Origin of the sequence: Parasphingorhabdus sp., assembly GCF_036964675.1 — a bacterium.
Lineage (GTDB): Bacteria > Pseudomonadota > Alphaproteobacteria > Sphingomonadales > Sphingomonadaceae > Parasphingorhabdus.
Window position 1 is genome coordinate 1 of the sequence record NZ_JBALTF010000012.1, and the last position, 45,475, is coordinate 45,475.

The 45,475-nt window shown below is 57.9% G+C and carries 45 protein-coding genes; 29 read left to right on the plus strand and 16 right to left on the minus strand.

The genetic code is table 11. The features are described 5' to 3' along the window. The 4 genes from V7665_RS03725 to V7665_RS03740 all read left to right on the plus strand — a co-directional run. Nucleotides 1-840 (plus strand): TonB-dependent receptor domain-containing protein (locus tag V7665_RS03725; protein WP_335663192.1); only part of this gene is annotated, 840 nt, incomplete at its 5' end. Nucleotides 841-961: 121 nt separating this feature from the next. Continuing rightward, nucleotides 962-1,327 carry a hypothetical protein gene (locus V7665_RS03730; RefSeq protein ID WP_335663193.1) on the plus strand — a complete coding sequence of 122 codons (366 nt, stop codon included), beginning with the start codon at nt 962-964 and terminating at the stop codon, nt 1,325-1,327. Beyond that, a complete protein-coding gene (locus tag V7665_RS03735) occupies nt 1,299-1,715 on the plus strand; it encodes a hypothetical protein (RefSeq protein ID WP_335663194.1) in 417 nt (138 codons plus the stop codon). Before V7665_RS03730 ends, V7665_RS03735 begins: the two co-directional genes overlap by 29 nt. A 54-nt stretch (nt 1,716-1,769) precedes the next feature. Continuing rightward, complete coding sequence (locus tag V7665_RS03740) at nt 1,770-2,090, plus strand: hypothetical protein (RefSeq protein ID WP_335663195.1); 321 nt, start codon at nt 1,770-1,772, stop codon at nt 2,088-2,090. 16 nt (nt 2,091-2,106) lie between these two features. Here V7665_RS03740 and V7665_RS03745 read toward each other — a convergent pair whose 3' ends face one another. Next, on the minus strand, nt 2,107-3,153 hold the full coding sequence (locus V7665_RS03745) for a hypothetical protein (RefSeq protein ID WP_335663196.1): 1,047 nt from the start codon (nt 3,151-3,153) through the stop codon (nt 2,107-2,109). 37 nt (nt 3,154-3,190) lie between these two features. Continuing rightward, nucleotides 3,191-5,785, minus strand: coding sequence for an ATP-dependent chaperone ClpB (gene clpB / locus V7665_RS03750; protein ID WP_335663197.1), 2,595 nt, complete (start codon nt 5,783-5,785; stop codon nt 3,191-3,193). 135 nt (nt 5,786-5,920) lie between these two features. Between clpB and V7665_RS03755 the strand changes: the two genes are divergently transcribed. Beyond that, nucleotides 5,921-8,164 (plus strand): penicillin acylase family protein, encoded by a 2,244-nt coding sequence (locus tag V7665_RS03755; protein ID WP_442955165.1) that lies wholly within the window; start codon nt 5,921-5,923, stop codon nt 8,162-8,164. A 128-nt stretch (nt 8,165-8,292) separates the two neighbouring features. Then, nucleotides 8,293-9,303, plus strand: coding sequence for an NAD(P)-dependent alcohol dehydrogenase (locus V7665_RS03760; protein ID WP_335663199.1), 1,011 nt, complete (start codon nt 8,293-8,295; stop codon nt 9,301-9,303). Nucleotides 9,304-9,336: 33 nt separating this feature from the next. Here the strand turns inward: V7665_RS03760 and nadB are convergent, their stop codons facing one another. Together nadB and V7665_RS03770 are read right to left on the minus strand one after the other, a co-directional pair. Beyond that, complete coding sequence (gene nadB / locus V7665_RS03765; RefSeq protein WP_335663200.1) at nt 9,337-10,935, minus strand: L-aspartate oxidase; 1,599 nt, start codon at nt 10,933-10,935, stop codon at nt 9,337-9,339. Further along, the gene (locus tag V7665_RS03770; RefSeq protein ID WP_335663201.1) at nt 10,932-11,870 is read right to left on the minus strand and encodes an ABC transporter ATP-binding protein; all 939 of its coding nucleotides are present in this window, start codon (nt 11,868-11,870) and stop codon (nt 10,932-10,934) included. The genes nadB and V7665_RS03770 overlap by 4 nt, the downstream gene beginning before the upstream one ends. A 127-nt stretch (nt 11,871-11,997) precedes the next feature. On the opposite strand from V7665_RS03770, the gene V7665_RS03775 reads away from it, so the two are divergent. From V7665_RS03775 to amaB, 13 genes are all read left to right on the plus strand, one after another. After that, nucleotides 11,998-12,531, plus strand: a complete 534-nt coding sequence (locus V7665_RS03775) for a DUF4402 domain-containing protein (RefSeq protein WP_335663202.1) — start codon at nt 11,998-12,000, stop codon at nt 12,529-12,531. A 199-nt stretch (nt 12,532-12,730) separates the two neighbouring features. Continuing rightward, a complete protein-coding gene (locus V7665_RS03780) occupies nt 12,731-13,189 on the plus strand; it encodes a DUF4402 domain-containing protein (protein WP_335663203.1) in 459 nt (152 codons plus the stop codon). Nucleotides 13,190-13,277: 88 nt separating this feature from the next. Continuing rightward, nucleotides 13,278-13,823 (plus strand): DUF4402 domain-containing protein, encoded by a 546-nt coding sequence (locus V7665_RS03785; RefSeq protein ID WP_335663204.1) that lies wholly within the window; start codon nt 13,278-13,280, stop codon nt 13,821-13,823. A 47-nt stretch (nt 13,824-13,870) separates the two neighbouring features. Continuing rightward, on the plus strand, nt 13,871-14,080 hold the full coding sequence (locus tag V7665_RS03790; RefSeq protein ID WP_335663205.1) for a zinc-finger domain-containing protein: 210 nt from the start codon (nt 13,871-13,873) through the stop codon (nt 14,078-14,080). A 48-nt stretch (nt 14,081-14,128) separates the two neighbouring features. Continuing rightward, a complete protein-coding gene (gene tldD / locus V7665_RS03795) occupies nt 14,129-15,556 on the plus strand; it encodes a metalloprotease TldD (protein WP_335663206.1) in 1,428 nt (475 codons plus the stop codon). A 36-nt stretch (nt 15,557-15,592) separates the two neighbouring features. Then, on the plus strand, nt 15,593-16,126 hold the full coding sequence (locus V7665_RS03800; protein ID WP_335663207.1) for a DUF924 family protein: 534 nt from the start codon (nt 15,593-15,595) through the stop codon (nt 16,124-16,126). A 5-nt stretch (nt 16,127-16,131) separates the two neighbouring features. Beyond that, a complete protein-coding gene (locus tag V7665_RS03805; RefSeq protein WP_335663208.1) occupies nt 16,132-16,638 on the plus strand; it encodes a CPBP family glutamic-type intramembrane protease in 507 nt (168 codons plus the stop codon). Between the two features lie 12 nt (nt 16,639-16,650). Continuing rightward, entirely contained in the window at nt 16,651-17,208 is a 558-nt protein-coding gene (locus V7665_RS03810) for a pyridoxamine 5'-phosphate oxidase family protein (RefSeq protein ID WP_335663209.1), read from the plus strand. Between the two features lie 3 nt (nt 17,209-17,211). Continuing rightward, a complete protein-coding gene (locus tag V7665_RS03815) occupies nt 17,212-17,424 on the plus strand; it encodes a putative signal transducing protein (protein ID WP_335663210.1) in 213 nt (70 codons plus the stop codon). After that, nucleotides 17,421-18,251: a patatin-like phospholipase family protein gene (locus tag V7665_RS03820; protein WP_335663211.1), complete on the plus strand. Its 831-nt coding sequence runs from the start codon at nt 17,421-17,423 to the stop codon at nt 18,249-18,251. Before V7665_RS03815 ends, V7665_RS03820 begins: the two co-directional genes overlap by 4 nt. Before the next feature lie 142 nt (nt 18,252-18,393). Continuing rightward, nucleotides 18,394-18,732: a P-II family nitrogen regulator gene (locus V7665_RS03825; RefSeq protein ID WP_335656819.1), complete on the plus strand. Its 339-nt coding sequence runs from the start codon at nt 18,394-18,396 to the stop codon at nt 18,730-18,732. A gap of 18 nt (nt 18,733-18,750) precedes the next feature. Then, nucleotides 18,751-20,073, plus strand: coding sequence for an ammonium transporter (locus tag V7665_RS03830; protein WP_335663212.1), 1,323 nt, complete (start codon nt 18,751-18,753; stop codon nt 20,071-20,073). A gap of 231 nt (nt 20,074-20,304) precedes the next feature. After that, nucleotides 20,305-21,813: an L-piperidine-6-carboxylate dehydrogenase gene (gene amaB / locus V7665_RS03835; RefSeq protein ID WP_335663213.1), complete on the plus strand. Its 1,509-nt coding sequence runs from the start codon at nt 20,305-20,307 to the stop codon at nt 21,811-21,813. A gap of 25 nt (nt 21,814-21,838) precedes the next feature. Here the strand turns inward: amaB and V7665_RS03840 are convergent, their stop codons facing one another. The 8 genes from V7665_RS03840 to V7665_RS03875 form a co-directional block, all read right to left on the minus strand. After that, the gene (locus V7665_RS03840; RefSeq protein WP_335663214.1) at nt 21,839-23,425 is read right to left on the minus strand and encodes a GMC family oxidoreductase; all 1,587 of its coding nucleotides are present in this window, start codon (nt 23,423-23,425) and stop codon (nt 21,839-21,841) included. Further along, complete coding sequence (locus V7665_RS03845; RefSeq protein ID WP_335663215.1) at nt 23,359-24,399, minus strand: phosphatase PAP2 family protein; 1,041 nt, start codon at nt 24,397-24,399, stop codon at nt 23,359-23,361. The genes V7665_RS03840 and V7665_RS03845 overlap by 67 nt, the downstream gene beginning before the upstream one ends. Nucleotides 24,400-24,627: 228 nt before the next feature. Continuing rightward, complete coding sequence (locus tag V7665_RS03850) at nt 24,628-25,521, minus strand: sterol desaturase family protein (protein ID WP_335663216.1); 894 nt, start codon at nt 25,519-25,521, stop codon at nt 24,628-24,630. Between the two features lie 47 nt (nt 25,522-25,568). Beyond that, nucleotides 25,569-25,994: a TIGR01244 family sulfur transferase gene (locus tag V7665_RS03855; RefSeq protein ID WP_335663217.1), complete on the minus strand. Its 426-nt coding sequence runs from the start codon at nt 25,992-25,994 to the stop codon at nt 25,569-25,571. Between the two features lie 92 nt (nt 25,995-26,086). Next, the gene (recQ, locus tag V7665_RS03860; protein ID WP_335663218.1) at nt 26,087-27,877 is read right to left on the minus strand and encodes a DNA helicase RecQ; all 1,791 of its coding nucleotides are present in this window, start codon (nt 27,875-27,877) and stop codon (nt 26,087-26,089) included. Between the two features lie 73 nt (nt 27,878-27,950). Next, on the minus strand, nt 27,951-29,759 hold the full coding sequence (locus V7665_RS03865) for an ABCB family ABC transporter ATP-binding protein/permease (RefSeq protein ID WP_335663219.1): 1,809 nt from the start codon (nt 29,757-29,759) through the stop codon (nt 27,951-27,953). A gap of 66 nt (nt 29,760-29,825) precedes the next feature. Next, nucleotides 29,826-31,967: a TonB-dependent receptor plug domain-containing protein gene (locus tag V7665_RS03870; protein WP_335663220.1), complete on the minus strand. Its 2,142-nt coding sequence runs from the start codon at nt 31,965-31,967 to the stop codon at nt 29,826-29,828. 137 nt (nt 31,968-32,104) lie between these two features. Beyond that, nucleotides 32,105-32,374 carry a hypothetical protein gene (locus V7665_RS03875; protein ID WP_335663221.1) on the minus strand — a complete coding sequence of 90 codons (270 nt, stop codon included), beginning with the start codon at nt 32,372-32,374 and terminating at the stop codon, nt 32,105-32,107. An 82-nt stretch (nt 32,375-32,456) separates the two neighbouring features. Here V7665_RS03875 and V7665_RS03880 point away from each other — a divergent pair, with 82 nt between their 5' ends. Next, nucleotides 32,457-33,275 (plus strand): SDR family NAD(P)-dependent oxidoreductase, encoded by an 819-nt coding sequence (locus V7665_RS03880; RefSeq protein WP_335663222.1) that lies wholly within the window; start codon nt 32,457-32,459, stop codon nt 33,273-33,275. Between the two features lie 55 nt (nt 33,276-33,330). On the opposite strand, the gene V7665_RS03885 is transcribed toward V7665_RS03880, so the two are convergent. From V7665_RS03885 to V7665_RS03895, 3 genes are all read right to left on the minus strand, one after another. After that, nucleotides 33,331-34,854: a fumarate hydratase gene (locus tag V7665_RS03885; protein ID WP_335663223.1), complete on the minus strand. Its 1,524-nt coding sequence runs from the start codon at nt 34,852-34,854 to the stop codon at nt 33,331-33,333. Between the two features lie 190 nt (nt 34,855-35,044). Continuing rightward, nucleotides 35,045-35,716 (minus strand): TetR/AcrR family transcriptional regulator, encoded by a 672-nt coding sequence (locus V7665_RS03890; protein ID WP_335663224.1) that lies wholly within the window; start codon nt 35,714-35,716, stop codon nt 35,045-35,047. 1 nt (nt 35,717) lies between these two features. Next, nucleotides 35,718-36,965: a cytochrome P450 gene (locus V7665_RS03895; protein ID WP_335663225.1), complete on the minus strand. Its 1,248-nt coding sequence runs from the start codon at nt 36,963-36,965 to the stop codon at nt 35,718-35,720. A 202-nt stretch (nt 36,966-37,167) separates the two neighbouring features. Between V7665_RS03895 and V7665_RS03900 the strand changes: the two genes are divergently transcribed. Continuing rightward, nucleotides 37,168-37,536: a hypothetical protein gene (locus tag V7665_RS03900; RefSeq protein WP_335663226.1), complete on the plus strand. Its 369-nt coding sequence runs from the start codon at nt 37,168-37,170 to the stop codon at nt 37,534-37,536. Nucleotides 37,537-37,538: 2 nt separating this feature from the next. Beyond that, entirely contained in the window at nt 37,539-37,826 is a 288-nt protein-coding gene (locus tag V7665_RS03905) for a hypothetical protein (RefSeq protein ID WP_335663227.1), read from the plus strand. Nucleotides 37,827-38,002: 176 nt separating this feature from the next. Here V7665_RS03905 and V7665_RS03910 read toward each other — a convergent pair whose 3' ends face one another. Further along, entirely contained in the window at nt 38,003-38,176 is a 174-nt protein-coding gene (locus tag V7665_RS03910) for a hypothetical protein (RefSeq protein WP_335663228.1), read from the minus strand. 1,221 nt (nt 38,177-39,397) lie between these two features. Here V7665_RS03910 and V7665_RS03915 point away from each other — a divergent pair. From V7665_RS03915 to V7665_RS03945, 7 genes are all read left to right on the plus strand, one after another. Then, nucleotides 39,398-41,458 carry a ribonucleoside-diphosphate reductase subunit alpha gene (locus V7665_RS03915; protein ID WP_335663229.1) on the plus strand — a complete coding sequence of 687 codons (2,061 nt, stop codon included), beginning with the start codon at nt 39,398-39,400 and terminating at the stop codon, nt 41,456-41,458. A gap of 208 nt (nt 41,459-41,666) precedes the next feature. Further along, nucleotides 41,667-42,716 carry a ribonucleotide-diphosphate reductase subunit beta gene (locus tag V7665_RS03920; protein ID WP_335663230.1) on the plus strand — a complete coding sequence of 350 codons (1,050 nt, stop codon included), beginning with the start codon at nt 41,667-41,669 and terminating at the stop codon, nt 42,714-42,716. A gap of 9 nt (nt 42,717-42,725) precedes the next feature. Next, nucleotides 42,726-43,469: a hypothetical protein gene (locus tag V7665_RS03925; protein ID WP_335663231.1), complete on the plus strand. Its 744-nt coding sequence runs from the start codon at nt 42,726-42,728 to the stop codon at nt 43,467-43,469. Then, entirely contained in the window at nt 43,466-43,756 is a 291-nt protein-coding gene (locus V7665_RS03930) for a hypothetical protein (RefSeq protein ID WP_335663232.1), read from the plus strand. Before V7665_RS03925 ends, V7665_RS03930 begins: the two co-directional genes overlap by 4 nt. 70 nt (nt 43,757-43,826) lie before the next feature. After that, nucleotides 43,827-44,222 carry a glycine zipper 2TM domain-containing protein gene (locus V7665_RS03935; protein ID WP_335663233.1) on the plus strand — a complete coding sequence of 132 codons (396 nt, stop codon included), beginning with the start codon at nt 43,827-43,829 and terminating at the stop codon, nt 44,220-44,222. Nucleotides 44,223-44,385: 163 nt separating this feature from the next. After that, on the plus strand, nt 44,386-44,931 hold the full coding sequence (locus tag V7665_RS03940; protein ID WP_335663234.1) for a nuclear transport factor 2 family protein: 546 nt from the start codon (nt 44,386-44,388) through the stop codon (nt 44,929-44,931). 208 nt (nt 44,932-45,139) lie between these two features. Continuing rightward, nucleotides 45,140-45,475 (plus strand): carboxymuconolactone decarboxylase family protein (locus tag V7665_RS03945; protein WP_335663235.1); only part of this gene is annotated, 336 nt, incomplete at its 3' end.

Sequence of the window (45,475 nt, forward strand, 5' to 3'; positions counted from 1 at the left end):
CAGACGGAAACGGCCAAAACCTGGACCGTTGGCGTAGCGTTCCAGCCTGAAGCTTTGCCTGGCCTGTCCGTGACAATGGATTACTTCAACATCAAGATCACCGAAGCAATCTCCTCGCCTACTCCTGGCGATGCGATTGCGGCGTGTTTTGATAACCCATCGGCTGCCAACCCATTCTGTGGAACGGACTTCATCTCTCGTAACCCGTTCACAGGCGGACTTGACGGATCGGCTGACACCACCAAGGGTCTGATCTTGCAGCAGAGCAACCTGGGTAAGATCACAACTGACGGTATCGATCTTAGTGTTCGGTATAACACTGACATCAACGATATGATTGCTTTGGGATTGTCGTTCGATGGTACTTGGACGAACAAGAACAAGTTCCAGGCAAGTCCAACCTCGATCGATCGTGAGTGCGTAGGCTTCTATTCGGTCAACTGCGCATCGCCACAGTCCGAATTCGCCTTCTCGCAGCGGACCTCGGTTACCATTGACCAGGACTATACCTTGTCTCTGCGTTGGCGCTACCTGAGCGGTATCGAGCAAGAGCCACAGGATATCATCGACAATGGAGCGGCCTTTATCGGCACATCGCCATTGTTCGGTGAAGTCGACTTCACGAAAATCCCTGCGGAAAGCTATTTCGACCTTTCCTTCCAGTGGGATGTAAGTGAAAACGTGTTGTTCACGCTGACGGCTCAGAACCTGTTCGACAACAAGCCAACAGTTGTTGGTTCGGACATCGGTTCGACATCGTTCAACTCCGGTAACGTATACCCATCGTCTTACGATGCTCTGGGTCGTCGTTATGGCGCGAGCGTTAAATTCTCTTTCTAATCTTTTCGATTAGTTTGGAAAAAAAGAGGGCGGGCCATTTGGTCCGCCCTTTTTTGTTGCGCGGTTGAATTTTTATGCAATTTATGTTAGCAATATCTTGTCTGTTAGCAGGGGCATCCCGATGAAATTCAAATATGCATTGAGCATTTTAGCGATTTTCTCGGGTATATTTGGGGCTGTCCCCATCGCCGCTATGGTTTTGCAGAATCAGGCTGCGGACGGACAAGAGGTTCCTGAAGCTTATATCGTCGTATCTGTCCATCCTCCTCTGGAGGCGATACCTCAGAAGCAATCTGAGGCTCCAATCCGCATCACCGAAAGACGGGACCCTGGATATGTTCGATGCCGCATGGAACCGGTGGCCGGAACTATCCTGAAAAAACGCAAGATGTGTATGACAAATCGGGAATGGAGATTGGGGATCCGCAAGGGCAACCAATATGCAAGAGAGTTTGTCGATGACAACCGGCCTGGTATATTCCGATAACCAACCCGGCATTTATGGCGGCTGTCCGCAGATCACTCGGGGGTTGCCAACAATTTGTACACTTATAAAGACAGGGACTATGATGAAAATTCTCGTTCAAACCTTGATCACCGGTGCGCTCGCTGCAACTGCCTTGACAGTGCCTTCGGCATTTGCCGCCAAAACAGATGATAGCGAAGCGCAGTCGAAGAAACCCAAGAAAATCACCGACCGTCGTGATCCCAATTATGTCCGTTGCCGGTCCGAACCGATCATCGGTTCATTGACGCGCAAACGCCGGATTTGCATGACAAATGCCGAATGGACTGAATATGTGAAAGTGGGTTCCCGCGATTCGAAGCAGTTTGTGGAAGACATGCAGGTTGGGATGGATCACAACGCTCCATGAATCAATTTTCGTACCAGAGCCCGGACAAGCTCTGGCAAATATGAAGGAAAATCAATGAAATTGGCTATTATTGCGCTATCTGCAACTTTTCTGCTGGCAGCACCGGCCGCTGCGGAGGATCTGGGAGCTTCAAATTCGGAGTCTTCCGATGCAAGCTCGACAGACAAGAAGCAGGCGAAGAAACCCAAGAAAATCACTGACCGTCGTGATCCCGATTACGTCCGCTGCCGGGCCGAACCGATCATTGGCTCATTGACGCGCAAACGCCGGATTTGCATGACCAATGCAGAATGGGTGGAATATGTGAAGGCAGGGTCCCGCGATTCCAGGCAGTTTGTTGAAGATATGCAGGTTGGAGAAGGTGGCAATAACTGAGCTGGAAATGGGGTGGCTAGGTCAAAAGCCGGCTGCCCATCTCCAAATCTATATGCTGGCTTTCCGCTACCGCCTTTGCCCATTGGGCAACCATGTCGATTTCCGCGCCGTGTAGCTCGGCCATGCGATTCTGCTCTTCCTGTCGAGCGGTGGCGTCGAAAATCTCGCCCCGTTTTGCCTGATCGAGTTTGGAGTGACTTTTGAACGCGGGTCCGTTCACATTCTCCGTGATCGTCGCATGGTCCATGCCTAGGTCGAACAGCCCGTTGAGCGCCATCATGGTTTCGCGCTGACGGACGAGAAAGCTGTCGCTGTCCAGCGTTTTCACCCGGTCGCTGCCAATCGTTGCGACAATTTTGGCAAAGGCGGCATGTTGCGAGAGCCAGCCGATCGCCGCGACTTGCAAATCGGTGAGCCGTAATAGCTCTTCCGGAGAAAAGCCGCCGACCGCATAGCCATCTTTCAAGGTGCCCAGCAGCACGTCGCGGACCCAGATGCGGCCCCACATTTCCTTCTTGACGATCGACTGCAGATAGGATTCCAGCGGCGCGTATAATAATAACGCCCTGGATTCCGGGCGCAATTTAAGCGCTGGAATGGCCAAAGGCGTGCAGATATTGGACGGCTTGATGATCACGGCCCGGTCATCGCCCATCGGCCGCGCGAGCAGGTCGAGCGATTTGTCGAGCACGGCCGCCAGCTTCTGATTGTCGGCACCGCGCCGGCGCCAGCCAATCATGTCATTGAGGATGACCGGCTCTTTCAGCCCCATGGAAACGCCTGGAATATCAAAGGCCCGGGCCAGCATCGTCGAACAGCAATAAGCGGAGTGAAAAATGAAATGAACCGGTGCGGCTGGCAGCGGCATTTGCGCCAGATCCGCACGGCTGATCAGATCATAGCGTTCCACATCCGGCAGATGCTCGTCGGTGATGAAGGTGCAATTGCGGTGAACGTCCCGCGGCACATGGACGAAGCGAAAGCCATCGGCAACTTCATCATAGCGATGCGGCAGATAGTCCGCATCGCTTATGATTTCGGCTTGTCTTGCGGCTAGGTTCATCGCCGCTATCTGCCTGTCAGCAGCCTATTGTGCAAGCCTAAGCTGCGGGTGTCGCAACCGGCTCCATCTTCAGTCCGCCATCTCCTTCATCGATCTTGACCGTGCTGTTATCCGGAACCTGCCCGCGCAGGATCATGTCCGCCAGCGGATCCTGGAGATATTTCTGGATCGCGCGTTTCAGCGGCCGTGCGCCGTAGACCGGGTCATAGCCAACCCGCCCCAGCCAGCGCCTCGCGGCGTCAGTAAGGTCCAGTTCGATCTTCCGGTCCTTGAGCAATTTCTGCACCCGCAAGACCTGAATATCGACAATCGGCGCCATATGTTCCTCGCCGAGTCGGTGGAACAGGATGATTTCGTCCAGCCGGTTGAGGAATTCCGGGCGAAAATGCGCGCGCACGACTTCCATCACCTGCGGTTCGACATCCTTGACCGACTCGCCATCCTTCATGTTCGCCATATATTGGCTGCCGAGGTTGGAGGTCAGGATGATCAGCGTGTTGGAGAAATCCACCACGCGGCCCTGACCGTCGGTCAGGCGACCGTCGTCGAGCACCTGCAGCAGCACGTTAAACACATCGCTATGCGCTTTTTCGACCTCGTCAAACAGGATCACCTGATAGGGCCGCCGGCGAACCGCTTCGGTCAGCACGCCACCCTCGTCATAGCCGACATAGCCCGGAGGGGCACCGATCAGGCGCGAAACGCTGTGCTTTTCCATGAATTCGGACATGTCGATGCGGACCATCGCCTGGTCATCGTCGAACAGGAAGCCGGCAAGCGCCTTGGTCAGTTCGGTCTTGCCGACGCCGGTGGGGCCGAGGAACAGGAAGCTGCCCAATGGCCGGTTGGGGTCCTGCAAGCCGGCCCGGCTGCGGCGGACGGCAGCGGATACCGCTGCGACCGCGTCTTTCTGACCGATCACCCGTTTGCCGATCAGCTCTTCCATCGCCAGCAGCTTCTCGCGCTCGCCTTCGAGCATCTTGTCGACCGGGATGCCGGTCCATTTTGACACCACAGCGGCAATATCTTCGGGGGTAACTTCCTCGCGCAGCATTGCGCCCTCGGTCGCTCCAGCGGCTTCTTCAAGCGATTTTTCCAGTTTCGGGATGGTGCCGTAGCTCAGCTCACCGGCCTTGGCGAGATCACCGGCGCGTTCCGCCTGCTCCAGTTCGAGTCGGGCGTGATCCAGCTGTTCCTTGAGATGCGCCTCGGCGTGGATCTTGTCCTTCTCGCCCTGCCAGCGGGTGGTCAGTTCTGCGCTATGCTGTTCAAGCTCAGCCAGTTCCTTCTTGAGCGTTTCGAGACGGCCCTTGGATGCTTCATCACTTTCCTTGGAAAGCGCCTCGCGCTCGATCTTGAGCTGGATGATCCGCCGGTCGAGCGTCTCGATTTTTTCCGGTTTGGATTCAACCTCCATCCGGATATGCGATGCCGCTTCGTCCATCAGGTCGATCGCCTTGTCGGGCAGGAATCGGTCGGAAATATAGCGATTTGAGAGCGTAGCGGCGCTCACCAGAGCAGCATCGGTAATCCGCACGCCATGGTGCAGCTCATATTTTTCCTTGAGCCCGCGGAGTATTGAAATCGTGTCCTCGACCGTCGGTTCGCCGATGAACACCGGCTGGAACCGCCGCTGCAGCGCCGCGTCTTTTTCGACATATTTCTGATATTCATTGAGGGTAGTGGCACCGATGCAATGTAGTTCGCCGCGCGCGAGCGCCGGCTTGAGCAGGTTGGAGGCATCCATCGAGCCTTCCGAAGCGCCAGCGCCAACCAATGTGTGCATCTCGTCGATAAACAGGATGATTTCGCCCTCGGCTCCGCGCACTTCGTCGAGCACGCTCTTCAGCCGCTCTTCAAACTCGCCGCGATATTTCGCGCCTGCGATCAGCGAGCCCATGTCGAGAGACATCAACCGGCGGTCCTTCAGACTGTCGGGAACATCGCCATTGGCAATGCGCAGCGCCATGCCTTCGGCGATGGCGGTCTTGCCGACGCCGGGTTCACCGATCAGGACCGGGTTATTCTTGGTCCGGCGCGCCAATATCTGGATCGTGCGGCGGATTTCCTCGTCGCGGCCGATTACCGGGTCGAGCTTGCCGTCGCGCGCCGCCTGGGTAAGGTCGCGCGTATATTTTTTCATCGCTTCATAGGCGTCCTCGGAGGTCGCGGTGTCCGCTGAACGGCCGCCGCGCAACTCGTTGATCGCGCTGTTCAGCGCTTCGGCGGTCACGCCGGAGGATTGCAGCGCCTTGCCGGCGGCGGTATCCTTGGACAGCAGCAGCGCCAGCAACAGGCGCTCGACCGTGACATAGCTGTCGCCAGCCTTTTCGGCGATTTGCTCGGCTTGATCAAGAACCCGAACCGCATCATTGTTCAGCCCGGGCGTCTGCTGCGCGCCGCCACCGGATACCGCAGGAATCTTGGCCAGCACTTCATCAATTTCCTGATGCGCCTTTTTAGCATCGCCGCCCGCCTTGGTGATCAGTCCTGCCACCATGCCCTGATCATCTTCGAGCAGTGCCTTGGCGATATGCGCGGCGGTAATCTGCTGGTGACTCATCCGGATTGCGACGGTCTGGGCGGATTGCAAAAAGCCCTTGGCGCGGTCGGTGAATTTCTCAAGGTTCATTGGTTCATCCTGTTCAATCTCAATATCTTGTCCTAAATATGGTGTTGTAGTCGTGCAACACAACCATATTGATGACTTTTTCCTTCGGGGGTATATGGTAAGCGCTTCGCAGAGGTAAAGTGCACACAGCTTAAGATGCTGTCGGAGAGGAAAATATACGTGAAATCACTTAAGCGGGCAGGCATTGGGCTGATCATCATCATGGTGCTGATCGCCATCGGCCTGACGGTCTGGGAGCCGTTGAGCATAGAGCCATCCGCTCCGCCGCCGGAAGCCACATATGAAGCCCGCATCGTCCGTGATGATTTTGGCGTCCCGCATATTTTCGGCAAGACCGATGCCGATGTTGCCTATGGCGTGGCTTATGCCCATTCCGAAGATGATTTCGCGACGTTGCAGGAAGTCACCGCGATGACCCGGGGCCGGATGGCCACGCTCAACGGCGCGGACAGCGCGCCGATCGACTATATTGCCGCCCTGCTCGACATACGCGGCACCGTGAACCGCAAATATGATGATCTGCCGCAGGACGTCCGCGCTCTGCTCGACGGCTATGCCTCCGGGCTCAACGCCTATGCCGCAGAGCATCCCGAACAGGTGAAGCTTGAAAAGCTGTTTCCCGTCAATGGCCAAGATATAGCCGCGGGCTTCGTGCTCCGTTCGCCCTTTTTCTTTGGCCTCAACAGTCCGATCGAAGCGCTGGTGCAGAACCAGCCATTGCCGCGCGAGGGCGGTCCGAGTCTGGCTGATGAGCCGGCAAAAAAATCGATCCATCCGCTCAGCCCGGAAAAGATCATCGAGGACAAGGCGGCCACGCCGGTCGGCCCCGACCCGGATGAAAATGGCTCCAATGCCTTTGCGGTTGCGCCGGATCATTCTCCCGAGGGCAAGACCCGTCTGATCTCCAATTCGCACCAGCCGCTGCGCGGCAATGTCGCCTGGTACGAGCTGGTCGTGCACAGTGAGCAAGGCTGGGATTTTGCCGGTGCCAATTTCCCGGGCTCGCCCTTTCCGTTTCTCGGCCATAATAAATATCTTGGCTGGACCAACACCGTCAACCGCCCCGATCTGATCGATATCTACAAGCTGACGCTGAATGACAAGCAAGACGCCTACCGCTTTGACGGCAAATGGAAGCCGCTGGAAAAGAAGCGCGTCTGGCTGAAAATCAAGTTCGGTCCGTTTGTCATTCCCTATCCGCAGATGGCCTATCGCTCGATCCACGGGCCGGTGATCATCAATGACAGCGGTGCCTATGCGCTCCGCTATGCCGGTATCGACGAGCTCGATATGCTGACCCAATATTACCGGATCAACAAGGCGACCAATTTCGACGAATGGCAGGCGGCGATGGCGGGGCAGGGGGTTCCGGCGACCAATTTCATCTACGCCGATGCCCAGGGCAATATCGGGATGTACTATAACGCGATGTTCCCCGACCGACCCGCAGGCTATGACTGGCGCACGATATTGCCCGGCGATAGCTCGAAAGCATTGTGGCAGAAAAGCCTGCCGTTCACCCGCGTCCCGGCGCTGGTCAATCCGGCCTCCGGCTATGTGATGAATTCCAACAACACGCCCTATATTGCGGCTGGGCCGGGGGATGAACTCAACCCGGACAATTTCTCGCCGCTGCTCGGTGTCGAGGGTGACCAGACCAATCGGTCACGCCGGGCTATCGCCTTGCTCGAACGCGCCAATGCCGATGGCAAGCTGACCGACAAGGAATTGTGGGCGATCAAATATGACACCGGCTACGAAAAAGCCGGCTATGCAAAGGACTGGCTCGACAAGATCGCCGCGCTTGATCTGAAGGACAGCGCGCAATTGCTCAAGGCGCAGCAATTGCTTGCCCAGTGGGACTGGAATCTCGATGGCAAGGGCCCCGCTGACGCGCTCGCGCTGATGGTGCTGCGTCCAGCCAACAAGTCGCATTATAACCGCGACAAAATGCCCGACCCGCGCCAGATATTGCAGGAAACGGTCGACCATCTGACGCAATATTTCGGCAAGATCGATCCGCCGATGATGAATCTGCTGCGGATGCGGCAGGGCAATGTCGATCTGCCGGTCGACGGCGGCAATGACACGATCCGCGCTTCGACCCTCTGGGATGTCGATGATGACGGGCGGCTATCGGTGCGCCACGGTGACAGTTTCATCATGTTCATTGAATGGGCCAAGGACGGCAAGGTCCACTCGCGCTCGATCCAGCCTTTCGGCGCTGCAACCACGCGACCGGAGTCACCGCATTATACCGACCAGATGCAGCTGTTTGTCGACAAGAAGCTGAAGCCGGTATGGTTTGATCCGGCGGATCTGGAGCAGCACAAGACCAGTGACAAGCTGGTCGGATCGGCTGACAGGGCAGCAAAATAATATTGTCGCCAATGTCGGCAAGGACCGTCCTGCCCATTTGATATGACAGTGTCTTAAAGCTTCGGGATATGCGAATCTCGCCCAATGATGATCATTTTCACCAAGGCGAGCACAGGAGAAACCCCGTTATGCGCACTGTAAAGGCTTTCGCAGCCAACCAGGCCGGAAACCCGCTGGAACCCTTTGAATATCAGCTGGGACCGCTGGCCTCCAATGATATTGATATAAAGGTCGAGCATTGCGGCCTGTGTCATACCGACCTCAGCCTGCGCAACAATGCCTGGGGCATAACCGAATTTCCCTTTGTCGGCGGGCATGAAGCCACTGGCACGGTGATCGATATTGGTGCTGAAGTGACTCACGTCAAAATCGGCGACCGGGTTGGGCTGGGTGGCCATTCGCATTATTGCATGACCTGCCGGCAGTGTCTGAACGGCGATCATAATCTCTGCGAATCCGTGCAATCGACGGTTTCGGCGGGCCGCCATGGCGCTTTTGCCGACATCGTTCGCGCATCGGGCGTCAGCGTTATCAAGCTGCCGGACGATCTGGATTCCCGGGATGCCGGACCATTGTTCTGCGCCGGCATTACCGTTTTCAATCCGTTTGTGAAATTTGACATCAAGCCAACCGCGCGCATTGCCGTGCTGGGTATCGGCGGACTGGGTCATCTGGCATTGCAATTTGGCAAGGCCTGGGGCTGTCATGTCACCGCTTTGAGTTCCAGCGCTTCCAAAAAAGACGAAGCCATGGCTTTTGGCGCGCATGACGTGATCAATTCCCGCGATCCCGCAGCCCTGGCCGCCGCAGCGGGAAGTTTTGATGTGATCCTGAGCACGGTCGACGTCGCGCTGGACTGGAATGCCATCATTGCCATGCTGAAGCCGAAAGGCAGATTGCATTTTCTCGGCGTTCAGGCGGTGCCGGCTGAGCTGCACCTGATGCCTTTGATGTTTGCCCAATTGTCTCTGTCATCCTCGCTGGTCGGCAGCCCCCAGACAATTGCCGACATGCTGGAATTCTGCGCCCGCCATGGCATCAAGGCGGTAACCGAGCATTTTCCCTTCGAAAAGATCAACGAGGCACTGGCACATCTGGAAAGCGGAGAGGCGCGCTATCGCATTGTGCTGGATAACTGAGACGGACACGGACTGCCGGCATCCAGGCTGACATCAAATCGAAGGCACCAGGATCGTATCCACTGCCTCCGGCAGCAAATCCGGATAATCGGTAATATAATGCAGGCCCCGGCTTTCCTTCCGCGCGAGCGCTGACCGCACGATCAGATCCGCGACCTCGATCAGATTGCGCAATTCGATCAGATCCTGGGTGACGCGGAAATTGCCGTAATATTCCTGCACTTCGCCGCGCAGCAGGTCGATGCGGTGCTGGGCCCGTTCGAGCCGTTTGGTGGTGCGGACGATGCCGACATAATTCCACATGAAGCGGCGGATTTCGGTCCAGGTCTGTTTGATAACCACTTCTTCGTCGCTGTCGGTGACGCGGCTTTCATCCCATGGCCGGATTGGCGGCGGGGCAGGCAGCTCATCCCAATGTTCGGCAATGTCGCGGGCCGCTGCATCGCCGAAGACGAAACATTCCAGCAGGCTGTTCGAGGCCAGCCGGTTGGCACCGTGCAGGCCGCTCTCGCTGGCTTCGCCCGCCGCATAGAGACCGGGCAGATCGGTGCGGCCCGCCAGATCGATCAGGATTCCGCCGCAGGTATAATGTTGCGCTGGCACGACCGGTATCGGTCCCTTGGTCATGTCGATGCCCAGCCCGATCAGCTTTTCATAAATATTCGGGAAATGGCCCTTCACAAATTCCGGATCGCGGTAGGAGATGTCGAGATGGACGTAATCAAGGCCCAGACGCTTGATCTCGTGGTCATTGGCGCGGGCGACAATATCGCGCGGCGCCAGTTCCATGCGTTCCGGATCAAAGCGATCCATATAGCGATCGCCCGCTTCATCGCCGGCATCGTCCGGCAGTTTCAGATGCCCGCCTTCGCCGCGGACCGCTTCGGTGATCAGGAAATTCTTGACCTCGAGATTATAGAGGCAGGTCGGATGGAACTGCATCATCTCCATATTGGAAACGCGCGCACCGGCGCGCCAGGCCATGGCGATGCCGTCGCCGGTTGCGCCGCGCGGTGCGGTCGAGAACAGATAGGTCCGTCCGGCGCCGCCGCTCGCCATGATCGTCGCTCGCGAGGTCAGCGTCTCGACATGACCGGTTTCGTTGTTGAGCGCATAGACGCCCCAGACATTCTTGGCGCCGGTCGGAACCTCTGCATTGCGGTCGACGATCAGGTCAATCGCCACCATATGCGGGCGCAGCGTGATATTCGGGTGGGCCGCGGCGGTATTCTGCAACGCTTCCTGCACCGCCCAGCCGGTCGCATCATCCACATGGACGATCCGCCGGTGGCTATGTCCGCCTTCTCTGGTGAGATGGAGGACTTCCGCTTCCTTGTTGAACGGCACGCCCATATCCTCGAGCCGGGCAATCGCGGCTGGCGCATTTTCAACGACAAATTCAACGGTTTCGCGGCGGTTGAGGCCAGCGCCGGCGACCATCGTGTCGTTGATATGATTTTCGAACGTGTCGCCTGCATCGAGCACGGCAGCGATCCCGCCCTGCGCCCAGGCAGTGGAACCGCCGGTCAGTTCACCCTTGGCCAGCACCAGCACCTTGTGGGTGCGAGCCAGCGTGATCGCGGCGCTGAGTCCGGCGGCGCCGGAACCGACAATGATGACATCGTGGTTCACGCCGTTTTGGCGCGGGTAAGGTTGAGAAATACATCCTCGAGATCCGCTTCTTTCGTGGTGACCTCGACGATCGCAAAACCGCGTTCCTGGACCGCGGCCATCACGCCACCGGCGTTGGTGCGGTCCTTGTTATAGGTGATCGCCACCGTCCGCGGACCGATAATATCGGCCTTTTCGAATAATGTATTGGCGAAGGAGATGGCATCCTGTGCTTCGCTGATGTCGCGGTCCAGCGTCAGTTCGACCAGCTTTTCGCGGGCCATGTCGACCAGTTCCGGCGTCGGCTTGTTGGCGATCAGCTTGCCGTGATTGATGATCGCGATCCGGTCGCACAGATTTTCCGCTTCTTCGAGATAATGAGTCGTCAGCACGATGGTCACGCCGGCCTTGTTGAGATCCACGACATATTCCCAAAGCTGCTGCCGCAGGTCGATGTCGACCCCGGCGGTTGGCTCGTCCAGCACCAGAATCGGCGGCGAGTGAACCATGGCCTTGGCCACCAGCAGCCGGCGTTTCATCCCGCCCGACAGGGTCCGGGAATAGGCATCGGCCTTGTCTTCCAGATGGACGGCGCGCAGCAATTCCATCGTCCGGCGCTTCGCCTTGGCGACGCCATAGAGCCCGGCTTGAACCTCCAGCGCCTCAAACGGGGTGAAGAAGGGGTCAAAGATGATCTCCTGCGGCACGATCCCGATCGAGGCTTTGGCGTTGCGCGGACTGTCATCGGTATCAAAGCCCCAGATGCTGGCGCTGCCGCCGGTCTTGCGGACCATGCCGGAAAGAATGTTGATCAGCGTCGACTTGCCGGCACCATTGGGGCCAAGAAGCCCGAAAATCGAGCCGCGGGGTACGTCGAAACTGACGTCGTCCAGCGCCTGTTTGCCGCCGGCATAGGTTTTGGAGAGATTCTTGATCGAGATTGCTGCATTTGTCATGCGCTTCGCATAAACATCTTGTTGTGGACAATCAAAGGCTTTGCTGCATCTGGTTCGATCAAGCCTAAAGGCCGGTTAACCGTTAAATTATGTAAATATTTCTTATATTTCTTCTAGTTGCCGATGCATGAAATATTTCAGACACCAGAATCAGGCACGGACAGCGGTGCAATGGGCGACGCTGCTGACCGCTGCGCTGTGCCTGGCCAGCCCGGTTGCAGCGGCGTCGGATTCGTCCGATGCCCGAGTCTTCATAAGGCAGCCGGTGACGATGACCAAAACCGCCGATCTCATATTCGGCGATTTTGTCACCGGCACCGCCGACAGCATTTTTCGCCTCGACCCGCGTTCGGGCTTGCTCAGCCAGCGCAACGGCGATGCGGTGTCCGTGGGCGGGACGCAATCATTTGCATCGATTGAAGTGTTGGGGACAGCCTTGAGCCGGGTTCAACTGTCGACCGGGAAGCAAAGCATCTTGATCCAGCGGGATGGCGGGACGGAGACGATGCAGATCGACCGGTTCCGCTTTGACCGCCGCCGGAAAATGCTGAATGCGGCTGGCCTGCAAACCTTCAATATTGGCGGGCAATTGCGCGTCGGCGCGAACCAGAAGGCTGGCACATATCGCGGTTCCTTTGACGTGTCGGTCGATTATTTCTGATGGTTCCGGACAATTCCGGATGGTGGTACAGAATGTGTGAATCGCCGGTTAACCCTGATATTCAACAATATTTAGCTATTTGACCATTAGGGCTCTGCGCTTGAAACACGGTAATTCTTCGACACCGACCCGAGGGTTCGGGATATGGCGCCCGGCCTTGCTGCCGTTCTGCGCGCTTGTCTGTTTTCCCTTTGGGGCCGTGCAAGCAACCTCCAGCAGGGGGCAAACGCAGACCATAATCAGCCAGGGTGTCAACATCAGCGAAAATGCAGAATTGCGCTATGGAGATTTTTCTGCCGGCACGACTCAGAGCCGGTTCCGCCTCAATCCGGAGAACGGTACGATCGTCCAGTTAAACGGCAATGCCGTGTCCCTGGGCGGCACCCAGACAGCTGCGTCCTTCACCGTCTTTGGCACACCGCTTCAAACGGTGCGGCTGACCGTCAGCCAGAACCAGATCGATCTTACCCGGGTCAATGGGACGGAAACGATGCGGGTCGATCAATTCCGCTTTGATGGCGGCAATGGAACGCGCAACCGAACGCTCAGCGCCAGCGGGTCGGTCGAATATAAGCTCGGCGGAAGGCTCACCATCAATCCCAACCAGGTTGGTGGTGCCTATGTTGGAAGTTTCAACATTACCATTGATTATCAATAGGCTGCATTAGCGCTTCATTCGGTTACCGTGAAATTGACCATGCGAATACATGCTTAATTACAACAATTCGGCCTAGAGCATTTTTGTCATGACCAGAGACCAGATCTTTCCCCGCCTGATTGGCTGCCTGTTGTTTGTCCTTGCCGCGCTGGCCAGCGCGCCGGCTGTCTTTGCACAATCGAACAATGGCGATACCGATGCCGTGGTGGTTAGCCCGCTTTCGCTGGTCCCGGTTGAAGATCTCAACTTTGGCAATCTGATCCCTGGCGCCACCGGCGGAACCGCTGTCATCAGTCCAGCCGGTGGTCGGACCGTGACCGGATCGGTTGTCGCTGCCGGAGGAACGGTCAGCAACGCCGAGTTTCAGGGCTATGGCACACGCAACCGGTACGTCTATATCAGCACGGCATCGTCCAGCTATCGGCTCAACCGCGTCGGCGGCGGCGCCAATATGCGGTTGCGGTCTCTGACCCTGCAAGCGGACAATCTGACCCCGGTCAATTTCCCCGGCCTGTTCCGCATTGCGTCGACAAATGTGATCACGCTGCGCATTGGCGGCACTCTGGATGTGCGGGCCAACCAGCAGGCGGGCGTCTATCAGGGCAGTTTTCCGATCACGATGAACTATTACTGATATTTGCGGGATTGCGCGGCGCACAATCCGTTGCTAATCGATCTGCCATGATTGACGCACCAGAAATTGTCAGAACAGCAAAGAAGCGCAATGCCTGCGATGGCGCCTCGGATATTCCGGGCGGCGCGGCGCTTGGCCATCCGCGCGTATGGCTTGAGATTGATGAAAAAGGCTATGTCGACTGCGGCTATTGTGACCGGCGATTCGTTCTGGTCGGCGGTCCCGCCGACGTCGCGCCGGCGCAGCCCGAAGAATAATCCGACATAGGGGGTGCAAGGCCCCGGTTTCGTTTCTATATGGGTCGGATGATAGAAAATCCTGACCCCCGCTCGTTTCTGTATCGCCCCGATGGCCTCGACCCGGAGCGCGCCAAAGCGCTTGTCGCTGACAGCCTGTCCGCTTGCGATGATGGCGAATTATATCTGCAATATAGCGCGACGGAAAGTTTCGGCTTTGATGATGGCCGTTTGAAAACCGCTGATTACAGCACTGACAGCGGCTTTGGCCTGCGCGGTGTCGCGGGCGAGATGACCGGCTTTTCCTATAGCAACGAGACCAGCGAGGCGGCGATCCGGCGCGCAGCCCAGACCCTGCAATTGCTCGATCCGGCCAAGGGTCAGAAAGCCCCGCCACCGCGCGGTAACAACCGGCATCTTTATGGCGAAGCCAATCCGCTGGAAGCGATTCCCTTCGCGAAGAAGGTGGCCTTGTGCCAGCAAATAGACGCAGCAGCCCGCGCGCGCGATCCCCGCGTTGCTCAGGTTTCCGTCGGTCTGTCCGGCAGCTGGAGCGTTGTCGAAATCGTCCGTCCCGACGGCTTTGTCGCGACCGATGTGCGCCCGCTGGTGCGGCTCAACGTGTCGATCGTCGCCGAACAAAATGGCCGCCGTGAAAGCGGCAGTTTCGGCATGGGCGGGCGTTATCTCTATGACGAACTGTTCGAAGAGGGGCGCTGGAATCGCGCGGTTGACGAAGCCTTGGCCCAGGCTCTGGTCAACCTGGAAAGTGTCGACGCGCCAGCCGGCGAACAGACCGTTCTGCTTGGCCCCGGCTGGCCCGGTATCATATTGCACGAAGCCATCGGCCATGGCCTCGAAGGCGATTTCAACCGCAAGGGCACCAGCGCCTTTTCCGGCAAGATCGGCCAGCGCGTGGCTGTGCCCGGCGTTACCGTGGTCGACGATGGTTCGATTCGGGAACGGCGCGGCTCGCTGAGCATTGATGATGAAGGCACGCCGACGCAGGAAAATGTCCTGATCGAGGATGGAATCCTGAAATGCTATATGCAGGACCGGCTGAACGCACGGCTGATGGGCGTGCCGGCCACCGGCAACGGGCGCCGCGAAAGCTATGCCCATGCGCCGATGCCGCGGATGACCAATACCTTCATGCGCGGCGGCAAGGATGATCCGGCCGAACTGATGAGCCGGGTCAAAAACGGCATTTACGCCAAAAGCTTTGGCGGCGGACAGGTCGATATCGTCTCGGGCAAATTCGTCTTTTCCTGCACCGAGGCTTACAAGATCGAAAATGGCAAGCTCGGCGCCCCGATCAAGGGCGCGACGCTGATCGGCGACGGCCCGACCGTGCTGACCAAAGTGGCCGGTATCGGCAATGACATGGCGCTGGACGAAGGCATCGGCATGTGCGGCAAGGGCGGACAATCCGTGCCCGCTGGCGTTGGTCAGCCGACCTTGCTGGTGGAAGGGCTGACCGTCGGAGGGACGGCTTGAGCTTGGCGTTAGCATGACCAAATCGCGTTTATCCCATTGAACTGGTCTGCCGAAATATTATCCTTCTGGTTTCAGGAGCTTGACCCCAGGGACTGGTGGACCAAAAGCGATGTGACCGACAATCTGATCAAGCGGCGTTTCTTCGAACTATGGCAAGAGCAGAAATCCAAAACCGCCGGCGACTTTCTCGGCTCACCGGAAACCGCGCTCGCCGCGGTCATCCTCTTCGACCAGTTCCCGCGCAATATGTTCCGCGACAGCGCCGACGCCTTTTCCACCGATCATCTGGCGCAGCAGATTGCCGGACAGGCGGTGGATTTGGAGTTCGATCAGCAATTGCCCGAGCAGCAGCGGCCTTTCCTCTATATGCCGTTCATGCATGCGGAGGATCTTGATCTGCAGAACCAGTCCGTCGCCCTGTTCACCAAACTCGGCAGCAATCAGGAATTCGCCAATGAGCATCGCGACGTGATCGCCAAATTCGGCCGTTTCCCCCATCGCAACCATGTTCTCGGGCGGCAATTCCGGCCCGGGGAACAGGCCGCCATTGCTGACGGAGCAAGCTGGTAGGCCGGATGCTCGTCAGTGCGGCAAAGCAGACCTGGCGGGCCCTGAAAGTCTGGCCAGCCGCCGGTCGCTGGAAAGCCGCTCTGGGCATCGCGCTCCCGGCTGTGGTGATTGTCGCTTTGTCAGGATATCTGGGCGGCTGGCTGCGCCTTGATCCCGTGGTCGATCTCCCGTCGGCCCTGATCGCCGCCGTCATCCTGTTCGTCATTCCCGCCCTGGCCGAAGAACTGATCTTTCGCGGCATTCTGCTTTCCTGGTTTGCAACTGTCTCTCAGCGCCTGGGCAACTGGCTATCGATCGGCCTCTATGTGCTCTGGCATCCTCTTCAGGCGCTGACCTTCGGTCCGCCCTGGTCAGCCATTTTCCTGCAGCCGTCATTTCTATTTGCTACGTTCATCCTCGGCATAGTATTGACCCATATCCGGATCGTTTCGCAGTCCTTGTGGCCGGTGATAGCGATCCACTGGCTGCTGGTTCTGGTCTGGAAGCTTCTGTTTGCCGGGCCATTTTACTGAGAAGGGCGAAATATGGCGGATTTTTTCGATTCAATGACCGACAAACATATCGCATTCATTGCCCAGCAGCCGATGTTCTTTGTCGCGACCGCAGCCGCAGACGGACGGATCAATCTGTCGCCCAAGGGCTATGACTCATTCCGGGTGCTCGATGCCAATCGGGTCGCCTATCTCGATCTGGGTGGCTCCGGCAACGAGACCCACGCCCATCTGGTCGCCGACGGCCGGATCACCATCATGTTCAACAATTTTGCCAACCCGGCGCTGATCATGCGGCTCTATGGCACTGGCAGGCCGGTGCTGCCGCAGGATGCCGGCTGGGACGAACTGGCCGCGCATTTTGATATTCTGCCCGGTACCCGCCAGATTTTCGATATCGCGGTGGACAATGTCCAGACCAGCTGCGGCTGGGGCGTGCCGCAGATGGAAATGAAGGCCGAGCGCGAGACATTGGTCAAATATCACCGTCAGGCCGATCCGGAAGCCTGGATGGAAAAGACCGCTGGCCGGGTGAAAAGTATCGACGGCCTGCCGACGCGCGCGACCGATCGCTATTTTGGCGAGCCATAGGTCATGAGTCTGGTCGAACTGTCCCGGCACATGCACGGCGTCGAAGCCGAAATCATCCGTGGCCGGCTCGGTGCCGCTGGAATCGGCGCGGTCTGTTTTGACAGCAATGTCAATATTGTCGAAGGCGCCGGGATCGCGCTGCCCGCCCGGGTGATGGTGCTGGCAGAGGATCTGGCCGAAGCCAGGGCGATATTGGCGGAGGATGTGTCTCTATGACCGGAGCCGGAAAAATTTCGCTCGCGCTGGGCGGTGGTGCCGGTCTCGGCTGGACCCATATCGGCGTGCTGCGGGCGATTGACGATTCCCCGCTGGAGATTGCCGCCATCGCCGGTACCTCGATCGGCGCGATCGTCGGTGCCAGCTATGCGGTGGGCAAGCTCGACTATATCGAAGACATGGCGCGCAACGTCAATTTCCGCAACATGCTGCGCTTCATGGACCCGCATTTCAAGCGCGGCGCGGTGATGGGCGCGCGCAATATCGAAAAAGAGCTGGAGACCGAATTCGGTCATCTCAATTTCGAGGATCTGCCCTTTCCGGTGGCGGCGGTCGCTGCCGATCTGCGCACCGGCGATACGATTGTGATGAAATCGGGCAAGCTGGTGCCGGCGATCCGCGCATCGATGTCGCTGCCCGGCATATTCAAGCCCGTGCAACATGAAGGCCGCCTGCTCGTCGATGGCGGCGCGGCCTTGCCGGTTCCGGTGTCACCGGTGCGCGAACTTGCGCCCGAGGCCCTGTGTCTTTCGATCAACCTGCAGGATGATTTCATCAATCGTTCGATCGCAGCCGGAATCGCGGTCAACAATGGCAAGGAACCCAATAGTCTCGCCATCGTCAAGGCATCGGTCGGCCTGTCGCTGCGCAATCTCGGCCGCTATTCGCTGGCGCTCGATCCGCCCGATTTCGCCATGTCGCCACCGGTTGGCCATATCGACATCCAGAATTTCACCCGCGCCGATGAGCTGATCGATATTGGCCGGCGCGAAACCGAAAAAGTCATCCCGCAAATATTGGCGCGGCTGGCGGAGTGCGCTGCCTAATTATTGTGCACTCGTGCTGCAATGCACAATATTTACTCTTTATTAAGCGGCACGATTTCACGAAAATCCCTTGAATCCAACGCCTTCCGATTCTGGCACGGGCCTTGCGAGGTGACCCCCGGTAACAACAATAGGGGGCGTAATGAAATTTATCATAGCCATAATCAAACCGTTCAAGCTTGACGATGTTCGTGAAGCGCTGACCGGTGTCGGCGTGACCGGCATGACCGTAACCGAAGTCAAGGGCTTCGGCCGGCAAAAGGGCCAGACGGAAGTCTATCGCGGCGCGGAATATACCACCAACATGGTTCCGAAGCTGAAAATCGAAGTGGCTTGCAGCAGCGCAGTCGCGGCCCAGGCGGTCGAGGCTATTCAGGCTGCCGCCGGAACGGAATCGATTGGCGACGGCAAGATCTTCACGCTTGGTCTCGAAGACGCCGTCCGCATCCGCACCGGTGAAACCGGCGACACAGCAATATAATCGGGGAAGCAGATACTCATGAGAAAAATTTTGACAAAACTGACGGGAATGGGGGCTTTAGCCAGTCTTTCTGTCCCAGCCTTTGCGCAGGAGGCCGTCGAAGCGGTCGCGGCCGTGCCCAATCCGGGGAATAATGCCTGGATGATGACGGCCACAATCCTGGTCTTGCTGATGATCCTGCCCGGCCTCGCGCTGTTTTACGGCGGTCTGACTCGCACCAAGAATATGTTGTCGACGATGACGCAAATTGGTGCCGCAGCCTGTCTCGCGATGCTGATCTGGGTCATGTATGGTTACGGTCTGGCGTTCGGTCCGGAAGGCAATGCCTTCATCAGCTGGGGCAAATTCTTCCTCGCTGGCGTCGATAGCAGCAGCACCGCAGCAACATTCTCCGACGAAGTGATTTCGGAATATGTATTCATCTCCTTCCAGATGACCTTCGCGGCCATCACCCTGGCGCTGGTGCTCGGGTCGGTTGTCGAGCGGATGAAATTTTCCGCTGTCATGGTTTTCGGCGCTGTCTGGTTGACGATCGTTTATTTCCCGATCGCTCATATGGTTTGGGCCGGTGGCGGATTGCTCTTTGAAATGGGCGCGCTCGACTTTGCCGGTGGTACGGTTGTGCATATCAACGCTGGTGTATCGGCGCTGGTTGCAGCTCTCATCCTCGGCAACCGCAAGGGCTATCCGAAAGAGCCAATGGCTCCACACAGCCTGACGCTGACCATGGTCGGCACCGGACTGCTCTGGGTTGGTTGGTTCGGCTTCAACGCTGGTTCCGAACTGGAAGCAGACGGCACGGCTGGCCTGGCGATGATCAACACCTTTGTTGCCACCGCTTCGGGTGCCCTGTTCTGGATGCTGGCTGAAAAGATGAGCGGCCACAAGGGATCGGCACTGGGCTTCTGTTCAGGCGTAATCGCCGGTCTGGTTGCGGTAACCCCCGCTGCCGGTAACAGCGGACCATTTGGCGCCATTGTTCTGGGCGCGGTTGCATCGCTGGTCTGCTACTATGCTGTATCCTTCCTGAAACCCAAGCTTGGCTATGATGACTCGCTGGACGCCTTCGGCATCCACGGCATCGGCGGCATGGTTGGTGCGATCGGTACCGGCATTGTCTATCAGCCAATGTTTGGCGGACCCGGCGACGGTTCTACCGCCATGGGTGCTCAGGTTGTCACCCAGATCATCGGCGTGCTGGTTACCATCGGTTGGGCTGGTGTCGGAACGGCTATCGCGATGTTTGTCGCCAAGCTGGTCACCGGACTGCGTGTTACCGAAGAAGTCGAGCAGGAAGGCCTCGATCTCGGCGAACACGGAGAGCGCGCCTACAACTACTAATTTCCGAGTTTGGCGCCGGCCTTCTCCTCCCAAAATCCGGTCGGCGCCTCACCTTGTTCCTCCTGCGAACAAACAACTCATGGCCGGTGATGTGCAAACATCCCGGCCTTTTTTTGTCTGGTTGCCGCGCAAGGGAGGCACTAGTGGTTGGCGCTGGCCCCCATTTGTTTCATTTGCAATCACCCGGGGTGAATGTCATTTGTTGGCGGATAAACCGAGCGAGGAACCGCCATGTCATACCCACAGCAAATATCTCAAATCCTGACCCGGCTTGGCGTCACCGCCGCAAGCATCGGCGACGGCGACTTGCTGGTCCATTCTCCGCTGACCGGTGAGCAAATCGCGGCGGTGCCGACGTCCTCGGCGGCGGACGTCGAGGCGGCAGTCGATCAGGCCCATCAGGCCTTTCTGCAATGGCGCAATGTCCCCGCCCCCCGGCGCGGCGAACTGGTCCGGCTATTCGGCAATGCCCTGCGCGCGCACAAGGATGATCTGGCCCGGCTGGTATCGATAGAAGCGGGCAAAATCCCCTCCGAAGGCGCGGGCGAAGTACAGGAAATGATCGATATTTGCGATTTCGCCGTTGGCCTTTCGCGCCAGCTCTATGGCCTGACCATTGCCTCGGAACGGCCCGGCCACCGGATGATGGAAACCTGGCATCCGCTCGGCGTCGTCGGGGTGATCTCGGCGTTCAATTTCCCGGTCGCGGTCTGGGCCTGGAATACAGCGATCGCGCTGGTCTGCGGCAATAGCGTGGTCTGGAAACCTTCGGAAAAAACGCCGCTGACCGCGATTGCCTGTCATGCAATTTTCGCTCGCGTGGCGGCGGACTTTGCTGAAGCGCCTGAAGGTCTGGCCGGCCTCATCATCGGCGGACGCGATGTCGGAGAAACGCTGGTCGACCATCCACAGGTGCCGCTGGTGTCGGCGACCGGATCGACGGCGATGGGCAGGGCAGTGGGCCAGCGTCTCGCCGCTCGCTTTGCCAGGTCGATCCTGGAACTGGGCGGCAATAATGCCTGTATCGTCGCGCCTTCTGCCGATCTCGACATGGCGGTGCGCGGGATATTGTTCAGCGCGGTCGGCACCGCAGGACAGCGTTGCACCAGCATGCGGCGGCTGTTTGTCCATGACGATATTTACGATGCACTGCTGACCCCGCTCAAGGCCGCTTACGCGAGCATTTCGGTTGGCGATCCGCTGGCGCAGGACGCACTGGTCGGACCGCTGATCGACAAGGCCGCTTTTGACGGTATGCAAGCGGCACTGGTGCTGGCCCAGGAACAGGGCGGGGACGTCACAGGCGGCGGTCGCCATGACAGCGGCGATGCCGGAGCTTATTATGTCCGGCCGGCGCTGGTCGAGATGGAGGAGCAATCCGATATCGTCTGCCGCGAGACTTTTGCGCCGATCCTTTATGTCATGCGCTACCGGGAACTGGACGACGCCATCGCCCGGCAAAATGCCGTTGGCGCGGGCCTGTCATCGTCGATCTTCACCATGAACATGCGCGAAGCCGAACAATTCCTGTCAGCCGCGGGATCGGATTGCGGCATCGCCAATGTCAATATCGGCACATCTGGCGCGGAAATTGGCGGCGCCTTTGGCGGCGAAAAGGAAACCGGCGGCGGCCGGGAATCCGGTTCCGACGCGTGGAAAGCCTATATGCGCCGCGCCACCAACACGATCAACTATTCGGCTGACCTGCCGCTGGCGCAAGGGGTGAATTTCGACCTCTAGGCGCAGCGCCAGGCGTCCGCACCAACTAGCCCAGATCCGCCTTGATAAATTCCGCCGCCCGTTCACCGATCATGATGCTCGGGGCGTTGGTGTTGCCGCTGATGATTTCCGGCATGATCGAGGCATCGGCAATATAGAGCCCTTCCAGACCGCGAAATTTCAGGCGCGCATCGACAACCGCGTCATCATCTCCGCCCATCCGGCAAGTGCCGACCGGGTGATAGACGGTATCGGCACGGTCGCGGATCAGCGCGTCCAGCTCTGCATCATTGTTGATGTCGATCGGATGCCGGTCGGTCGGCGCATATTCGGTCAGCGGCGGGCTTTCCAATATCCGTTTCATATGGCGGACGCCCTTGCGCAGGGTCGCGATGTCCCGGTCATCATCGAGGAAATTCGGGTCAATCGCTGGTGGCGCTTGCGGATCGTCATTGTTGAGCCGCACGCTACCCTTGCTGTGCGGCCGCAGCACGCAGGCGTGACAGCTGAAGCCATGGCCCTTGACCGCCTCGCGCCCGTGATCTTCCAGCATTGCCGGGACGAAATGATATTGGATGTCGGGCGCTGGAACCTCCGGACCGCTGCTCCAGAATCCGCCGGCTTCGGCATAAGGTGTGGTCATGATCCCGGTGCGCTTGAACCGGTGCTGGAGGATCGCCTTGGCCATCCGCACAGTACCCGCAAGCGAGTCGCCGATCAATTCCTTGGACTCGGTCTGATAGCCGGAGACAAAGTCGATATGGTCCTTCAGATTCGCGCCGACTTCGGGCTTGTCGAGAACCACATCGACGCCCTTGTCCTTGAGATGCGCCGCCGGTCCAATGCCGGACAGCTGCAGGATATGGGGCGTTCCGAAGGCTCCAGCGGACAGCACGACCGCGCCGCGCGCATTTATCGTTTCGCTGCCGGAACCGCGCTTGATCTGCACGCCGGTAACGCGACCATCCTTGATGATCAGTTTCTCGACCAGTGATTTTGTCTTGATCGTCAGATTCGGGCGAGACCGGGCCGGTTCGACATAGGCGCGCGCCGCTGACCAGCGTTCGCCGCCTTTCTGGGTGACCTGGTATATGCCCATGCCCTCCTGTTTCTCGCCATTGAAATCATCGAGAATCGGTAGCTGCAGATTGCGCGCCGCTTCGACAAAGGCGACACTGCCCGGATTGGGCCATTTCTGGTCGGAAACGGACAGCGGGCCGTCGCCACCATGATAATCATTGCCGCCGCGTTCGTTGCTTTCGGATTTCTTGAAATAGGGCAGGACATCATCATAGGACCAGCCGGCGCAACCCATCGCTGCCCAATTGTCATAATCCCACTTGTTGCCGCGAATATAGACCATCGCATTGATCGCGCTCGATCCGCCAAGACCGCGTCCGCGCGGCTGATAGCCGGTGCGGCCATTGAGACCCTTTTGCGGGACCGTATCGAATTTCCAGTTGGCGTTTTTCAGCAGAAACGGCATCATTCCGGGTGTCTTGACCAGGAAATTATTATTCCGTCCACCCGCCTCGATCAGACAGACCGTGCGCTTTCCGTCTTCGCTCAGCCGTCCCGCGACTGCACTACCGGCGGAACCGCCGCCGATGACGATGATGTCAAATTCTGCCATATGCCTGTCTCTCTCCAAATTCTCTGTTGGCGCAATTTGGGGAGGCTATATTGTATTGCACCGGCCGTGCACAGTGCAAATAAACCGACCATTGCGCCGCCTATCATGTCGATCAGATAATGGGTTCCTTCAACCGGCGTGGACAGCAGCATCGCGGCGTTGATCACCAGCAATGGCCAGCGCAAATAGCGGCATTGCCACGCCATCGCGATATAGATGACGGCTGCGGCGGTGTGGAAACTGGGCGCGCAAACCAGTCCCTGGAGCGCGCCCAGATCAACCGTTCCCAGCAAATTGTCGCGCAATAATGGCAGCAATTCGGCCTGATAGAGGGCGCTGGTCGGCATGTAGGGAATCGGCCCCTGCCAGACATAGGCCAGCGGACCGACCGCAGGAAAGGCCAGGAACAGCAACATGGTGATCAACGCCGCCAGCCAGAAACTGAACAGGAAAAACTGCGCGCGGGCGCGTTCGCCGCTCAGGGCCAGGCCGCCGAGCAGCAGCACCGGTGATAAATAGATATTGGCATAGGCCAGGCTTCCGGCCGTTTGCAGCCAAGGATTGTCGACAACCAGCATATACCAGCGCAACCACTCGAAACCCAGAAAGGCATCGATCCGCGCCAGCGCCGGGTCGACAAATCCGCTGGTGGCGGCCGCTGCGGGATAGGTCGCGGTCGCGCCCAGCAGACTGATGAACAGGAAGAAGCCGACATATTCACAAAGGTCGCGTGCGACGCGCTGCCATCCGTTGGCATGATCGCGCATCACATAGCGGGTGGCAGCCAGCAGAAGCAGCGCCAGAAAATATTTGCCATTGCTGGCTTTCAGGAAATCCATGCCAAGGTCGGCCCAGCCCATCATGGCGATGACGATCAGCAGGCTGCAGGCCAGCAAGCCGAATATCCAGCTGGTTGGCACGATCCGTGAAATCGGTGCCTGCTTGTTGATGTGAATATCCTGGACGTCGCTCATGTCCATCAGCAGGGCCTCTGGAAACAAACATCGGCAAACGAGACAGGAATATATGCCGACGCGCGCAAATTGCGGCCGCATGCCCTTAAAGATTTCAATTTCATTCCAATGCGCGACCCGCGTGCGGATCGAGCACGACTGGAGGGGTCCTCAGCCCTCTATGCCGCGCTTGCCCGTTTTTTCAGGGAAAGGATAGTAACAATTGTGTAATGTTCTGTATGGTGGCCGTTACAGGCCTTGCTTCCAGCGTTCCTTGATCATCTCGCTGCTTTCGCGGCTGCCATCATGGCTCCAGCCCGGCGGCTTGACGAGATAATTCCACTTGTGCCGCCACGGCGCGGTCCACAGATCCCTGGCAATGCCAATCCATTCATGAAAGGCCGCCCAGAACAGGTTGAAACTGTCCAGATTCTTGATGATGCCATATTGGATATTTTCTTCATCCGTTTCCGGTTCATAGGTTCCGAACAGCTTGTCCCAGATGATGAAGACACCGGCATAATTGCGGTCAAGATAGCGCGGGTTGGTCGCATGATGGACGCGGTGGTGCGACGGCGTGTTCATCACCGCCTCGAACCATCGCGGCATCCGGTCGATGGCTTCGGTATGGATCCAATATTGATAGATCAGGTTGAGGCCCACGATGAAGAAAATCAGCGCCGGCGGAAAGCCGATCAGAAACAGCGGCATGCGAAAAATGAAGCTGAGCGCAATAAAACCGGTCCAGGTCTGCCGCAGCGCGGTCGTCAGATTATAATGCTGGCTGCTGTGATGGATGACATGCGCCGCCCAGAACCACCGGACCCGATGCGCCGTGCGGTGGAACCAGTAATAAGCCAGATCATCGAGCACGAAGGCCAGGGGACCGAGCCACAGCACGTTCGCCCAGCTGATCTCGATGTCAAAAATTCTGAATTGGTAAACCCACAGGCTGAGCGCGAAGACCAGACCGCCGGTCAGGATGCCGGCAACGACGCTGCCCGTACCCAGTGCCAGCGAGGTGAACGCATCCCTGGTCTCATAGCGGATCTTCTTGTTCTTGCGGCTCCACCACCATTCCATGGCGACGGTGATGATGAAGAACGGGACCGCCCAGTCGGTCGGGGATGGCAGATTTTCCATGACCGCGACTACTTACACGAATGTTAGTGGCTGTCCAGATAGTCCGATCAATTTCCGGCAGCCAGCGCATCGATCATCGCCCGGACCGGGGTGATGTCATAGCCCGCATTGCCGGCTAGCCGGGAAATCTCGTCGGGTGCAACACCCTGTTTCGCCTGCGCCAGCGACCAGAGCAGGGTCGAGCGGGTGCCGGAACGGCAATAGGCGAGGGTCTTGTCACCATCGGCCAGCGCTGCGATCATCGCATCGACCTGTGGTCCCGAAAAACCGCTGTGGGTGATCGGAATCGCGATATATTTCATGCCGGCCGCCCGTGCTGCCGCTTCAATGTCGGCGCTCTGCGGTTCGGACGGATCCTCGCCATCGGGCCGGTTGTTGATGATCAGGCTGACCCCGTCGGCTTTGGCGGTGGCAACATCTTCCAGGCTGATTTGCGGTGAGACGCTGATCTTGTCATTGATTTTCCGGAACATGTTCTGGGTCTCCTCTGTCGGAACGGGGGTATTGGTTGCGGTTGCAGCACTGCAGCCGATCAAGGCAATCGATAATAGGGCGGGTAAGAATTTCATATATTCACTTGATTAGCTTCTGCGACATCGCGGATGACTTGTAAAAAGGCCTCGCCATGTTTCTCCAGTTTCGCCGCACCGACGCCGGGAAGCTCGCTGAGCGCCGACAGGCTGTCCGGTTTAAGACCAGTCATATCACGCAGCACGCTGTCATGAAAGATCACATATGGCGGCACGCCCAGTTCCTTGGCGAGCTGCATGCGTTTCTGGCGCAGCGCTTCGAACAGGGGATCGCCAAACGGATTGGGAGAGGCGCTGCCGCCGCGCCGTTTGCGCGATGCCCGCTTCGGCGGTTCGACAATGGCTATTTCCTGCTCGCCCTTGAGAATCTTGCGCGCCTCGGGACCGAACATCAGGCCGCCATGTTCGGTATTGCGCAGCGCATCGCGGAGCAACAGCGACCGGGATACCGGCTTGATCAGTTGCGCTTCCTCTTCCCCGACAATGTCGAAGACCGAAAGCTGGTCATGACCGCGCGACAGGATTTTTTCATCCTGCCGTCCGGTGAGCACCGCTTCGAGATGGGTGACGCCGAAGCTCTGGCCGGTGCGATAGACGGCGGAGAGGAATTTGCGCGCCAGTTCGGTGACGTTGCGGGTGACCGGGGCGTTCAGGCAATTGTCGCAATTGCCGCACTCGGCTGGCGGATTTTCGCCAAAATGTTTCAGCAAAATCGCGCGGCGGCAGCCTGCGGTTTCGACCAGGCCGCCCAGGGCAGCAAGCCTTGTCCGTTCGCTGTCCAGTCGGCTCTGATCGACTTCGCTCAGTCGCTGACGCGCCTTGGCGAAATCTTCCGCGCCCCAGAACATATGCGCCTCCGCCGGATCGCCATCACGCCCGGCCCGGCCGGTTTCCTGATAATAGGCCTCGATCGACTTGGGCAGGCCGGCATGGGCGACAAAGCGCACATCCGGCTTGTCGATACCCATGCCAAAGGCGATCGTGGCAACCATCACCATATCTTCCGAGGCGACAAAATCATGCTGGTTCTGCTGCCGCACTTCCGGCGGCAGGCCGGCGTGATAGGCACGGGCGCTGCGTCCGGTGCTGGCGATCTGGCTGGCCATTTTCTCGGTCGCCGCCCTTGTCTGGGCATAGACGATGCCCGGCCCCGGTGTGCGCTCGACCAGATCCCCGATCTGCCGGGCCAGGCCGGCGCGCGGGCTCATGCTGTAGCGGATATTGGGCCGGTCAAAACCGGCGAGGATCAGCCCGTCCTGTTCGATCCCCAGCTGCACCAATATGTCGTCGCGGGTATGCGCGTCGGCGGTGGCGGTGAGGGCGAGTCGCGGCACCGAACCGAAATGGTCGAGCAGCGGCCGGAGCAGCCGGTAATCGGGCCGGAAATCATGACCCCATTCGGATACGCAATGCGCCTCATCAATGGCGAACAGCGAAATTTCGGTCTGTTCCAGCAATTCCCGAAAATGCGACTGTGACGCGCGTTCCGGGGCGGCGTAGAGCAGGTCCAGTTCGCCTGCTTTCAGCCGGGCAATGGTTTCGGCGCGATTGTCATCGGCGGAGGTGAGGGTGGCCGCCCGGATTCCGACCGCTTCGGCGCTGCGCAACTGATCGTGCATCAGCGCGATCAGCGGCGATATCACGATGGTCGTGCCTTTATTGGCGATGGCGGGCAGCTGATAGCAGAGCGACTTGCCGGAACCGGTTGGCATGACGGCGAGCGTATTCTGCTTCGCCATCACCCGCTGCAAGACCTGATCCTGCATGCCGCGAAAGCTGCTGAAGCCAAAGGTCGATTTGAGCAGGGGAAGGAGGGCTTCGGTCATGCTTCTTTCCCTAGCCAGAGACGGCACCATGCGAAACCGCAAAAGCAGAAATGACCGAAATTGTAATCCGCGGTCACGCCGACTCCCGCTGATCCTCCGCCTGCCGCTTCCACATGTCCGAATAAAGCCCGCGCTTGACCAGCAATTGCCGGTGGCTGCCGCGTTCGGCGATGCGCCCTTCGTTGAGCACGATGATCTCGTCGGCATGGGTGATCGTCGAAAGCCGGTGGGCGATGATCAAGGTCGTGCGGCGCTCCGATATCTTGGCCAGCGTCGCCTGAATTTCATCCTCGGTGCGGCTGTCGAGCGCCGAGGTCGCTTCGTCCAGGATCAGGATCGGCGGATTTTTCAGCAAGGTCCGGGCAATCGCGACGCGCTGTTTCTCGCCGCCGGACAATTTCAGCCCGCGTTCGCCGACCTGCGTGTCATAGCCATCGGGCAGCTTGGCGATAAAGCCATCCAGCGCCGCCCCGCGCGCGGCTTCCTCGATCTCGGCCTGGGTGGCGCCTTCCCGGCCATAGCCGATATTATAGCCGATGCTGTCGTTGAACAGCACGCTGTCCTGCGGCACGATACCAATCGCACCGCGCAGACTGTGCTGGGTGACGGTGGCAATATCCTGCCCGTCGATCAATATCCGGCCCGCTTGCGGATCATAGAAACGGAACAACAGGCGCGCGATCGTCGACTTGCCGGCACCGGACGGCCCAACAATCGCCAGCGTCCCGTCGGGCGGCACTTCAAAATCGAGACCGTGCAATATCCGGCGATCGTCATCATAGTTGAACACGACATTTTCAAACCGCACGGTGCCATCGGAAACCTGCAGCGGCTTTGCCCCCGGCTTGTCGATGACCTCCTGCTTGGTGTCGATCAGTTGGAACATTGCGTCCATGTCGACCAGACCCTGACGAATCGTGCGATAGACCATGCCGAGCATGTCGAGTGGCCGGAACAGCTGCATCAGCAGCGCATTGACCAGCACCAGATCGCCGACCGTCAATTCGCCCTGTTTCCAGCCATAGACGCTGAACGCCATCGCACCGATCATGGTGAGATTGGTGATGATCGACTGGCCGATATTGAGCAGGCCGAGCGAGTTTTCCGACTTGACCGCAGCCAGGGCCCAGTCCCGCATCGCCTTGTCATAGCGCTCGCTTTCGCGGCGTTCGGCGGTGAAATATTTGACCGTCTCATAGTTGAGCAGCGCATCAACCGACCGGCCAATCACCTTTGTGTCCATGTCGTTCATTCGCGCCCGTAGCGCATTGCGCCAGTCGGTCACCTTGCGGGTGAATAGGATGTAGATCGCGACCATCGCCATTGTCGCAGCGACCAGGCCAAAGCCGAATTTGATCTGGAAGATGATCAGCACTGCGGTCAGCTCAACAACCGTCGGGGCAATGTTGAACAATAGAAAATAGAGCATCACGTCGATGCTCTTGGTCCCGCGCTCGATGATCTTGGTGACTTCGCCGGTGCGCCGGTTCAGGTGAAAACGCAGCGACAGGCTGTGCAGATGGGTAAAGACATTGGTCGCGAGCCGTCTTGCCGCCTGCTGGCCGACCTTTTCAAAGACGATGTTCCGCAGATTGTCGAACATCACCTGGCCGAACCGCGCCAGACCATAAGCTGCAACAAGCGCGAGCAATACCGTCAATTCGGTGCCCAGCGCATCGTTGGCCATGCCATCGATAACCGCCTTGTAGATGAACGGCATGGTGAGAACGGCGGCCTTGGCACAAAGCACCAGCAATCCGGCGACGATGATTCGCAGCCTTAAACTCGGCTCTCCCTTGGGCCAGAGATAGGGCAGGAAACGCTTGAGCGTGGGAATCATCGGAGGGTCGATCTGACCCTCGGTAGCATAATCTGGTGGCATGACCCCGGATGTAGGACTGCCGGGACCGAAAGTCTATCCAGCTAAATTTTTCAGCGGCGCGCGGCCTCAGAAACTGCCGCTGATGGTCAACCGGTAAATCAGCCCAAACTCGCGGCTGCGATCCTCGACGAAGCCAAGCGGACCGTTGCGCCGCCCTCTGATAAACGGAGGGTCGAGGTCACCCGGCTGACCCAGAATCGTGCCATAGGCGGTGCGGGTGAAATTTTCGCTTCGGCCCAGCAGATTGCCGAGTTCGGCCTTGACCGTCAGTCCGAAGACATCCTTATGCTCGACAAACGCCCAGGTATAAGGCGCCCCGGTGCGGTAACGGGTGGTCTGGTCGAGCCGCAGAAAATCCGAATAGCGGAAATCCTCGATCCCGGCGCCCCATGCCCAATTGCTGCCGGGAATATCGTGGCGCAACGTGGCTTCATAGGTGAATATCTTGTCGTCGCTGATCCGCCGGAAAATCCCGGTCAGCGGGTCCCGCAGCGAACTTTTGCGGACCTCCCCCTCAAAATCGAGTTTTGCTCCCCGCCAGCCGATCGGATCGAACAAGATGCTGGAAACCACGCCCACGCCATAGCTGGTCGCGCTGTCCAGATTGCCACGTGCCTCGGTGGTCGCGGTGATCGGAATGGAATCAACAATATCGCTGAATTTTTCGCCATAAATATTGACCGTCAACGACCCCCACGGCCCCAGTTTCTGGGTGGCTTCCAGTTCCGCCCGCCAGCTTTGCGGCGGCACCAGTGCGGGATTGCCGGCATTGCCGTTATTCTGCGAAACATCGACCGATTCGACGAAATCAAAGAAATTGAGCTGGCCGACCGACCGTTCGACCTTCAGGCTGAGATCGAGACCGGGTTGCGGCTTCCAGGCCAGCGAAGCAGAGCCTTTCGGGCGAATGAAGGACCGGCTCTGGCCGGCCGCGCCGCTCTGGCTGATCTTGCTATATTCCCCGCCCAATGTTGCCTGCAGCGTGAGTGTTTCGGTCAGGGGACGGCCATAGGAGCCGATAACTTCCCCGCGATATTCGGTGACCTTGCTATTGGCATTGGTCAGCGCGATCGGCTGGAAAATACCCTGCGTATCGAGCACCGCCAGGGCGCCTTCATTGTCGAGAAAATTATAGGCGCCTTCGACGCTGATGCCCCAGTCGGTTCCGCCTGCGGTCTTCCAGCCATATTCCGCGCGCAGGATCGACTCGCCCTCATCGGTCACCGTGTCAAACCGGCTGCCATTGGCGGGCGTGATGCCATCGGAAAATGTCTGCCCAAAAAAATCGCTGACCGGACTATGTTCGAATCGCTGCAAACCGATAAGTTTCAGCCGTCCGCCACCGAGACCGAATTCATAATCGGTGCTGAATTCGGCATTCCATTCATCCTCGCGGCTGGAATAAAGCTCGAAAATATCGGGCTGGCCTAGCTGTGTGCGATCCGTAGCCACCGTTTCCCGTTTCCGGAAAATCTGGTAGGCAGCATTGGCATTGAACAGCGAGCCATCGTCACCGGTGCGACTGTAGGAACCGCTCAATTTTGGCCGATCCTGAAGATAGCGGGCAACTTCGTCGCGTTCGAACAACAGGTTGCCAAAGCGGTCGGTGACCTGTTCCGGCCCCTCGACACCGTTGCGCACGGCATCATTTTCGACCGCCAGAGTAAAGTCGCCCTTGCCGAGTTTGCCGCTGATCGATGCTTCCCCGGCGAACCAGTTGTTGCCCGAGCGCCGCCACCGCGGGTCCCATTTGAAATTGCCGCTGATGCTGCCGGTTTCGCTCGCGTCGGTGACGAGATTGAGCACCTGCCCGGAAAGCCCGGAGATGCTGAGCGTCGCCCCGTCGACAATCTCGATCCGGACAACATTGCTGGCGGAAATCCGTCCGAGGAAAGTGAACGCGTCGACATTCTTGCCCGAGATCCGCGTGCCATTGATCAGCACATTTTCGTCGGCCTGACCGAGACCGCGTTCGTCGCCGTCGCCGGTGTCGATGGTAAAGCCGGGCACCTGACGGACCATGTCCAGCGCGGTGCGGGGATTGAAGCGGGAAAATTGTCCCGCATCATATATCTGCCGTCCGGTCTCGGTGCGCGGTTGCAGGGAGGACAGGGCGGCCGTCTGGGCCTGTGCCGCGATGGGGAGGAGGGATGACGTGATCATCGCACTCATGGCGATGCCGGTCAAAACCCATATTCTGTCGTTCAATATATTCCCCCCAGGCCGTCTGCTTCGGATGGGGCGCTGCTATGTCCAATTGGTTGCAGCCGATACCGGCTTTCGATAAACTACGTCCGTAGACGGACAAACAGCATTACCGATTGCGGGCGATAAGCCATTCAAACTTAATGTTTGTTGAAAAAAAGCACCCAGGCCGCCGCGCAATTGGCGAGCGTATAGACAAAATAGAAAATCACCGCGGTGAGCATGCCCATATCGGCGAATATCATGGCGGCGAGGAGCATGAAAAACTCCAGTATATAGCTGCCATAGGGCCCCAGAAATTTGCGGAAACCGCCGCGCGCTTCGGCCATGATCGGATGGTTGCTCTCGAGCATGGCCTTGTGCATCGTGAAATTGCCGATGCCACAGAGGAAGATGATGAAGATATACATGGCTTCAACATAAGCCCATTTGCTGCCATTGTCATTTGATCAGAAAAATAAACCTCTCATCCAGGAGAGGAAGGAGCGGTATATGGATTTTGCAGGCAAGACGGCGGTTATCACGGGCGGGGCGACCGGCATTGGTCTGGCGCTGGCCAGACAGATGGGCAGGGCGGGTGCCAGAATCATCCTGTTCGAACCGCGCGAAAATCGTCTGCAGCAAGCCGTTGCCGCCCTCGCGGGGGAAGGTATCGACGCCAAATATCTGGTCGGCGATGTCACCAGCGCCGAGCAAGTCGAGGCGCTGGCGGATTTTGCCTGGGCAGAGAATGGACGCGGCGATATCATCATCAATAACGCCGGGGTCAGTGGCGGGCGCAGCAGCGTGATCGACATGGATATGGCCGAGGCGCGAGCGCTTTACGACGTCAATTTCTGGGGCGTCTGGCACGGTATTGCCAGTTTCGGCAAACGCTACAAGGCCGAGGGCCTTCCCTCGGCCATCTATACGGTGGGCTCCGAAAACAGCCTGTTCAATGCCTTGCCGAAAACCGGCGGCGCCTATGTGTCCAGCAAACATGCGGTGCTCGGCCTGATGGACGTGCTGCGCCGCGAAGCTCCCGACAATATCCAGCTCGGCGTCATTCTGCCCGGCTGGGTCAAATCGGAACTGTCGGAACTGCAAGCCGATGCGGCCATGGACACCGACGAATTTGCCGCGATCATTTTCAAGCAGATGCAGGCGGGCGAATTTTATCTGGTCAGCCATCCCTATAATGTCGTGCGGATGGAAGAACGCTGGGCCGAGGTTTACGGCGCCTTCGAAAAATATGCGCCCCGCCACGAAGGCGACGAGGCGGGCGATGTGCAACTATGGGCAGAACGGATGCGGGCGGCGCGCAAGAAATAGGTGCGGACCGTCGCCCCTGCGCAGGCAGGGGCGACGGCTCACGCCATCATCAATTTCAAACGCCCTCCAGCAATCCCTCCCGCTTGATCTTCTCCTGCCAGACCAATGGCGCCAGATGGTGCACACTCTGTCCTTCGGCATCGACCGCGACCGTCACCGGCATATCCTGCACCTCGAACTCGTAGATTGCTTCCATGCCGAGATCCTCGAAACCGACGACTTTCGATCCCTTAATCGCCCGCGACACCAGATAGGCGCTGCCGCCCACCGCCATCAGATAGGCGCTCTTGTGCTTCTTGATCGACGCCACCGTGTCCAGTCCGCGCTCCGCCTTGCCGACCATCGCCAGCAGACCCTGTTCGAGCATCATGTCGGTAAACTGGTCCATCCGCGTCGCCGTGGTCGGGCCAGCGGGGCCGACGACTTCTTCGCCCACCGGATCGACCGGGCCGACATAATAGATCACCCGGCCCTTGAACTCGACCGGCAGCTGTTCACCCTTGTCGAGCATGTCCTTGATCCGCTTGTGCGCGGCATCGCGGCCGGTCAGCATCTTGCCGTTGAGCAGCAGCCGGTCGCCATGTTTCCAGCTCTGCACCTCTTCCGGGGTGAGGGCATCCAGCTGCACGCGCTTCGCTTCCGACGATGGCGTCCAGTTGACGTCCGGCCATTCCTCGAGCTTAGGCGGTTCGAGATAGGCCGGGCCGCTGCCATCAAGGGTGAAATGGGCGTGGCGGGTGGCGGCGCAATTGGGAATCATCGCCACCGGCTTGCCGGCGGCGTGGCAGGGCCAGTCGTTGATCTTGACGTCGAGGATGGTGGAGAGTCCGCCAAGCCCCTGCGCGCCAATGCCCAGCGCATTGACCTTGTCGAAAATCTCGATCCGCATTTCCTCGATATCATTGCGCGGGCCGCGTTCTTTCAATTGCCCCATGTCGATCGGGTCCATCAGCGATTGCTTGGCGAGCAGCACGGCGCGTTCGGCGGTGCCGCCAATGCCGATGCCGAGCATGCCCGGCGGGCACCAGCCGGCGCCCATCAAGGGGACCATTTCCAGCACCCAGTCGACGATATTGTCGCTCGGGTTCATCATCTTGAATTTCGACTTATTCTCCGACCCGCCGCCCTTGGCCGCGACATCGATCGAGACCGTGTTGCCCGGCACCATCTCGACATGCAGCACGCTCGGCGTATTGTCCTTGGTGTTGCGCCGGGTGAAGGCGGGGTCGGCCAGAATCGAGGCGCGCAATTTGTTCTCCGGATGGAGATAGGCGCGGCGCACGCCCTCATCGACAATTTCCTGCATCGATTGCGACGTGTCATCGAGCCGGCAATCCATGCCCCATTTGACAAAGACGTTCACGATACCGGTATCCTGACAAATCGGCCGGTGCCCTTCGGCGCACATTTTCGAATTGGTCAATATCTGGGCAATCGCATCCTTGGCCGCCGGAGATTTCTCCGCGTCATAGGCTTTGCCGAGCGCCCGGATATAATCCATCGGATGATAATAGGAAATGAACTGCAGGGCGTCGGCGACGCTCTCGATCAGGTCGGCGGTCTTGATGGTGACGGTCATGAATGCTCCAGAATATCGACGAAATGCGATCCGCAGGTCTTTTGGCGGATAGTATCCGCCCGGGCAAGTTTTTGTGATCCAGCCTTAGCCCAGCCATATTTTGTCGAGCCATAAGGGCCAGCCGGTTGACCACCGGGTTCCGGGTCTTGCAGAAATCTGCATCAAGCCCGCAGCGGCGGCGATGGTTCCTTTATTCCAAAACCTTTTCGGGAGTTTTGCCCAATGCTGTTCCCGCGTCATCCATCTGGTCAATATATCGCCGCAGCCGGATCACCGTTTCGGGCAGCAATCGATATTCGAACAAGGTCAGATGACGCATCAATGTTTTGCGAATCGCACCGCCGCCGACCTCGATCGGCTCGCCCATCTCGCGGAAATATTCCAGACCGTAGCGCAGGATGATGGTCACGTTGATCGCTAGGTCGGCCAGTCGTTCCTCGGGCCAGTCGAGCAGGCCAGCCTCGACAAATCCCCTCAGATAGGTTTGAAACTGCCGGTGGGTCCGCTCGGTCCAGCCGCGCACGCCTTGCCGCACAATTTCATCATGCTCGCCATAATCCGCCTGGTCGCGGTACAGAAAACGATATTCGCGAAACTCGTCGATAATCGCCTGCAACAGGGCGACATATTCATCAACGATATCCGCGTTTCCGGCGGGCGCGCGCGACAGGCGTTTTTCGATATCCTGTGCGAATTGCTCGCTGATCGCGTGCAGGATCGCGCGCTTGGTCTTGAAATGATACCAGAGATTGCCCTCGGCAACGCCAAGATGTTCGGCCAGCGTCGCGCTGGAAACATTGCCAAAACCGCGCTGATTATAGAGGTTCCGCGCCTCCAATATGATCCGGTCGCGGGTTTTCAATTCAATATTGCTCCAGCGTGACCATCATCTTCTTGTAGCCATGGACGAAACAGGCAGGCACCCGCTCCGGTTCTTCCAGCACGTTGACGCGCAGGCGCCGCTTGGCCATTTCTTCGAGCAGGACATGCAGCTGCAACTCGGCAATCCGGGCGCCGACGCAGCGGTGGATGCCATAGCCAAAGGACAGGTGCCGCCGGGCGTTTTCGCGATCAACGCGGATGCTGTCGGGATCGTCAAACACGCTCTCGTCGCGATTGGCCGAGAGATACCAGAGCACGACCTTGTCGCCCTTCTTCATCTTTACGCCTTCCAGTTCGGTATCTTCGACGACCGTGCGCCGCATATGGGCAAGCGGGGTTTGCCAGCGAATGAGTTCGGCCACCGCGTTCGGGATCAGCGCCGGATCGGCCTCCAGCTTCGCGCGTTCTTCGGGGAACTGGCTGAGCCCATAGGCATAAGCGCTCATCGAATTGCGCGTCGTGTCATTGCCGCCAACGATCAGCAATATGAGATTGCCGATAAATTCTTCCTGGCTCATCTCGCTCATCGCGTCGGATTGCATCATTACCGAGATCAGATCCTTGCCCGGCTCGCCGACGGCCTTGCGCTGCCAGAGTTCGGCGAAGGCACCGGCCATTTCCATGGCAATGGCATTGCGCCGGGCAATGCCGCCTTCCTGGTGGACCAGTTCGACATCGCCGAGCATGTTGGACCAATAGGTCAGCTTGTCGCGTTCTTCCCAGGGAAAGTCGAACAGCTTGGCCAGCATGCCGGTGGTCAGTTCGATCGACAGCTTCTCGACCCAGTCAAACGGTTCACCCACGGGCAGCGAATCCAGCACATCTGCTGTCCGCTGACGCACTTCATCCTGCATCGCCTTGACTTCGCTCGGACCAAAGGCGGAAGCGATTGTCCGGCGCTGCGCGGTATGCTGTGGCGGGTCCATGGCAATAAATTGCGGCTGGCGAAACTCGTCGGACAGCAGATGGTCAGGATAAAAGGCGATCGAAATGCCGCCATATTCAAAGGACGAAGAGAATATCTTCGGCAGTGCCTCGACGTGGACAATCGGCTTGTAGGTGGAGACCGACCAATAGGGACCGAATTTGGATTCCGGGACATATTGGATCGGCGCTTCGGCGCGCAGCTTGCGGAACGGCTCCTGCCAGCGGTCCTCTGTGTAAAGTTCAGCCAGCGAAACATCGATCGGATCGATTGCGTTTTTTTCAGGTGCCAGTGTCGTTGCCATAGTCTCTCTCCTCCTGGGTCGCTCGTGCGACTCTCCATTTTTAGGGTCATAACCCTATTTTATATGAATTGGCAATATTATTTGGCTCTCTGCCGCCAGTCACTCGGGTAGTATGCCCGATTACGTCACAGGTAATTGATGACCGGCGATCCCGTGCATATAAGTTCCCTCTCAAGATCAATCCAGCAGAGGGAGCCAACTCATGGCGGCATTCAGAATTTTCATGGCGGTGCTTTTTGTCGGGATCGCGGCCTATACCGGCGTCACCATTTCCAATCACGGCTGGTACCTGATCCCGGTCTTCTTTGGCGACATGGCGACCATGGCCTGGCCCGGTCAGTTCAACTTTGACTTCCTGTGTTTTCTGCTGCTCTCTGCGCTCTGGGTTTCGTGGCGCCACAATTTTTCCGCAGCCGGTTTTGCCCTTGGCGCGATCGCTTCGGTCGGCGGGATGCTGTTTTTGTCCGCCTATCTGTTCATCGTCGCCGGACAGGTCGATGGCGATGTCCGCAAATTGCTGCTCGGCAGGGCACGGGCGAACGCGTTCACTGGCGCCGCGGCATCGCACTGACTTTGCTCGGGGTGTTGATCGTGGTCTGGCGGCCCGAAGGTGTCACACTCTCCACCGGTCTCTGGTTCGTCGCAGCGGCTGCCTTTTCGGGTTCCGCGGGCGCCGTGCTGATGAAGCTGGTCGTTGATGTCGCCCCGTTTTGCTTTCCGGCCTGGGTCTATCAGCAAGCAGCGTCGTTTTTTTTTATTTCGCAGCTGATCGAAGATGGAGTGTTCCCTGACCCTTGCAATATCAGCCAGACGGAGGGCGCCGATATCCGGTGTTCTGAAATGTCGGCTATCCGATCGTGAACGGTGCGCGCGATGAAAGTTGAGGCGCATTATAAAACATGGAAGGTCGGTTTGGCAGCAGGCTGGCTAGCGGATCAGTAAGGAAATGATATTTTGATCACCGCTATTGTCCAGCCCCGATATGGCTGATCTGGAAATCTATCTGAAAGACCGTGGTGTGCCAGCAACTTGGTTGATTAGCTGCCAAAGCTACCAGGAGGATAGGCGGTGGATTCACGAGTAGACTCTATTAACTTTCCGCCAGACTTTTCCGTCAAATCCAGCACAATTAGTACCGGCTTTTCATATTTCCTTTTGGTATTGGTCGATTGCGGCTCGTTTTCCTGCTCATTTTCCTGATCATGAATCATCTTGCTGGTCCAAATCTGATTGTTGATAACAGTTTACTATGATTATACTTATACTGCTGGATGTCAATGCAAACTGACAGAGTCAATGTCGCCTTGAGCTTGCGCTGCAAGACTAGCGGCGGAAAGACTGCTTCCGATTGCGGGTATAAGTGCGCTGAACATCCAAAAATTTAAAGTAGTATCTCGACAAGTTCTTGGTTGTCAGGGTTGAGAGCGGTTTTGCTTTCCTGAATTATCATTTTACCGGATCGATCATCGGCGATATCCAGTCCTGATATGGCTGATTCAGAAATCTTTCCGAACGTCTGTAAGGCCTGAGCCAGGCGATTGATTGCCTCAGTGAGAAACGGGTGTCGGATTCTGTGATATCCAATCTTGACTTCCCGTCTCACTTTCCCGCCAAATTCAATTCAACCAATATCAGCTTTTTAGATGGCATTTTATGCTGGTTGATTGCTGTCTCTGTTTTCTGATCATGCCCCCGGACAGCCGGCGCGCTGACGCAAATGCTAACATGATACAGAATTGTAACATCATAGATTGCATTGCAAATGAGAAGGCAGGGGAAGGGCAGAAACACTGTTTTCGGTCGCGGGCAAAGTTGGGCAGAGCGAGCGTGGCCGTTTCTGTCCGCTTATCTGTCCATCGTCGCCGGACAGGTGGGTGGCGATGTCCGCAAATCGCTGCTCGGCAGGGCGCGGGCGAACGCCTGATCCACCAGATATGGTGTCACAAATATGTCATCACCCCCTGTGCATGATCTGTGGATAATTATTCTTGTAAATTTTACCATCGACTCTTGCGCTTTGCGCAAGGCTTAGGAAGTCCACGCGTCGCTGCGCTGCAGCACGAATCCGGGCTCGACGAAGCGATTCATTTATGCGACGAATGGAGTCGTTAATTTGTCATTTACCCCCTTGCATAAAATTTCGATTTAGCCACTATAGGTAGTGGTTCGGCCAAGGGGGCACACCAACAGATAGTGTTAGTCGTCTTTTACACCGACTCGGTGGACGGCTCCCTTTGTGCCAAATGACAAGAGAATATACGGGATTTTGGGCAGGAAAATAAATGCCCGCCCGGGTGGCTAAACTGTTAGGATAATGCTTCGATTCGAGTCGAACAAGACAGGAACAAATGCCCGGATAAAATCGCGGTGGTCAATCGGTCCATAGGCCGTTGTGATCGTTGGATTAGTAGAGTGATTTTGAGGGGGCTTTGATGGATTTTAGAGACAGCCACGACAATGAGACAGTGTCGGGACCAGATGTGAGTGAGAGTGAAATGGGCGCGGAAGTATTGGATACGCCAAAAAGCAAAGCCAAAAACACGGCACCGACGAGCGAGCCGGAGGTCAGCAAGAAAGCGGCCGCCGAAGCCGCTTCGGCCAAGGCCAATGATGAAAAGGAACTGAAGGCCGAACGCGACAGCCACAGCGTTGAAAAGCGCCGTTTCAAGATCACGCTGGATGACAGCCGCGACGCGCTGCTGACCGATTTTGGCAAGGAAACGCTGAACGACCGCTATCTGTTGCCGGGCGAATCCTATCAGGATCTGTTTGCCCGCGTTGCCGACGCTTATGCCGATGATCAGGCCCATGCCCAGCGGCTCTATGACTATATTTCAAAACTCTGGTTCATGCCGGCAACGCCCGTGCTGTCCAACGGCGGCACCGGACGCGGCCTGCCGATCAGCTGCTATCTCAACAGCGTCGATGACAGTCTCGGCGGCATCGTCAACACCTGGAACGAGAATGTCTGGCTCGCTTCGCGCGGCGGCGGCATCGGCACCTATTGGGGTGCGGTTCGCGGCATTGGCGAACCGGTTGGCCTGAACGGCAAGACCTCTGGCATCATTCCGTTCGTGCGGGTGATGGACAGCCTGACCCTGGCGATTTCGCAAGGTTCGCTGCGCCGTGGTTCGGCCGCCTGCTATCTTGATGTCAACCATCCGGAAATCGAAGAATTTCTTGAAATCAGAAAGCCTTCCGGTGACTTTAACCGGAAAGCCCTGAACCTGCATCATGGCGTTTTGCTGACCGACGAATTCATGGAAGCGGTACGCGACGGCGCCGAATTTGATCTCAAATCGCCGAAGGACGGTTCGGTTCGCGGCACGGTTGATGCGCGCAGCCTGTTCCAGAAACTGGTCGAGACAAGGCTGGCCACCGGCGAGCCCTATATCATCTTCAGCGACACGGTGAACCGGGCGATGCCCAAGCATCACCGCGATCTGGGGCTCAAGGTTTCCACCTCCAATCTTTGCTCGGAGATCACCTTGCCCACGGGTCGTGATCATCTTGGTGAAGACCGGACCGCAGTCTGCTGCCTGTCCTCGCTCAATCTCGAAACCTGGGATCAATGGTCGGTCGAAAAGGAATTTATCGAGGATGTCATGCGCTTCCTCGACAATGTCCTGCAGGATTATATCGACCGCGCACCGGAGGAAATGGCGCGGGCGAAATATAGCGCGATGCGCGAACGCAGCGTCGGTCTTGGCGTGATGGGCTTTCACAGCTTCTTGCAGGCCCGCGGCCTCGGCTTCGAAAGCGCGCTGGCAAAATCGTGGAACTTCAAGATCTTCAAGCATGTTTCAGCCAAAGCATCCGAAGCCAGCATGATGCTGGCCAAGGAACGCGGACCCTGTCCCGATGCTGCCGATCAGGGTGTGATGGAGCGCTTCTCCTGCAAGATGGCGATTGCTCCGACCGCGTCGATCAGCATCATCTGCGGCGGTGCCTCGGCCTGTATCGAACCGATCCCGGCGAATATCTACACCCACAAGACGCTCTCGGGCAGCTTCGTGGTGAAGAACCCGCATCTGCTGAAATTGCTGCAGGAGAAGAGCAAGGACAGCAACAATGTCTGGAACACGATCCTCGAAAAGGGTGGCAGCGTCCAGCATCTCGATTTCCTCAGCGCCGAGGAAAAGGACACGTACAAGACCAGCTTCGAGATCGACCAGCGCTGGCTGCTCGAACTCGCCGCCGACCGTACGCCCTATATCGATCAGGCGCAGTCGCTGAACCTGTTCATCCCGGCCGACGTCGACAAATGGGACTTGCTGATGCTCCACTTCCGCGCCTGGGAGCTCGGCATCAAGTCGCTTTACTATCTGCGCTCGAAATCGATCCAGCGCGCCGGCTTTGCCGGTGGCGAAACGATCATGAGCGAACCAACCGGTGGCGGCGTCGAGGCCGACAATACGCTCGACCCGAAAACCGTCGAACTGATGACCACCGCCGGCACCACCGATTATGACGAATGTCTCGCTTGCCAATAAGCAGCGCGGCATAGACTTTGCCCACTGCCCCCTCCCTTTCGCTCCTTTTGGGAGGGGGCTGTTTTTTTAAAGTAAAGGCGCGCGCAGCACGATAATTGTCATCCCAGCGAAGGCTGGGATCCAGACCAAAATATGGTGCTGGAAACAAGATTGATTTAGATTCCAGCCAACGCTGGAATGACGAGTATAAAGCGGAGAATGAGTAACCATGTCACTTCTGGAAGCACGCAAAACCTACAAGCCCTTCGAATATCCCTGGGCCTATGAATTCTGGAAGCGCCAGCAGCAGATCCACTGGATGCCGGAGGAAGTGCCGCTCGGCGAGGATTGCCGCGACTGGGCGCAGAAGCTCACCGATCACGAACGCAACCTGCTGACCCAGATTTTCCGCTTCTTCACCCAGGCCGATGTCGAGGTGCAGGATTGCTATCACGACAAATATGGCCGGGTGTTCAAGCCGACCGAAATCAAGATGATGCTGACCGCGTTTTCCAACATGGAAACCGTCCATATCGCCGCTTACTCGCATCTGCTCGACACCATCGGCATGCCGGAAAGCGAATATTCGATGTTCCTCGAATATGAAGCGATGAAGGACAAGCACGACTATATGGGCACGTTCGGCGTCGAAAATGACGAGGATATCGCCAAGACGCTGGCGATGTTCGGCGGCTTTACCGAAGGGCTGCAGCTGTTCGCCAGCTTCGCCATGCTGATGAACTTCCCGCGCTTCAACAAGATGAAGGGCATGGGCCAGATCGTCACCTGGTCGATCCGCGACGAAAGCCTGCACTGCGAAGGCATTATCAAGATGTTCCACACATTTTGCGAGGAACGCGACTGCCTGACCAAGTCGGTCAAGGACGACATCATCGACTGCTGCCAGAAGACCGTGCGGCTGGAAGATGCCTTCATCGACCTCGCGTTCAGCGACGGCCCGGTCACCGGCATGACCGCCAAGGAAATCAAGCGCTACATCCGCTATATCGCCGACTGGCGTCTCGGCCAGCTCGGCTTCCAGCCGATCTACATGGTCGAGGAACACCCGCTGCCATGGCTCGCGCCACTCCTGAACGGCGTCGAACACGCCAATTTCTTCGAAGCCCGCGCCACCGAATATTCAAAAGGCGCGACCAAGGGCGAATGGAATGACGTCTGGTCGAGCTTCGACCAGCGCAAGGGCAAGGTCGCGAACGAGGATGAAGCGGTCGATGACGGGCCGGATATGTTTGCCGAGGCAGGGGTTGCTGCGGAGTGAGCGCTCAATATGGCAATTTACAAACCGGAAAATTGGCTAACTGCAGATGACTTAGAGTTGTTGGAGCTACTCGCACAAATCTTAACGCAACCAGCACATGCTTCGTCCAACCTATCTGAAGAAAGTATCCCATTAACTCCGGCGGAAGCTGGACTTAATTTGCTTGAACAGTTGGTTTCGTTAAAGGAATTTAGAGAAACTGCTCATTTTGTAGAAGGTCTAACACAACAGGATGTAACTAGTCGTGACGACCTCAAAGAGATATATTTATCTCGACGGAAGACTAGCGGCCGATCACGCGTAATTTCATCGACGCATTGGCGTGCATTCTTGAATCGTATGGGGATAACAAAATTTAGTTACTCGAGTGCTTCAAGGGCCGACATTTATACTACTCGAATGACTTACGAACATTTTTTAAAAATGGAGCGACGTCTGATAGTTCAAAGGCACATTCCTTTGCGAATTCGCGCCGTGATTGTGGGCGTCGTCGACAAGTATGAGAACGAAGTCGAAGAAGCACGTAACGGGATTAATCCCCTAAAAAGCGGATCAATAGTAAAAGTATCACGTAGTATATTAGAATCGCTGAATCGCAATAAGAAGACTGAACTTGAACCGTTAAAATCATCGCAATTGGCTGGATTAGCTACCCTTATTGCAGATTCATCCGTTTTGTTTACGACTCGCGATTGGAGTGTTGCCGGCACAATGTCAGCAATGGCCGGCGGATTTTCTGCAACAGCTTATTGATATGGAATATCGGCGACACTGCCCTAATTTCACTAACCTTCCAACTTGTCATCCCCGCGCAGGCGGGGATCCAGTCCAAAAAAACGTCGCGAAGCGGCTTTATTTATTCACTGGATTCCCGCCTGCGCGGGAATGACAAAGGGGAAACACCGTGTCAGTTTACAAAACTCACCAAAGCTCTTGCCACCCCCCCCACCATCAAACATCGCACCCCTGCCTCCGTTCATCTTGAAAGCGGTGAATATGAACAGCTTGTCATCAGTCGTTCAGGCGGGCTGCTGCAATAGCCTTGTCCACAGACACAACAGACGGCGATCGCATCCGCTTTTGCCGCCACCGGACAAGAAAGAGAATATCATGCGCAATATCCTCATGACGCTCGCCGCCGCTACCCTGGTCGTTCCGGCCGGAGCCGTGCTCGCCGACCCGCCGGGCCATGCCAAAGCTTATGGCCATGACAAGCACAAGGACAAGCACCGCAGCAAGCACCGCAGTCGCTATGATGACCGCGGCCGCTATTACGAACCGCGCCGGCTGAGCCGCGAAGACCGTATCTGGCGCGGCAACGACGGGCGTTATCATTGCAAGCGCGACAATGGCACCACCGGTCTGATCATCGGCGGCGCAGTCGGCGCGCTGGTTGGCCGCGAACTGGATGGTGGCCGCGATCGCACGGTTGGCACAATATTGGGCGCCGCTGGTGGCGCATTATTGGGCCGCGAAATTGACCGCGGCGGATTGCAGTGCCGGTAACGGCGCAATCACGGTGACAGTGGCCTAATTTCACTTACCTCCCAACCTGTCATCCCCGCGCAGGCGGGGATGACAGGTAAGCAAGAGGATGCGACGGCGAAAGCCGATTGACCACGGCCACCGCAAGTGTATTATATACACAATACACAAGGGAGAGCCTGCCATGCGGCCACGCAACATGATATTGATCGCCACTCTATTCGCGATGACCGGCTATCCCGCCATCGCCGCAGAGCCCGTCCCCGCGCCGCTGCCAGCCAGGCAGCCCGGCCCGGCGACGCTCGATGATGCGGCGCTATTTGACACGCTGGCCACGCTCGACAGCGCCCTGTTCACCGCCGCCTTTGGCACCTGCGATATCGCCAGGGTGCGCGCTCTGGCGGCCGACGATCTCGAATTTTACGACGACCGCAGCGGGCTGGCTTATGGCAGCGGCGACGCCTTTGTCGCGGGCATCAACTGCCTGAACTGGACCCGGGGCAACGACCCGCAGATCGCGCGACGGCTGGTGCCGGAAAGCCTGACGGTCGAGCGTCTCGGCAATTGGGGCGCCATGCAGCGCGGTCGCCACCAATTCTATCTGGTCGTCCCCGATGGCGAAGACCGGCTCGAGGGCGATGCCGATTTTATCCATCTGTGGCGCCATGACGCAACTGGCTGGAAAATTGCCCGCGTGATCAGCTATGGCCACCGCGCCGTAGTAAAGTGAAGCGCCGCCAAGGGAGGGGAGTTTCGTCATCCTGAACGCGTTTAGCTCCGCTGGCCTCCGGCTCAGGACCCCTCGAGGTTCTGAACGCGTTCAGGATGACGATCCCCCTCCATTCCACCCATAACCGCTTTCCCTGTTCTCTGCTGCCGGATCGTGATATTCGGGAGCACCAATTGCGACATTCGCATTTCCCGAAGGTATTCAGCTCATGTCGAAATTTCCCTCGCTTCCTGAAAAACCCGAAATGGTCGTGGTCCTCGCTGCCCATCCCGAAGGTTTTGGCGCGCTGTTCGCATATCATGATGCGATATTGCGCGGCCCTTCGCCGCTCAGCATCGCCGAACGGGAATTGATCGCCACCTATGTCTCGGGTCTCAACCAGTGCAGTTTCTGTTTCGGCATCCACCGGGCCTTTGCCGAACTGCACGGCATCGACCCGAAAATATTCGACAAGCTGATCGCCGACCCGGCCGCCGCCGGGCTGGATGAAAAACTGCTGCCGCTGCTCGCTTATGCGAAGAAACTGACGCTCGAACCCGCCAAC

Excerpts from the sequence above, each read along its gene's own strand:
- tldD (WP_335663206.1), top strand. The coding sequence starts at position 14,129 with ATGATAGAAAATCCTGACCCCCGCTCGTTTCTGTATCGCCCCGATGGC.
- V7665_RS03805 (WP_335663208.1), top strand. The coding sequence starts at position 16,132 with ATGCTCGTCAGTGCGGCAAAGCAGACCTGGCGGGCCCTGAAAGTCTGG.
- clpB (WP_335663197.1), bottom strand. The coding sequence starts at position 5,785 with ATGAACCTTGAGAAATTCACCGACCGCGCCAAGGGCTTTTTGCAATCC.
- V7665_RS03790 (WP_335663205.1), top strand. The coding sequence starts at position 13,871 with ATGATTGACGCACCAGAAATTGTCAGAACAGCAAAGAAGCGCAATGCC.
- V7665_RS03855 (WP_335663217.1), bottom strand. The coding sequence starts at position 25,994 with ATGTTCCGGAAAATCAATGACAAGATCAGCGTCTCACCGCAAATCAGC.
- V7665_RS03740 (WP_335663195.1), top strand. The coding sequence starts at position 1,770 with ATGAAATTGGCTATTATTGCGCTATCTGCAACTTTTCTGCTGGCAGCA.
- V7665_RS03875 (WP_335663221.1), bottom strand. The coding sequence starts at position 32,374 with ATGTATATCTTCATCATCTTCCTCTGTGGCATCGGCAATTTCACGATG.
- V7665_RS03915 (WP_335663229.1), top strand. The coding sequence starts at position 39,398 with ATGGATTTTAGAGACAGCCACGACAATGAGACAGTGTCGGGACCAGAT.
- V7665_RS03900 (WP_335663226.1), top strand. The coding sequence starts at position 37,168 with ATGGCGGCATTCAGAATTTTCATGGCGGTGCTTTTTGTCGGGATCGCG.
- V7665_RS03770 (WP_335663201.1), bottom strand. The coding sequence starts at position 11,870 with ATGACAAATGCAGCAATCTCGATCAAGAATCTCTCCAAAACCTATGCC.
- V7665_RS03895 (WP_335663225.1), bottom strand. The coding sequence starts at position 36,965 with ATGGCAACGACACTGGCACCTGAAAAAAACGCAATCGATCCGATCGAT.
- V7665_RS03820 (WP_335663211.1), top strand. The coding sequence starts at position 17,421 with ATGACCGGAGCCGGAAAAATTTCGCTCGCGCTGGGCGGTGGTGCCGGT.
- V7665_RS03830 (WP_335663212.1), top strand. The coding sequence starts at position 18,751 with ATGAGAAAAATTTTGACAAAACTGACGGGAATGGGGGCTTTAGCCAGT.
- V7665_RS03775 (WP_335663202.1), top strand. The coding sequence starts at position 11,998 with ATGAAATATTTCAGACACCAGAATCAGGCACGGACAGCGGTGCAATGG.
- V7665_RS03935 (WP_335663233.1), top strand. The coding sequence starts at position 43,827 with ATGCGCAATATCCTCATGACGCTCGCCGCCGCTACCCTGGTCGTTCCG.
- V7665_RS03760 (WP_335663199.1), top strand. The coding sequence starts at position 8,293 with ATGCGCACTGTAAAGGCTTTCGCAGCCAACCAGGCCGGAAACCCGCTG.
- V7665_RS03730 (WP_335663193.1), top strand. The coding sequence starts at position 962 with ATGAAATTCAAATATGCATTGAGCATTTTAGCGATTTTCTCGGGTATA.
- V7665_RS03920 (WP_335663230.1), top strand. The coding sequence starts at position 41,667 with ATGTCACTTCTGGAAGCACGCAAAACCTACAAGCCCTTCGAATATCCC.
- V7665_RS03815 (WP_335663210.1), top strand. The coding sequence starts at position 17,212 with ATGAGTCTGGTCGAACTGTCCCGGCACATGCACGGCGTCGAAGCCGAA.
- V7665_RS03840 (WP_335663214.1), bottom strand. The coding sequence starts at position 23,425 with ATGGCAGAATTTGACATCATCGTCATCGGCGGCGGTTCCGCCGGTAGT.
- V7665_RS03850 (WP_335663216.1), bottom strand. The coding sequence starts at position 25,521 with ATGGAAAATCTGCCATCCCCGACCGACTGGGCGGTCCCGTTCTTCATC.
- V7665_RS03925 (WP_335663231.1), top strand. The coding sequence starts at position 42,726 with ATGGCAATTTACAAACCGGAAAATTGGCTAACTGCAGATGACTTAGAG.
- V7665_RS03910 (WP_335663228.1), bottom strand. The coding sequence starts at position 38,176 with ATGATTCATGATCAGGAAAATGAGCAGGAAAACGAGCCGCAATCGACC.
- V7665_RS03785 (WP_335663204.1), top strand. The coding sequence starts at position 13,278 with ATGACCAGAGACCAGATCTTTCCCCGCCTGATTGGCTGCCTGTTGTTT.
- V7665_RS03885 (WP_335663223.1), bottom strand. The coding sequence starts at position 34,854 with ATGACCGTCACCATCAAGACCGCCGACCTGATCGAGAGCGTCGCCGAC.
- V7665_RS03865 (WP_335663219.1), bottom strand. The coding sequence starts at position 29,759 with ATGCCACCAGATTATGCTACCGAGGGTCAGATCGACCCTCCGATGATT.
- V7665_RS03810 (WP_335663209.1), top strand. The coding sequence starts at position 16,651 with ATGGCGGATTTTTTCGATTCAATGACCGACAAACATATCGCATTCATT.
- V7665_RS03755 (WP_442955165.1), top strand. The coding sequence starts at position 5,921 with ATGCTGTCGGAGAGGAAAATATACGTGAAATCACTTAAGCGGGCAGGC.
- recQ (WP_335663218.1), bottom strand. The coding sequence starts at position 27,877 with ATGACCGAAGCCCTCCTTCCCCTGCTCAAATCGACCTTTGGCTTCAGC.
- V7665_RS03745 (WP_335663196.1), bottom strand. The coding sequence starts at position 3,153 with ATGAACCTAGCCGCAAGACAAGCCGAAATCATAAGCGATGCGGACTAT.
- V7665_RS03940 (WP_335663234.1), top strand. The coding sequence starts at position 44,386 with ATGCGGCCACGCAACATGATATTGATCGCCACTCTATTCGCGATGACC.
- V7665_RS03735 (WP_335663194.1), top strand. The coding sequence starts at position 1,299 with ATGACAACCGGCCTGGTATATTCCGATAACCAACCCGGCATTTATGGC.
- V7665_RS03880 (WP_335663222.1), top strand. The coding sequence starts at position 32,457 with ATGGATTTTGCAGGCAAGACGGCGGTTATCACGGGCGGGGCGACCGGC.
- V7665_RS03845 (WP_335663215.1), bottom strand. The coding sequence starts at position 24,399 with ATGAGCGACGTCCAGGATATTCACATCAACAAGCAGGCACCGATTTCA.
- V7665_RS03825 (WP_335656819.1), top strand. The coding sequence starts at position 18,394 with ATGAAATTTATCATAGCCATAATCAAACCGTTCAAGCTTGACGATGTT.
- amaB (WP_335663213.1), top strand. The coding sequence starts at position 20,305 with ATGTCATACCCACAGCAAATATCTCAAATCCTGACCCGGCTTGGCGTC.